Genomic DNA, 48,100 nt, shown 5'->3' on the forward strand with positions numbered 1-48,100 from the left:
TATGGACAGGCCGATGGGCCGCTGTGTTTAACGCAAAAGCCGGTATACTGGTCAGCGGCTGCCGCTTCAGAGGTTGTTATGCTATTGATTGCTCGTGTTGTTATTGTTGTGCTGTATTGCATTTTGGTGTGTGTGTTTGGCTGCATCTGGTGTCTGTTTCGCCCGCGCGATCCGCGTCATGTGGCCACTTTTGGCCATATGTTCGGCCGCCTGGCGGCAGTGTTTGGCCTGAAGGTGGAAACCCGCAAGCCGGCGCAGGCGCAGACGTACGGCAACGCCATCTATATTGCCAATCACCAGAATAACTATGACATGGTGACCGCATCGCGTATTGTTCAACCCCCGACGGTCACCGTTGGTAAAAAAAGCCTGGTATGGATACCCTTCTTCGGGCAGCTATACTGGCTTACCGGCAATTTGTTGATTGACCGCAACAACCGCACCCGGGCGCACGGCACGATTGCAGAAGTGGTTAAACAGTTTCGCGAACGCACCATTTCCATCTGGATGTTTCCTGAAGGCACCCGCAGCCGCGGGCGCGGCCTGCTGCCGTTTAAAACCGGGGCCTTCCACGCGGCCATTGCCGCCGGGGTACCGATCATACCGGTGTGTGTTTCCAACACCAGCAACAAAGTTAAGCTTAACCGCTGGAATAATGGGCTGGTGATTGTTGAAATGCTGCCGCCCGTGGATGTGAGCGCGTGGGGCAAAGATCAGGTGCGCGAGCTGGCCGCCCATTGTCATCAACTGATGCAGGATAAGATAGACGCGCTGGATAAGGAAGTGGCCGAGCGCGAAGCCGCGCCGCAGGCCCAAAAAAACCAGGCGAGTTAATATTCAGCAACCGGGCCGCCCAGGCCGCCTGGTTTTTTTACATGGAGTAGATATGTCACTCAGTCGGCGTCAGTTTTTGCAGGCCTCCGGAGTAGCGCTGTGCGCAGGCGCGCTGCCGCTAAGAGCGAATGCTTCAGGTTCGCAGCCGCCTTTGCCGCTGCCTGCGCTGCTGGAGTCACGCCGTGGTCAACCGCTGTTTTTAACCATGCAACGCGCCCAGTGGTCTTTTACCGGTCACGGCAGCAAGGTGCCGGTATGGGGATTTAACGGCGGTTATATGGGGCCGACCATCCGCGTCTGGCGCGGTGACGATGTTAAAATGATTTACAGCAACCGCCTGGCGGAAAACGTGGCGATGACCGTTAACGGCTTGCAGGTGCCGGGCGCGCTGACTGGCGGGGCGGCGCGCATGATGTCTGGCGGCGCTGACTGGGCGCCGGTGTTGCCCATTCGCCAGCAGGCCGCTACGCTGTGGTATCGCGCTAATACTCCCAACCGCAGCGCGCGCCAGGTCTATAACGGGCTGGCGGGTATGTGGCTGGTGGAGGATGACGTCAGCAAAGCTTTGCCCATTCCCAAAAACTACGGCGTGGATGATTTTCCGGTCATTATCCAGGATAAGCGGCTGGATAGCTTTGGCGCGCTGGAGTACAGCGAGCCGGGCAGCGGCGGGTTCATGGGCGATCGTTTGATGGTTAACGGCGTGCAGAAGCCGTTTGTCGAAGTCTCGCGCGGCTGGGTGCGCCTGCGCCTGCTCAACGCCTCTAACGCCCGCTCTTATCAGCTACAGTTCAGCGATGGTCGGGCGCTGCACGTTATTGCCGGCGATCAGGGCTTTCTGCCCGCGCCGGTTTCGGTAAAACAGCTCTCGCTGGCGCCCGGCGAGCGCCGCGAGATCCTGGTGGATATGACGGATGGCGTTGAAGTATCGCTTACCTGTGGCGAAGCGGCATCGCTGGTTGAGCGTATTCGCGGCTTTTTTGAACCGTCTTCAGTTCTGGTTTCCACGCGGGTGTTGACGTTACGTCCCGGCGGCCTGCTGCCGCTGGTTACCGATAACCTGCCAATGCGCCTGTTGCCGGACGAAATTATCAACGGTTTGCCGGTGCGCTCGCGCGATATCACGCTGGGCAGCGATCCGGGCATTAATGACCGGCTTTGGGACGTAAGCCGCGTCGATGTTACCGTACAGCAGGGAAGCTGGGAGCGCTGGACGGTCCGCGCCGATACGCCGCAGGCGTTTTTCATTGAGGGCGCGCGCTTTCTGGTACAGGACGTCAACGGCGCGCTGCCGTTTGGCGAAGATCGTGGCTGGAAAGATACGGTGTGGGTTGACGGTCAGGTACAACTGCTGGTCTACTTCGGCCAGCCTTCCTGGGAACACTTTCCGTTCCTTTTCGGCAGTCAGACGCTGGAGATGGCCGATCGCGGTTCGCTTGGGCAGATAGTGGTGAACCCGGCGCCCTGACCCGGTCGTTTTTTCGCCTGTCGCCGCAACCGGCGGCAGGAAACGCTGATTGCGCAGCGTAACAACAATTTCGCGGGGGCTAAAAAGCGTAGCGCAGAGGCATAAGCCTTTCGATCTACAGGCGTTCAGGCGTATAATTCACGCCCTTTGACGATATTTAACGCCATTCCCGGAATTTTATGAGCGCCATTTCTCTGATTCAGCCTGAACGCGATCTTTTCTCATGGCCTAAATACTGGGCTGCCTGCTTTGGCCCGGCGCCGTTTTTGCCCATGTCGCGCGAAGAGATGGACAGCCTCGGATGGGACAGTTGCGATATTATCCTTGTGACTGGCGATGCTTATGTCGATCATCCCAGCTTCGGGATGGCTATCTGCGGACGCATGCTGGAAGCGCAGGGTTTTCGCGTGGGGATCATCGCGCAGCCGGACTGGAGCAGCAAAGAAAGCTTCATGCGCCTTGGCAAGCCTAACCTGTTCTTTGGCGTGACCGCAGGCAACATGGATTCTATGATCAACCGCTATACCGCCGATCGTAAACTGCGTCACGACGACGCCTATACGCCGGATAACGTAGGCGGCAAGCGTCCCGATCGCGCCACTGTGGTCTATACCCAGCGTTGTAAAGAGGCCTGGCGCGATGTGCCGGTTATCCTTGGCGGCATTGAGGCGAGTCTGCGCCGCACGGCCCATTATGACTACTGGTCTGATACCGTGCGCCGTTCGGTATTGTTTGATGCGAAAGCCGATATGCTGATATTTGGCAACGGCGAGCGCCCGCTGGTTGAAGTAGCGCATCGCCTGGCGCAGGGTGAAGCCATTGCTGATATCGTGGACGTGCGCAACACCGCTATAATCCGCAAAGCCGCGCTGCCGGGCTGGACAGGCGTGGATTCCACCCGCCTTGATACGCCTGGTCGTATCGATCCGATTGCGCACCCCTATGGCGACGATCTGCCCTGTACCGACGGCGACGCGGTGAAACCGGCACAGGCAAAACCGGTCACGGTACAGGCCCCGCGTCCGAAGCCGTGGGAGAAAACCTATGTGCTGCTGCCGTCGTTTGAGAAGGTTAAAAACGACAAAGTGATGTATGCCCATGCGTCGCGTATTTTGCACCATGAAACTAACCCAGGCTGCGCCAGGGCGCTGATGCAAAAGCACGGCGAGCGCTATATCTGGGTAAATCCGCCTGCGATCCCGCTTACAACGGAAGAGATGGACAGCGTGTTTGCGCTACCGTATCAGCGCGTGCCGCATCCTGCCTACGGTAAAAGCCGCATCCCGGCCTACGAGATGATCCGCTTTTCCATAAATATCATGCGTGGCTGCTTTGGCGGTTGTTCTTTCTGTTCCATTACCGAGCATGAAGGCCGCATTATCCAAAGCCGTTCTGAAGATTCCATTATTAATGAGATTGAGGCCATACGCGACTCAGTGCCCGGTTTTACCGGCATTATTTCCGATCTTGGCGGCCCTACCGCTAATATGTATATGCTGCGCTGCAAATCTCCGCGCGCGGAGCAAACCTGCCGCCGCCTGTCGTGCGTGTATCCGGAAATTTGCTCGCATATGGAAACCAACCATCAGCCGACCATCAATCTCTATCGCCGCGCCCGCGATCTGAAGGGGATTAAGAAAATCCTTATCGCATCCGGCGTACGCTACGATCTGGCGGTGGAAGATCCGCGCTATATCAAAGAACTTGCCTCGCATCACGTTGGCGGATATCTGAAGATTGCGCCGGAGCACACCGAGCGCGGGCCGCTGTCAAAAATGATGAAGCCCGGCATGGACAGCTATCAGCGCTTTAAAGAGCTGTTTGATACCTGGTCGAAACAGGCGGGGAAAGAGCAGTATCTGATCCCATACTTTATTTCAGCCCATCCCGGCACCACGGATGAAGATATGGTGAACCTGGCGCTGTGGCTTAAGCGCCATCGCTTTCGCCTTGATCAGGTGCAGAACTTCTATCCATCGCCGCTGGCGAACGCCACCACCATGTACCACACCGGCAAGAACCCGCTAGGCAAGGTGGATTACAAGAGCGAGGATGTGGCAGTGCCGAAAGGCGACAGGCAACGTCGTCTGCAAAAAGCGCTGCTGCGCTATCACGATCCGGCCAACTGGCCGCTGATTCGCTCTGCGCTGGAGGAAATGGGGAAAAAACACCTGATTGGCCCGCGACGCGACTGTCTGGTTCCGGCTCCCACGCCGGAGGAGATGCGCGCCGCCCGCCGCCAGGGGGGACGTAGCCAGACGGCGCTTACGCGCCATGCGCCGCTGGCTAAACAGCAAAAACCGCGTAAGCCAGGCGTACGCCGCGGCGCAAAATAACGAAACGGGGGGGAAGGGTGAATAAAACGCTGACGCTCAACGGCGCGCATATTCACGATATTCCCTCGTTTTACGCCGAGGTGAATGCCGTCTTTATGGCAAACGAATCGTGGCGTCTGGGCGAAAGCCTTGATGCCTTCAACGATCTGCTGTACGGCGGCTTTGGCGCGCTGGCGGGCAGCGAGCCGGTCACGCTGGTGTGGCGTGATGCCAAACGCAGCCGGGCGGCGCTGGGCTTTGAGGTTACGCGCCGCTATTATCAGGACAAGCTTGCCCAGCCTGAGCGATTTAACGTAGCGTACTTCCAGCGACAGTTGGCAGCGCTGGAAAACGGCAGCGGCCAAACCTATTTTGATATTCTGCTGGACATTATCGCTGATCACCCGAATATCACGCTGGTGATGAGGTGACAGGCATGCGGCGAATCACGTCTGAAGGGGAACGCCAGGCGGTTATAAAGTTATGCTTGTTCCGTTCACATTAAGTCAGGCAAGAAAACGCGCACTGAGTACGGGGTATAGTAGCTCAAACTCGAACTGACAGTTTCCGCAGTCAGAATGCAATCAAATCTGACAGGCCTTATGAGCGAAAAACGGGCATCAGGCCATTTAAATATGTCTGTGCAAGAATTTGTCATTAAGGCCAGTACATTCGGGGAGATCTATTTCCTGCCCGTCTTCTTAAACCCACCCGCCGCACTCGCTCGCGCTTAGCACCAGGGGGTAAAATAACGCCGAAGTGGGTTTCAAGTTCTTGACAAAGAATGAAAAAAAGGGTTTTTCCTTCTTTGTGGTAAGCAGATGAAAATCAACCAGTTGATTTTACTTGTTTCTTATTGTATTTCATCCATCCTGTCTGCGAAAGGGTGAGGGGTATCAGCAGTCTTAAACCCGCCGAAGCGGGTTTGGTCATTTGAATTTTTCTCAGGCGGCCATCTTTCTGCATTGTTCGGCGCATTGATGACAAGCTCGGGAGCACTTCTGGCAATGTTCATGCTCATGCTTTCCACACTCCTCGCCGCACTTCTGACAAACCTCAGCGCAAAGACGGCAGAGGGCCTGGGCTGAATCGCTATTTTGCGTCATGAATTGAGCTGCAAGACGGCAGATATTTGCACACTGCATATCCAGTTTTATGCACTCGCGCATCATCTCCAGGTTCTCTTCTTCAAGACACGAAGCCGCGCAGTTATCACATGCAGTTGCGCACAGATAACAGGATTCGATGCAATTTTTGTATTCGTTTAACATAATTTCTCCTCAGCTATGGTGACGTATTAAGCATGGAAGAGATAATGGGTTATTCAAATTTTAAATGAGTTAATAAATTTTTCGGTAATTCATCTTATTGATTTTAAAATAAAAATCAGGGTTGCTTAATGCGCTAATGTCCGCTCCTGGCAAACGCCTTCGGCCGCGCAAAGACATCATTGTTTCGTCTGCGGCTTGCCGATTTCAACGGGCCTCAGGCCCATGCTGTCTGGCTGTAGATGTTGAAAGCGGACAAGGCTGTTGACCCAATAAAAAGAAAAGAGGCCCCATACTGGACCTCAACACGTTATGTCACAGGAATCGTTATTCACACGCGCTTAACTGGCAGGCCTTATGCAAGTGAACAGGCTTCTTTAACGGCGAAGGCACAAAGCAGACCCTGTGACGCCGGTCCGATATGGCAGGAAAAGCCCTTAATGTTTTTCGGCCGTCGGCCGCAGAGAGGACCCAGGCCACGTTTTTGTCAACAACCTGAGGCCTCGCTTCTGGCGAGGCCTGAGACTGCTGAAAAACCCCATCCTGTTGCAGACAGGATGGATGAAATACAATAAAAAATAAGGAAAATCAATGTATTGATTTTCGCCTGCTTATCACGAAGAAGGAAAAACCCCGTTTTTTCCTTCTTTGTCAACAATCTGAGGCCTCGCTTCTGGCGAGGCCATGCTGCGTCAATTTCGTTACCCGCTAAAGGAATCCGGGTCCGGACCCAGGCGTTTGCCCGCATCCAGCGTCGCGATTTCGGCAATCTCTTCTTTTTCCAGGCGAAAATCCCAGACGTCGAAATTTTCAATAATACGCGATGGCGTGACTGATTTCGGAATGACCACCAGCCCGCTGTCGAGGTGCCAGCGAATCACGATTTGCGCCGGTGTTTTGCCGTATTTGTCTGCCAGATCGCGCACAATTTTCTGACTGAATACGCCTTCTCCCCCCTGGGCCAACGGGCTCCAGGATTCGGTCTGGATCTTGTGCGTTGCGTTCCAGGCATGAAGCTGGCGCTGCTGGAACAGCGGGTGTAGCTCAATTTGGTTAATCACTGGCGCGACGCCCGTTTCATCAATAATCCGCTGCAGGTGCGCTACGTTGAAATTGCATACGCCGATGCTTTTGATAAGCCCCTCGTTTTGTAATGCCATCATGTCTTTCCAGGCATCGACGTAGCGATCCTGTACCGGCACAGGCCAGTGCATCAGGTAAAGATCAATATAATCCAGCCTGAGTTTTTGCAGGCTGGTTTCCAGCGCGCCGCGCGGGTTTTGCTGATCGCCATTCCACAGCTTGGTTGTGATAAACAGATCTTCGCGCGCAAGGCCTGCGTTTTGCAACGCTTCGCCTACCCCGTCTTCATTATTGTAGGCGCTGGCGGTATCGATTGACCGGTAACCAACTTCCAGCGCTTTACTGACCGCCGGGATAACGTCTTCATGACTTGCTTTCCATACGCCCAGCCCGAGCTGCGGCATCACATTGCCGTCCGATAGTTTAATCACGGTGGGATTTGTCATTGTTTCCTCCTTACTGCGTCTGAACCGGGACGGCGCCCTGATTAGGTAATGTCTAAGCCTGGCTGAATTCGCCAAAAACGAAAGCGCGTGGCGAAAAAACTTAGCGGGCGTCGTCATGAATTTGACGGCTGCGTTCGTGGCGATATCGCGGCCTTCGCCCGGCGCCGTCATGCGTGCTTCTCCCGGTCGCCGCACTGCGGGCATTTAGCGTCATAGCGGCGGCCTGTATGTCGTTAGCGCGCCTGAACGCGCGGCCAGCCCGGCGAGCGACAATATCAGTATGATACGCCGGTGACGCGGCGGGTATGTGATAAACCGGAAATCCCCCGTTCGCCGCAGCCAAACGGGGGACTGGCCCGTCTGGTTATTTTCCTGTGACGGGCATGTTCTCCCTGGCGGGTTCTTTACGCTCAACGGTGGTGATATTGGCGCGCAGCGCTTTTACCCGATCGGGCGTAACGCTGCTTGCGTGATTACCCCAGCCGTTGCGAATAAAGGTCAGCACGTTGGCCACCTGCCTGTCATCCAGCCGCCAGCCGAAATCGGGCATCGACAAACCGGTAACCGCCTCCTTCGTGACCGCCATCTTGCCGCCTTTGAGCACGATGCTTATCAGTGAAGACGGATCGTCGCTGAGCACGGCGCTGTTTTGCGCAAGCGTTGGGAACGTGTTGGCATAACCCTTGCCGTCGATACGGTGGCAGGCCGCACAGTTATCCATATACTCCTGCGCGCCGGGCTGGCTCATATCGCCGCGCGCCAGGGCTTCTGCGGTCTCCCCGCCGGGCTTAACCGCAAGCGCGGCCGGCTTGCGCGCCTGCGCGCCGGAGGGTTTGAGCGTTTTCAGGTAAGCGGCGATAGCCTCTACGTCTTCTTTGCTGAGGTACTGCGTACTGTCTGAGATAACGTCCGTCATTGAACCAAAGGCGGCGACATGGGCCGTCTTCCCGGTTTTCAGAAACTGCGCTATCTCTGCCGCTGACCAGTTTCCCAACCCGCTTGTGCTGCTGCCGGTCAGATTAGGCGCATGCCAGCCTTCCAGCGTGCCGCCGGTCAGGTAGGCGGCGTTGTGATGATCCAGCGCCTTTTCCTGGAAACCAATACCGCGCGGCGTATGGCAGGTACCGCAGTGGCCCAGCCCCTGCACCAGGTAGGCGCCGCGGTTTTGTTGTTCGTTCAGGTCCGGGTCGGGGGTGAACGGTTTACTGGCAGCAAATAGCATATTCCATACCGCCAGCGGCCAGCGTATGTTCAGCGGCCACGGAATATCGGTATCGCGATTTTTTTGCTCTACCGGCTTCACACGCTGCATGAAATAGGCATAGAGCGCGCGCATATCCGCATCTTTAATTTTGACAAAAGAGGTGTACGGCATGGCCGGATATAAATTACGGCCATCTTTCGCCACGCCTTCGCGCAGCGCTTTGGCAAAGTCATCGTAACTGTAATTACCAATACCGGTGGCCTTGTCCGGGGTGATATTGGTGGAGTAAATCGCGCCCACCGGGGTGGACATTTTTAGCCCGCCGGCATAGGGCTGGCCGCCTGCGGTGCTGTGACAGGCAACGCAGTCGCCCATATGCGCCAGATATTCGCCCCGGGCCGCGGCCGCCTCATCGCTCGCCCGCGCGCTTTGCGCCAACAGCGCCAGCAGCGGGAAAAGGGTTTTCCATGTTTTATTCATCTACCTGTCTCCCTGTCATGCCTGAACCAGCGGGCCGGGGTTGGCGAGATATTGGGTACGGATCGCATGGGCGGCAAACAGTGCCGTTGCGCAAACGATACCGGTTGGGTTGTACGCCAGATTCTGCGGGAAGCAGCAGGCGCCGAGCACGAAAACGTTGGGCACGTCCCAGCTTTGCAGATATTTGTTCACAACGCTGGTCGCCGGGTTATCGCCCATCACCGCGCCGCCGGTGGTGTGAGTGGACTGGTAGGGGCGCACGTCATAATGCGCGTCCATGCCCTTAAAATGCATTTCATAGCGCTCCGGCCCGATCAGGCGGGCGATCTCCTGCGCTTTAGCGCCCATAAAATTCGTCATTTTCAGCTCGTTGGGCTGCCAGTCGAAAGTCATGCGCAGCAGCGGCTGACCGTGGAGATCTTTATAGGTGGGGTCGAGATCCAGATAGCACTGTTTATACGGCATTACTGAGCCGGAGGAGCCAATATTCATGCTGTGCAGGTAGTGCGTTTTGATGGCGCGCTTCCAGCCGCTGCCCCAGGTCGGCGCGTCAGATGGCAGCGTCATTTGCTGGATCGGGCGTCCGCCGGTTATCGTAGCGGAAAGCGTGGCGCCGCCGACGAAGCCGTACGGCGAATGGTCAAAGTTTTCAGCGTTAAAATCGTCGATAAAAATGCCGCTGGCGCCGGTGGCGGCGAACGGATTGAAATTTTTATCGCTGTTAAAAAACAGTGAAACGCCGCCGTTCATCTGATAGGCATAGTTGCGCCCGACCACGCCTTCGCCAGTCGCGGGGTTATACGGCTTGCCGATTTTCGACAGCAGCAGCAGGCGCACATTGTGTAGCTGGAAAGCGCTTAATACGACCAGGCTTGCCGGTTGTTCAACTTCCCGGCCATCGCGGTCGATATAGGTTACGCCTGTCGCCTGGCGGCCCGTGGCGTCGGTGTTGACGCGCAGCACATGGGCCTGGGTGCGTAGCTCAACGTTTTTGAAGGTCTGAAGCGAAGGCAGTATGCAGCTTTGCGGTGAGCCTTTAGAGTAGTTGAAGCAGCCGAAACGTTCGCAAAAACCGCAGTAATTACACACGCCCAGTTGCACGCCATAGGGGTTTGTCCAGGGTTCGCTACAATTGGCCGCCGGAACGGGGAACGGGTGATAGCCCAGCTCTTTTGCGGCCTGGCTGAACAGTATGCCTGAATACTGCGGCTTGAGGGCTTTGGTGGGGTAAGGGTTCTGACGTGGCGCTTCAAACGGGTTGCCGCCTTCAATTGTCTGCCCCCGCACGTTGCCAGCCTGGCCCGCCGCGCCGCAAATTTTCTCAAATTTATCGAAAAACGGCTCCATCTCTTCATAAGTAAACGGGTAATCCTGCACAGTCATATCGGCAGGGATAAAGGCGGCGCCGTATTTTTCGATAACGGTGCTGCGCATTTTCAGGTCCGCTTCCAGCGGCCGCCACAGCATCCCGTTCCAGTGTACGCCCGCCCCGCCGACGCCGTTGCCGGGTAAAAAAGAACCAAAACGGCGATAGGGTAGCGCGGTATCGGATGAAGTATGACGCACGGTCAGCGTCTCTTTTGAGGCGTCCTGAAACAGCTTTAACCGAACACCGTAGGTCAGCTCATCGGTAATGCGCGGATAGGCGAAATCAGGGTAGGTATCGCGCTGTTCGCCACGTTCCAGCGCGACGATGCGCAATCCCGTTTCGGCCAGTTCACGGGCCATTAGCGAGCCGGTCCAGCCAAAGCCGACGATAACGATATCAACGGCATCCTTTTTAATACTCATGATCACACGCTCCTTTTTCCGCTGATGCTGACCGGTCCAGGCGGGTAGGGCCGGTTAGGATTATCCATAACCTGCGGATAGTCTGCGCGAGCGCCGGGAAAACCAATTAATTTCCAGGAGGCCAGCGTCTGGTTACCGCCGTGCAGCGGATCGGCCAGGTATCCTTCTTTGGTGTTTTCCAGTAACTGGGTGAAAAACAGCGCGCCGGGCGCGCCATCTCTGTTTAGCTCGCCTTTTTCCAGTTGCGTCAGAACCGCTTCCTGCTGTGAATGCGTCAGTTCAGCGAATACCTTGCCGTATTCGCTGATGCACCAGGCGTTGATAGCCTTAATGCCCCGGCGATAGGTTTCACGCGGCGCCAGACTGGACTGATAGCCCAGTTCGGGTACGCCGTCGGCAAATGGCGGTTGCATATACCAAAGCTGGCCGTGGCCGTAGGGAAGCTCCATTTGCTTATCAATAAATATCGGCACGCCTTCGCTGACGGCGCCAGGGCCGAGTTCATCCTGCGGAATCAGACGATCCACGGCGGCAAGCAGAAACCGCCATTCGTCATTATTAAAAAATACCGGAACGTAGTGGGCCGATACGCCCTCAGACTGCGCGGCCTGCGCTGTATTGCCCGTTGTTAGCAGGCTGCCGGCGGCGGCAGCCGGCAGCAGCGCCAGCGACCGCTGTAAAAAACGCCGCCTTGACGGGTTTACCTCTTGATTGTCATCGCTCATTTTGCGTACTCCCGCTGCGTTGGGGGGAGATCTGTTGTGACAGTTTCCATAATGCTTCCCTGTGTTTTTTGTAAAGAAAGAACAGATTTTTCCTCACAAAATATAAGGGGTTTTGTTGGTTTTTTTTTAATAAAACGTGTCGGTAAACATTATAAAAAGAGTCAGGAGAGCGTTATTCGTTATGGGGGATATCGCCTGGTTGTATGTTGAAGAAAGTCCCGCCGCTTTCCGGGCTTGTTAAGGAGGAGCATACAGGACAAGGCGTAGCATCACAGAGACTTTAGCGGGACTATCATGCCTGACCGGTAGCCCGCCAGAATGTGCGTCAGGCTTTACTCATCTCAGCGCTGATTTGTTCCAGTGATTTGTCTTTCGTCTCTGCGACGCAAAAGAGATTCAGCAAAAACCACAAAAAGCAGCACAGGCCATACAAAAAGAACGGGAAACTGCCGTTAAACAGCCTGTTGAGCGTTTCGCTATGCGTCAACATGGGGAAGGTTTGCGAGACAATAAAACTGCCGGTCCAGATAAGCAGCGTGGCCCACGACATCAGCTTATCGCGAATCATGTTGGGGGCCAGTTCGGGAATGATAATCCATAAAATGGGGCCAATGGTGCCGCCGAAGAACAGGATATAAACGACCATGATGACCAGCATAAAGATGCTGGTCACCCCCATCCTGATTAATATTCCCAGCAACGTGATCGAAAGAAAGCACATGAACGAACCCACAATCAGCAGCTTACGGCGACCATACTTTTCGACCCGATAAACGGCCCAGACCGCAGCGGCAAAGAAGGCAATACCGATGATGACCTGCTGGTAATAGGCCGTTTTTTCGCTGGCGATACCGATATTTTCCAACAGCACGTTACCGTAATATAAAACGGCATTGATACCGCATAAATTTGCCAGCAATGCCATTGCCAGTATGATCAGTGTTACCCGCCTGTATTTCTTCGACAGAATACTTTCGCGGGGAGCAAGTTTGGCGTGTTGATGAAAGGTGCTTTTTATCTCCTGAATGGCCGTCTGGCAGTCAAAATTCTGGCCATACAGGTTTTTCATAATGTCGCCCGCCTGCGCTTCACGATGATTTTTTATTAACCAGCGTGGCGACTCGGGTAACCAGAAGGCCAGAATCATAAACAGGCAACCGGGTACTGACATGGCGCCCAGCATATAGCGCCAGGCATACTGCGTAGCCCATTGCGGATCGCTGCCCCAACTGGCGACCAGGGCGTTCACCATATAAACCAAAAGGATGCCAAAAGCGATCATCATCTGGTAAAAGCCCAGCGTCCTGCCACGAATTTTTGGCGCGGCAATTTCACCAATATAAACAGGCGCCGTCGCTGAACCCAGCCCTACGCCAATACCGCCGACGCTCCTGAAAAAGATAAACATCGTAAAATTGTAAGGGAAGGCGGTGAAGATCCCGGCGAGAAACACCAGCACGCCGGTAAGGATTAGCGCTTTTTTTCTGCCCAGAGCGTTGGTGATAAACTGGCCGCTAAAGGCGCCAATCATAAACCCCAGCACCACCGATGATACGGCCCAGCCGGTGCCCATCGCGTCGAGAGAAAAATAGTGGCTCAGATGGGTTATTGCACCCGCAATGACCGCCGAGTCAAAGCCATATAATAAACCTGCGACTGACGCTATGAGCGACAACTTATAACTCATGCTATACGTTGTATTCATTTTGTCACCGTTGAATATTTTTTAATGCCAGGTACGGCTCCATTTTTTATCTTCGCTGAGCGTTCAACGTATTCAGGAATAATTTTCATGGAATCGTCGAACCACGCATCAGGATCGGTACTGGCGACCAGGGCAAAATTTCCCCACGGCATTAATGAGCCGGAGCGAATAATAACCCTGGCGCCAGGGTAGATGTCTGCCACAAGCTTCTGATGTGGTATGAGCAAAAAATCGGCGCCGGAACCGGTAAATATGTCGGTTACCTGCTGCATAAGGTTAGGGTTACTCTCCGGTACTTCCTCAGCAAAGATAACGTTTTCAATAAAAATTTCGCCTCTAAGTACGCTCAGAATTTCAAGAAGATCGACGCTGTCCGCACAAAATGCCAGGTCGATTCTTTTTATGCCGGGAGGAATGGGCGCGCCGGCATCAGTGACTAAAATAATATCGCCGTGCCCTAAACTGGCTAATGCTTCGGCAACCTGTGGATGTAGGATTTTACCAGGTCTCATTATATTCTCCGGTTATATTATTTTGTTAACAGAGGGATAAATAAAAATGGTACTGCTCTGGTTAGGGGCCGCCTTATTTAGCATGCAGCTTCGCTTCAATCTCCTCCAGCGTTTTTCCTTTCGTCTCCGGCACCATTGCCACAACGAAAATAAAGGCAATGACTGAGATGCCGGCATAAATAAAAAAGGTGTTTGCCGCGCTAATATTTCCCACCAGCACAGGAAAGAAGCGGGAAACGAAAAAGTTGCCGCCCCAGAGGGCAAAGGTTGCAATCGAGACCGCAATACCGCGCACGTGACCAGGGAAGATCTCGGAAATAACAACCCAGGCCACGGTGCCGTAAGAGACGGCGAAGATGGCGACATAGGCCAGGATGCAAATCAGTAACAGCATTGTCTGGGTTTCACTGGCGCGAAATAGTATCCCCGTACAGCTAAGAGTGACGGCCATTCCTGCCGACCCAAAAATAAGCAACGAACGCCGTCCGACTTTATCGATGACCCACATAGACACCAGCGTTGCGATCACAAGCGTCATACCGATAAGAACGGTAAACGACATCGCGCCGCTGATATTCATGCCTGCCGTTTTAAATATTTCCGGCGCGTAGTAAAAAATGGCGTTAATACCGGTGATTTGCTGGAAGAGGGCAACGCAGAAACCGATAATCAGCGCCCGTCGCAGGCGAGGGGAAAAAAGTTCGCGCAGTCGGGAGGTATCTTCATTTTGCAGGGTATGTTTAATCGCTTCAAGTTGCTCTCTGGCTGTCGCTTCGTCAGAATTTATTTTACGCAGAATATCAAGGCCCTGTTCTGTACGCCCCTTGCGCACCAGCCAGCGCGGACTTTCCGGCACCCAGACCAGCAGCATCAGGAAAAGAATGGCAGGCAAGATGCCGCTTGCGAAAATCACCCGCCAGCCATATTCGATATTCCACATTTCGCTGGCGCAACTGGCGATAATGGCGGAAACGGAAAATATCGCCAGGTTGCCAATGCAGTTAAAAAGCTGGTTTAGCGAGACCAGCCGTCCGCGAATATGCGCAGGTGAAACCTCGGCAATATAGAGCGGGGCGATGGTCGTCTCTATCCCAATACCTATACCTACGATGATGCGAAACCAGACCAGCATCTCCGGCGAGGTAGCGAGCGCCTCGCCCAGCACGCCAAAGATAAAAATCAGCGCGGTCAGCAGCAGGACCTTTTTTCTTCCTGTTGCATCAGAAAGCGGGCCGGCCAGCGCTACCCCGATAATACAGCCGACAATGATGGACGATGTAACCCAGCCGATGCCATCCGCATCCAGTTCAAATTTACTCTGTAAAAAACCTACCGAACCTGAAATGCTGCCGTTATCAAAACCAAACAGAAAGCCCCCGACGGCGGTAACGACTGCGATTAACAGAACATTACGCATCCAGGTGTTTCTGGCTGTGACTTGTAAATGACTAACCATAATACTCTCCGTTATCAGGCGGGTGAGCGTGGCGATGTCGAAACAGCGCGTACCGTGCAGTGTTGTTGTAATTCGGTCAAATTCAGACCGGCGGCGAGGCCGGCCGTCGGGCTGGCGGCATTGGCTGCGCCGCAGGCCGCAGCCAGCGTGAGATGTTCTGTCCACCGGGCCTGCGGACGGGCCAGCAGGCTGGCGACCAGGCCGGCGCAATAGGCATCCCCTGAGCCGACCGGGCTGACCGTCGTCACTTGCGAAGAGGAGACCTCATAATCACCGTCAGGCGTCAGCGCAAGGGTAGGACGCTGACCATCGGTGATAATCACGCAGCGCACGCCCTGATCCAGCCAGGCCTGCGGCAATGCTGAGGAGGAGGCCGCACTGGCCTGGCGCAGTTCATCGCGGTTGATTTTGATGATATCCGGCAGTGAACCGGCAGACTGCAACAGCGCCGTGCCGTGGGTGTCCAGCAGCGACAGCACGCCAGCGGCGCGGGCGAGGGTAATCCAGCGTCCGTACTCGTCGGGCTGGAGGTTTTTTGCCAGTGAACCGGTACAGACAAGCGCGCTGGCATGAGGCAATTCCTGTACCAGCAGGCGGTGCAGCGCCTGATGCTCGTCCGGGGTGATGGCCGGACCGACGGCGTTATAGACGCTTGCTCTTTCCGGCGCCTGTACCTCGGTGACGACTTCGCAAATGCGCGTGCTGCCCGCGATGTCACACCAGCATCCTTCCAGCGCCTCCTCCGCCAGCAGTTCGCGGCACAGCCGCCCCGTTGCGCCGCCGAGAAACCCCAGCAGCCGCGGCGTCGGCGCGCCCGGCAGAACGGTACGCAACTGGCCCATAACACGCGCCACATTGACCCCTTTCCCTCCCGCCAACGTTTTATCATCCAGCAGGCGGTGAACCTCGCCGGGCTGCTGTTTATCCACCAGCAGCAGCCGTTCAATGGCCGTATTCAGTGAGGCGATGATGATGTTCATAGTTGACCCTCCTGATGGGTTGCAATCAGCCAGCTTTCACGGGCAATCATGGCGGCGCCCGTGGCGACAGGTTCGGCCAGTTCGCTGACGAAAAGCGGCATATTCCAGCGCTGTTTACGGTGCTCCAGCATCTCCTGGCGCTGGAACAAAGATCCCATCAGCACCGCATCCTGCGGGCGTATCCCGCCTATTTCCCCCATATGGGTCAGCAGGCGAAACGCGCGATCGGCGATATGGTTCAGCGTGGCCTGCACTACGTCGGCTGGCCGGACGCCGGCATGCAGTTGCTGCAGGGAAAACAGCCCCTGCGCTTCATCCTCGTTAACAGAAACCGAGACGGCTGGCGGAACCGCTTCGGCAAGTAGATCCTGAAATAGCTGGTCGTAACTGCCCTGATAGAGCAGCTCCGCCAGCGTCTGGATAATTTTGCCGGAAGGGGTGGCGCAGCCCATGACAAACTCCCCGGCTTTCCATGTGCGTTCGATATCCACGCCGAGTCGCCATGCGGCGGTCGTATCGGGAAAGTGCGGCGTTAATACCATGAGATATTCGGACGTACCTATCGAGTCGAATACGTTGGTCGGCTGGTCGTTTTGCACCGCCCAGGCGCCGACGATCTGATCGTGCCCGCCCACAAAGACGCTGGCGCCCTGGCAGAGCGCCACGCCCGGTAGCGATTGCGGGCGGATCTCCCCGCAGCGTTCGCCGGTGTCCGCCAGCGCCGGGAAAAGCGTTGTCGGGAAGCCCAGCCGCTCTAACGTTGGCGCGTGGGGCCGCATGCTTTTAAGATCGAAACATTGTGAATGGGTGATCTGCGAGGTTGCCGCGCGCCATTCGCTGGTCAGTCGCCACATGATGTAGCTGGTGAAATCCACCCAGCGATCGATCTGCCGCCAGATATCCGGGTGTTGTGTACGTATCCAGTTCAGACGGGCGGGGCTTTGGTTAGGGCGCGATCGCATACCCGAAATGGCGTAATGCTCATGGCTGTCCAGCCACTGATGAAGGTCTGTGTCCAGCGACGCGACGGGGTAATTTTCCCACCACGCCAGGGAAGGATAGATAATTTCCCCGCTGGAGTTAACCGCAACCGACTCCTCCTGGCCGAACGCGCCCACCGACACTGCGGTCAGAGGGCCGCAGGCCCGCGCTTCTTCGCGCGAGTAATTTTCGATAAGCGCGCTCAGGCTTTGCCAGAACGCGAGCGCATCGTGAAATGTCAGTCCATCCTGCTTTATCACCGGCGTGCGGCACTTTTTTACCGGCAAAAACGTTCCTTCCTCGCTAATGCCGATGATTTTGATATGCGTGGCGCCGATATCTATCCCGAGAAACCACATAGTGATTACCCTCAATTATCAGTTTATAACCCCAGCTTGCCTGGATTGAGAACGCCGTTCGGATCGAGCGCCTGTTTTAACCGGCGTAGCAGCAGATGCGCCGATCCCAGCGATTCGCGGGCATAAGGCGAGCGAACCAGCCCGCCGCCATGATGGTGCGACAGTTCGGCATTGTGTTCGAGGCAGACGCGCATGGTTTCGCGCCAGATAGTGCGTAATTTCTCCACCGCTGCGGCATCGGTCTCTTCCCGCCCGAGCAGGATCATGTACATGGAGGTGCCCTGCGGATAGACGTGGGAGAAATGCGACAAGACCTCTCCCGCCAGCGGCGTCAGCATTTTATTCAGGTCGTGATAAAGGCTGGCGATGCCGTCCCAGGTGTGCGCAATTTCGATGGTTTCGGCAAAGCCGCCGGTGGAATCAAGCAGGTTCTCGACGGTAGAGAAGTCAAAACGGCGATCCATCCATTTCAGTACCCCTTCGCTGCCAATAGATTGACCTCCGTGGCGGTGGACAATCGCCATAAAAGCGTCCATTTCCGCGCGGGCAACCGCCTCAACGCCCTGGGTGCCCAGGAACATCACCGGTTTATCCTGCTGCGGATTTTGCATGGCGTGGCGGGCTTCGTTTGTATCGTACAAGCGCAGCAGGAAGGGACGAAGCCCGGCCATCGCCTGTTCGCGCATAATGGTCAGGCCCGCTTCGACGGAGGGAAGCTCAAGCGAATCGAAAAGGCGCGTTTGCGGCAGAGGGAACATTTTTAGCTGTACCGAGGTGACGATGCCCAGCGTGCCTTCCGCGCCGATGAAAAGCTGGCGCAGATCGGGTCCCATAGCAGCGCGCGGGGAAGCCTTGAGGCGTATCTTTTCACCCGTGGCGAGGATGACCGTATAGGCGGTAATCAGATCCTCAATGCCGCCGTAATAAGAGGAAAATTGACCGGTCGCAAGGGTTGAGAGCCAGCCGCCAACGCTGGACTGGTATAACGACTGCGGCGAATGGCCCAGCGTCCACCCCATCTGCTGTAGTTCATCCTCCAGTTGACCACCGTTGTAGCCCGCGGACACTTCCACGGTCAGGTTCGTGGTATTGATATCCCGGTGATGGGTCATGCCGGTTAAATCCAGCACGATCCCGCCGCGCGTCGGCAGCGGCTGCCCCGTTACGGAGGAGGCCAGCGCTCGTGGCGTGACCGGCGTGTCATATGCCGTCGCCAGCGCCAGTACCTGCTGGATCTGCTGCTCGTCAGTGACTTTTACCACAACATCGGCCTGATAATCATGGCATCCTAAGCGCCTGAGTTTGGTAGACAGGGGCCAGGTATCATGGCTGGAGGCCTGCAGCGTTTCGCGGTCGGTCAGAATCTGCGCTTCTGGCACAGCCGCTTTCAGGGCGGTAACGAGATGAGAAATGTCAGACATACAAACTCCTGCATGGACAATTTAAGGGATATTCCTGGCGCCGTGACGGGGGTCAGATGCCCAGGGTTTAATTCATTGACAGCGGATTTGCGACTAATATACGATCAATTTGCAGAAAGCTGCAAATTGCATTTTTCGCTTTTTCTCAACTTTGTGAAGGAGATCTGGATGGATAGCCGAACCGGTAAAGCAGTACGCTTAGGACGCATTTTACGCCCGGAAACGGGGCGCGCGGTGGTGGTGGCCGCCTCCCACGGCGTTATGGCTGGCCCGCCATCAGGGCTAAAAACGCGCGGTGAAATCGAAAGCGTGTTTGCCCAGCTGCGCGGGGCTGACGGAGTCATGGTCTCCCCGGGCATGATCCCGCTGGTGGAGAAGACGTTCATTGGCCGCGACCGCCCCGGTTTTGTGCTGCACCTTGACTGGAAAAACCACGCGCGCTCCATTTATACGCCGGGGAAAGACGGCAGGCGCGAAGGGGTGCTGGCGCAACTGGCGGAGATTGGCGATGTTGCCGCCTGTGGTATCGATGCGGTTATGACCTATATGTATCTTGGCCAGAAAGATACGGCCCTTGAGCAGGCGGAAATTATTCGCAATACGCGCATCGTGCGTGAATGCGAGCGCCACGGTATCGCGGTCATTATTGAGCCGCGCTCCGCGCTGGAAGGCATTGATCCTGACGCGCTCAGCGCGAAGGTGATGAGTATGTACTGTCGAATCGCGGCGGATATCGGTGCGGACCTGGTAAAAGCGCTGTGGCCCGGCTCGGTGGACGATTTTGCTGCGGTAACAAGCACCTGTTATACTCCGGTGCTGCTTGCGGGCGGCGCCGGTGGCGAAGATCCGCGCTCCACGCTGCAACTGGCGGCTGACGCCATGCGTGCAGGCGCGAAAGGAGTAATGTTTGGTCGACGTATTTTCCGGGCGCAGCAGCCAGCCGACGTGCTTCGCGCGCTTAATGCCGTCGTGCATGAGGAACAAAGCGCCGAACAGGCGTTGCGGTTTCTGGAACAGTAAGATCGGCGGAAACAATGACGGTTATTGCGCGTGATGTGAAGCAACTCTCTCCGGTAGCATTTATTGCCCGTACGATTATTTCGCTCGGTTTATCCGGGCGTCTTCCCACTACCTCCTGGTTTCAGGAGGTGCTGGAGATTGGCTCCGGTACGGTACAAAAGGCGCTGCAGGAGTTAAAAAAATCCGGCGCAGTAACGCTTGTTTCCCGCGGTCACCAGGGGACTTTTGTGGTCTCCTGGAACTTTCCCCTGCTATGGAGCGCCGCGCGTATCCCCCCGGTTCATATGTTATTACCCCCAAGAGGCTCCCTTGAGGCAACGCAGGTGGCTTCCGCGCTGGTTGAGCAGTGCGGTCGTTGGGGAGCGGTAACCACCGTCGGTTATCTGCGCGGTGCGCGTTCGCGCCTGCAGGCCTTCTCTGAACACGAAGCGGATATTGTCCTTCTCTCTTCAGGGTCGGCGCAGATGCTGATGGCAAACGCCGCTGAAGAGGGGTATGAACTCTTTGAAGTGGGTAATGGCAGCTATTACCGGCCCGGCAGCCTGGTCGTAGTTGAAAAATCAGAAGGCGCCGCCACAACGCGCCCGCGCGTCGGTATTGACTTTCATTCCAGCGATCACCAAAGGCTGACCCATGCTCAGTTTCCGGAAGCGCGGTATGACTATGTCGAGGTGGATTTTACCCTTTTGCCCCGCGCGGTATTTCTGGGCGAGATTGATACCGGCGTCTGGCACCAGGAGCCTTCTCTTATCCCGCTGGAGAAAATTGGCCTGACCATCAGGCCGCTGGATGAGCCTGCTGCGCTCAGCATGGCGGAAACGATTTCCAGCGCGGTCCTGGTGGTGCGCGCCTCCTCGACGGTGGCGCAGCTTCTGCGACAGATTGATGTTGCGGAAATTAAAAAGCAGGCTGTACTGCCGTTAAATGCCTCTGAGGCCAGTTTAGGCCGGCTTCCTGATATCTTGCGTTTTCGTTAATGCCAGAGCGCTTTGTTGCTACCTGTTTTGTCAGGTGGAATTCTTCCTGCTTAAGACTCAGGTTTATGAATACAACGATAAGTCGTCTGCTCGTAGTGTTACCTCTTCCGGCATGTGACTAAAGTCGCCAGGACCCCATGACAGACAATAACGTTCTTCACGGTAATTGTTGGCGCAGCCGCTACAGCGCCAGTCCGCCATTACGGGGTGAGCATCAGCTACGTAACGGCGCAACTTACGAATTCCTGTTACTTCCTTTGCCTCAGAATTTACATACGGGCAGTGTTGCCTCCGTTTTCTGTCAGTGTGTGGTCAGGCGCTCGAACCACGGGCATTCATGCCCTATTCCGAATGGTATTGCAGCGTACTGCCGCAAAGGTGGCAGGTATAACTGTCGTAATGGGCGGTTTGTGCTACAGGCTCCGATCTGGCGACCATGACCGCCAGGCGCGATAAACGATTTTGCGAACAGGGTATTTTCCTTACTGCCAGACGATACGCAAGAGTTAGCCATCCTGGTCGGGATGTGAATGGCGGGCCTGTTAATAAATAACAGAAGGCGCCCCCGCTTATGCCCCAACTGTGGCTTGATTTCGGTTAAGTCCAGTTGATAACAGAAGATAAAATACGGGCCAGAAACCGCAGTATACGGGCTTTGAGTTGTTTTCGGTAAACTTAAGAAGAGCTTGCAATGGTGCCGATAAAAAGTACAGAACCCATAATCCGGGTTTCAACATGGCATGATTTATTGGCATTAACAGGAAGCGTTATTATCAAACAGGCTTAACCGACCGGCGTTAAACGCAGGCCTCCTCACGGCGGGGGAGGCCCGGAGCGCATCAGGAACGGGAGCGGCGTTTTTTCAGCACGACGATCGTCGCGCCTGCCAGGCCTGCCAGTAACAAAACGATCGGCAACACGACCAGGAAAGTCATTACCTGATCTTCATGGCGTTTTACAAACGGGATCATACTCAGCGCATAGCCGAAGCTGATAACCACGACAACCCACAGCAGCCCGCTTAGCCAGTTAAAGAACTGAAAACGGCGGTTAGATAGCCCTGAGATGCCTGCCATAGTCGGCAGCAGCGTACGCACGAACGCCAGAAACCGGCCAACAAGCAGCGCCATCAGGCCGTGCCTGTCGAACATAAAGGTTGCGCGCTGATGATACTGCGCCGGTAACTGGTGTAACCAGCTTTTCACGATGCGGGTATTCCCCAGCCAGCGTCCCTGCAGGTAGCTTAACCAGCAGCCGAGGCTGGCGGCCACTGTCAGAATGAGCATTGTTGGCACAAACTCCATTACGCCGCGGGCAATCAGCGCGCCTGCCAGAATCAGCAGGCTGTCGCCGGGTAAAAATGAGGCCGGCAGCAGGCCATTTTCCAGCAGCAGCGTCAGGAACATAATGATATAGACAATGCCAACAATGTGCGGGTCCGCCAGCGCGGCGAAATCGTGTTGCCAGAGCGCGGTGGCGATATTCTGTATGACGGCCATGAATTACCTTGTGAAACAAGCAAGCTGCGAGTAGACGGACTATTGTAACTGCAAAAGGTCTGAATACCTTGTTTCCAGGCATGACAAAGTGCAGAGAATTTGCATCCGGGTTTTACCCCGGATAGCCGTAAATACTTAGTTTACGCGATACGCGCCAGGCCCGCCGCTAAATCTTTCAGTAAATCCTCAACGTTTTCTAAACCAATATGCAGGCGCACCAGCGTACCGCTGATAGCGCGTCTTCCTTGCGGGCGGATTGCCGCCAGTTCTTCAGGTTGGCAGGCCAGTATCAGCGACTCATAGCCGCCCCAGGAATAGGCCATCGTAAAGTATGAAAAATTATCGAGAAAGCGCGCCAGTTCGCGATCGTCAAGGCGTTTTTTAAGAATAAATGAGAACAGGCCGCTGCTGCCGGTAAAATCGCGCTGCCAGTATTTATGGCCGGGGCATTGCGGCAGGGCCGGATGATTGACCTGCTCTACCAGCGGCTGTTGCGCCAGCCACCGGGCGAGAGCTACGCTGCTTTCCTCATGCTGTCGCAGGCGCACCGCCAGCGTGCGCAGCCCGCGGCTGGTTACGTAAGCCGTATCGGCATCCGCCATCTGGCCCATCAGATAAGCGTTTTCGCGAAGTTGTTCCCAACAGCGGGCGTTGGCGACGGCGGTGCCGATCATGGCGTCGGAGTGGCCGACCAGATATTTGGTGCCTGCCTGGATGGAAATATCCACCCCGTGCTCCAGCGCCTTAAACAACACTCCCGCCGACCAGGTATTGTCAATGATGATTATGGCCTGCGGCGCCTTGCTGCGCACGGCACGCACAATAGCGGGCACGTCATGCACTTCCATTGTGATAGAGCCAGGCGATTCAAGGAAAACCACGCGGGTATCCGGCGTGATGAGCGTGGCAATGTCTTCACCGATAAGCGGATCGAACCAGGTGGTGGAAACACCCAGCCGGGACAGGACTCGGGTGCAGAAATCCTGGCTTGGTTCGTAGGCGGTATTAGTCATCAGCACCCGATCGCCCTGTTCCACGAAGGCCAGGATAGTGTTCGCGACCGCCGCTGCTCCGCACGGAAACAGGGCGCAGCCTGCGCCGCCTTCCAGCTCGCACATGGCTTCCTGGAGTGAAAAGTGGGTAAGCGTACCGCGCCGGCCGTAGAATAGCTCACCGTTTGCGCGGTTGGCCGTGGCGTGCTTTTTAGCTTCCACGCTATCGAACACCAGCGAAGAAGCGCGTTGAATCACGCTGTTCACCGCTCCCTGGGTATAACGTTTGCCACGCCCGGCATTGACCAGCGTAGTTTCAATATGTTTCTTCGTCATGTTTTTCCCCGTCTGTACGTCTGGATGTCCAAAATAGGTCAGCCAGCGCCGGGATGCAATCCCTGAAATGCTCACAGGCCAGTCGAAAACCGATATACGTTTTTTATGCTGCAAATAGCGGGAAAAATAAGGACAAATACAGGGTCAGCGTAAATACTAATGATAACCACTATCAATTCGGCGCCATTTTGGTATCATTGCCGGCGGTTTTCTCTATATTTCGTCCTGGAGAGTGAGCGTGACAGAAAATTTGATGATGCAGACGGACCTCTCCGTCTGGGGCATGTACACCCATGCCGACATCGTGGTGAAAGCGGTGATGATTGGCCTGATTCTGGCCTCGATCGTGACCTGGGCGATTTTCTTTAGCAAAGGCGCGGATATGCTTGGCCGTCAGCGTCGCCTTAAGCGCGAGCAGGCGCTGCTTGCTGACGTACGCTCACTGGACGAAGCGAATGAGAAAGCCGTCGCCTTTGGTACCGGCAGCCTGAGTCTGCAACTGATTCAGGAAGCGCAAAATGAACTGGCGCTTTCCGCAGGCAGCGAAGATAACGAAGGCATCAAAGATCGCACCCGTTTTCGCCTTGAGCGCCGCGTGGCGGCGGTGGGCCGCCGGATGGGTCGTGGCAACGGCTATCTCGCCACTATCGGCGCCATCTCTCCGTTTGTGGGCCTGTTCGGCACAGTGTGGGGCATTATGAACAGCTTTATCGGCATTGCCCAGACTCAGACCACCAATCTGGCGGTGGTGGCGCCGGGTATTGCAGAAGCGCTTCTTGCGACCGCTATTGGTCTGGTTGCGGCGATTCCGGCAGTGGTGATTTATAACGTTTTCGCCCGTGTTATCGGCGGCTATAAGGCCTCTCTTGGCGATACTGCCGCGCAGGTGTTGCTGTTGCAAAGCCGCGATCTTGACCTTGAAGCCAGCGCGACGGTACGCCCGGTCCCCTCCGCTCAGAAACTGCGTTTAGGTTAATTTCTTATGGCAATGCACCTTAACGAAAATCGCGACGACGATGGCGAAATGCACGACATCAACGTCACGCCGTTTATTGACGTGATGTTGGTGCTGTTGATTATTTTTATGGTGGCGGCGCCGCTGGCGACGGTGGATGTAAAAGTCAATCTGCCCGCAACCAGCAGCCAGCCTGAACCGCGTCCGGAAAAACCGGTGTATTTGTCGGTGAAGGCGGATAAATCAATGTTCATCGGCAACGAACCGGTAACCGCGCAAACGCTGGTGGAAACGCTAAGCAGCGTGACGGACGGCAAGAAGGACACTACCGTTTTCTTTCGCGCGGATAAGAGCGTGGATTACGAAACGATGATGACCGTGATGGATAAGCTTCGCCAGGCCGGTTATCTGAAGATAGGGCTGGTGGGGCAGGAAGTTAATAAGAAACCGTAAGCAGCGTTGCGGCGGCGCAAAAAGCGGTTTTCCCTACTGTCGTCCACTTAAGATTAAGTCTGTTCCGTTCGCGTAAAGCGCGTTGATACAGCGGCATATGGGCAAAACGGGCCGCCGTGGCCGCTTTGCAAACGCCTGTGGTAGCGTAAAGACAACATGCTTCGCCGCCCGGCCGTCAGCCTGCGGCCGCCCCCTGTGGTTTCGTTTCGCTTAAGCCCGCCATCTCCCTTTGTTTTCGCCTGCGGTTCGCCGGTTTCGGCGGGCGTCGGCAACCTCACGCTGTAAGCCTGTACGCGTTAAAAGCGAACAGGATTGATGACTCGATAAAAAGCAAAGAGCCTGGTAATCCAGGCCTCAATGCGTCACGGTTTTTACCTGGAAACGTTATTTACAAACCGGCTTAACCAGATGGCGTGGCGGTTTTGTTCGCGCTTTGCCATCAAACGGAGAACCCTACGCGAAAGCGTGGGGTCAGGTTGTTGACAAAGAAGGAAAAAACGGGGTTTTTCCTTCTTTGCAGTAAGCGGGCGAAAATCAATGCGTTGATTTTCCTTATTTTTTATTGAGCTTCATCCATCCTGTCTGCGACAGAATGGGGTTTGTCAGCAGTCTCACCCTACGCGAAAGCGTGGGGTTTTGCTGTTTGTTCGCCAGGCGCGAGCGCGGTATTTATGGTTCCTGCATGCGCATGGCGGCAAGTAGCGATGGGGGATGATAACGCCGCGCGCCCGGAAACCGGACCCGCGTAGCGCTGGTTTTTTATGGCGCAGGGCCTGGAGATTTGGCAGCATAGCCGCAGGAAGAATTGCGCGGAGCGCGTTATGAAGCAAACACGCCATCAGCAGATTTTGCAGTTGCTTGCCGGGCGCGGCGGTATGTCGACAGGTGCGCTGGCGCAGGCGCTGGGCGTCAGCATGGAGACGCTGCGTCGGGATCTGCGCGCGTTGCAAAGCGAAGGAAAAGTTCTGCGCAGCCACGGGCGGGCGCGTAGCCTTCTGGCGGGCGCGGGGCCGGCTGATTCGTTCAGCGCCCGGCGCCGCTGCCGCCGCGCCCATAAGGCTGACGTTGCCCGACAGGCGCTGGCGTGGATTGATGTGGGAATGACCATTGCGCTTGACGCCAGTAGCACCAGTTGGCAACTGGCGCGGCTGCTTGCAAACATGCCGGTGACCGTTGTAACCAACAGTTTGCGGATTTGCCGGGCGCTGGAAAAGCGTGAGCGCATCCGGCTTATCAACACCGGCGGCTGGCTGGATCGCAACAGCGCCAGCTATGAAAACCCAGCTTTGCCGACGCTGCTGCGTCAGTTGGATATCGATCTGTTTATCTTCTCCTGCCAGGGCGTGGATGGAGAAGGAGGAATATGGGACGAGCAGACATGGAATGCGCGGTTCAAAACGTTGTTGTTGGCCCGCGCCGGCCAGTCGCTGCTGCTGCTGGACAAGAGCAAGCAGGGGCGCACCGGCGAGATAAAAATCGGTTCGCTGGGGCAGGTGACTGTACTGGTAGCGCAGACGTCGTAGCGGCGGCAATCTGCGGTAATGGCGCTGCTTTTATACGCTATAGTTCTTCTCTTTTTCGCACTTTGACAGAAACGTTATGGAACGTTTTTTGAGAATGCAATGTATGTCACCCGCTGGCGCCCGTCTATTTTGGGCTATCGCTTGCGCTACTTGCGTTGACCATTAAATTCTTTCAGGAGCTTTTCCCTGTCCTGCCTCATATTTTCCGCACTGCGAAGGCAGGTTTGATTCTGGCGCCGCTTTCGCTGGTGGCTATGACGCCGGTCGGCGGCCTGCTGGTGAGGGCGATGTTTTCCGGCTACGAAACTTCGTTTCACGTCTGGATATTAGGCTGTGTTCCTTAATCCAGCATCATGAGGGTTAAAGGACACAGCCTAATACCGATAAAAAGAAGCTAAGCTGGCCTGGGAAAATGGACGCCGCTTCGCTTAAAAATAAGGGCGCGGCGGCGATTGTGGCCATCTCGTCCATTCATCTACTGCGCGTTTTTATGGATGCCCGTCACGTGCCTGACAATAAGCTGATGTGGTATGTCGTTATCCACCTCGCCTTTGTGCTGTCAGTATTTATGATGGGCTGCCTGGATAAAATTTCCCGTCACAAGCCCTGATATACGGCGGCCCGACTGTTGCGGGCCGCGCGCTTGTTTTCGCTGCGGGCAAACGCCTTGCGCCCTGAGAAAGCAGCCTACGCCTGCCCCTGCTTTTTGTCTTCAGTAAGTCTGTCGAAATCGGATGCGTCGTGGCGTTCGTGGAGCTGTTCGCTCAACGGGCCGCTGGTGCGATTAACAATGCGCCCACGCTTTACCGCCGGGCGTTCGCCAATCTCTTTTGCCCAGCGCAGCACGTTTTTATAGATTCCGGCATCAAGGAAGGTTGCCGCGTTATACGCATTGCCGGTTGCCAGGCTTGCGTACCACGGCCAGGCGGCGATATCGGCAATCGTATAATGCTCGCCGGCCATAAAGCGGTGCTGCGCTAACTGTCTGTCCAGCACGTCGAGCAGGCGCTTAGCCTCCATCGTAAAGCGGTTGATGGCGTATTCAATTTTTACCGGCGCGTAGTGGTAAAAGTGACCGAAGCCGCCGCCGAGATAGGGGGCGCTGCCCTGGAGCCAGAACAGCCAGTTCAGCGCTTCGGCCCGTTGTGCCGGCGCCTTAGGCAGGAAATGTCCAAACTTCTGCGCCAGATAGAGCAAAATGGCGCCGGACTCGAACACCCGCACAGGCGGGTTTGCCGAGCAATCCAGCAGCGCCGGGATCTTTGAATTCGGGTTTACTGCCACAAAGCCGCTGGAGAACTGGTCGCCTTCGCTGATGCGAATTAAATGCGCATCGTACTCTGCGCCGGACACGCCTTGCGCCAGCAGTTCTTCGAGCATTATCGTTACTTTCTGGCCATTAGGCGTGCCGAGGGAGTAAAGCTGGAGCGGATGTCTGCCCCTCGGCAGCGCTTTTTCATGCGTTGGGCCTGCAATCGGGCGGTTAATGCCGGCCCAGGCGCCTGCGTCCTGCTGATTCCACGTCCAGACGTCGGGGGGATGATACGCGTTTTCTGACTTCATTTTCTCTGCCTCTGTTTGTGGGGGGAGCGAGAAAGTATAGTGAGCGTGTGAGAGCGCATGCGCTCTTGCAGGCTTACCAGGCTTTAATAGCGTCGCCTTTGTAAACTTCGGCCGCTTTAGCTTCCACTTCTTTAGACTGGAAAGCCTGTTTTAACTTTTGCAGCCTTGGGTCGTCTTTATTGTCTTCACGCGCGACCAGCACGTTTACGTAGGGGGAGGCCGCATTTTCCATAAACAGCCCGTCGCGTGAGGCGGATAAATTAATCTGTGAAGCAAAATTATTGTTAATCACTGACAGATAAACGTTTGGGTCGTCAAGCGTGCGGGTAAGCTGCGGGGTGTCCACTTCCACAATCTTCAGCGCTTTAGGATTATCAATAATATCAAGCCTGGTGGGCAGGAACCCGACGCCGTCTTTAAGTTTAAGCAGGCCCTGAGTCTGTAGCAATAACAGGCTGCGCCCCAGCGTGGTGGCTTCATTGGAAATTGTGACGGTAGCGTTATCCGGCAGTTCGGCCAGGTTTTTTATCTTTTTCGAATAAGCGGCAATAGGGAAAACAAACGTGTTGGTTAGCGTAACAAATTTATAGCCGCGTTCTTTGGATTGCGCTTGCAGGTAGGGAACGCTCTGGAATGCATTGGCGTCTACATCTTTATTACGCAGCGCTTCGTTTGGCAATACGTAATCATTAAAGGTAATAACATCCACATCGAGTTGATATTTTTCTTTCGCCACTTTCTGCACTTCGCCCCAGATGGCCTGATCCGGCCCGGTATTGATGGCGACCTTCACTTTGCCGTCATCAGCCGGCGAGCAGGCGGTAAGTATGAATGCGGCAATGATGAGCGCAGGTACGAATTTTTTCATAGAAAATCCTTTGTATTTAAAGGGGGAAAGCTGCTGTTATACGTATCGCGTCCTGAAGCGTGGATGCGTACACACTTTATACCGTTTGGATCTGAAACTTTAAAGCCCGGCTTGCTATTTTCCGGATGCCATTCCGTTACTTCCCGTATAGTCCCTTTCTGGCCATTATTTTTTCCAACTTCAGGTCAACGGATAAGGGCGCAACCCGTGGCTGTATTCATAACCACTTAAGTAACAGGCGATTATTTTTATTTTGATTTCCTGACGAGGGAGAGATTAACTTGCCAATAGCGCCTTTACGCTTAACCGTAAATAGTATTTCAAATACATATGGGTTCGGCATCTAAAAGCGTAGCGGGGTATTTTTTTACGCAGTCATGCTGTTTATTAAACCGGGGGAAGTATTGATTTTGTAATTAATAGTATATGCACACGTGGCGTTTACGTTTTCTGCTCTGTATCGCAGGATACCATTTATCCCGGGTAAGATAATGAACGGCGTCTGAGTATTTCCCGGTACTTGCCGGATATATTTCAGCCCGACAAAGGGTGAATGCCATACATCAGGCTTACATCTGTTTTTCGCCTGAGCTTTATGGGGCTAAGCGAAGCTCGCAGAGGCAAGCGGGGGGCCGTTTTCAAAACGCCTTACCGGCTGTTATGTTTTTTGTTGTGTACGTTAGCGCTCGGAGCGTTTGTTCACTTAATCGCGTATCCACTCCTATCTGGTAAGCCAGTTAAATGCATGTAAATCGTTATCAGAAGGGTGAATTATCTCACCCTTCACAGTCCTGGTAGGTAACCGCCTTTACAGCGCAGGGCTACGCTCTGCGCGCGCTGCCAAAAACCCCCATTAAGCGAGCGACATGCTTTTGCGTTTCATGAACAACCAATAACTGTAATTCATGATAATAAGGTTCACTGGTGGCGTGAGTCGCCTCTTTAATCAGCTCTCCGAGCGACTGTGACAGCAGGGTAAAGTAGTTTAGCTTGCGGATCCCGCAGGCTATGGCCTCCTGGTAAGCTTCATCTCCCAGCCCGGAGCCGCCATGCATCACCAGCGGCACGTCCACAGCCTGATGGATTTCACGAAGGCGGTTGAATTCAAGCCTGGGGGTTTCGCGGTATAGTCCATGTCCGGTGCCGAACGCGACCGCCAGAGCGTCAACTTCGGTCGCCTGCCAGAATGCCCGGGCCTGCTCTGGCGTTGTCAGGTATTGTTCATCAGGCGCCGGCTGTACGTGCTCGCCTGGCAGATCGCCGGTTTCAGCATTGGATACATGTCCTACTTCACCTTCAATCGAGATGTGGTTCTTACGCGCCAGCGACACGGCCTGACGGGTATAAGCCATATTTTCAGTCAGTGGAAGCTGGGAGCCGTCGTACATAATTGAGGAATAACCGGCCCGGATTGCGCGTTCACAAACGTCAATTTGCTTGCCGTGATCAAGGTGGATGACTACCGGGACGCTGGCCTCCCGCGCAAGTTGCACCAGAGAAGGCCCCATGATCTCCGGCGGCGTAAAGCGAAATTGCCCCTGCCCCTGGCTGATAATAACAGGTGAACGGCACTGCTCTGCGCCGGCAATGACCCCTCTTGCCATATTGGTATCAATGACGTTAAATGCACCGACTGCATACCGATGGCTGACGGCGTCAGCGAGAACTTCTCGTAATGTAACCAGCATGTTATCTCCTTTGCGTTAAGCGTGTTGTCCAACAAATTGGGCAAGCTGTTGTCGATCGGGAATACCTTTACGCCCCCCTTCACGGGTGCATTTCAGCGCGGCAACGGCGTTAGCGAATCGGATTGCTTCACAAGTCGGGCGTTTTTCAGCGATGGCAACGGCCAGCGCCCCGTGGAATACATCGCCTGCGCCAGTAGTATCTACGCAGCGTACCGAAAAAGCGGGCGCATGGCGGACTTCATTGCCGTCCAGCCAGTAGCACCCTTGCGCGCCGCAGGTGACGTAGACAGCGCCTTTTGTTTTTTTCTGCGCGGTTTTCAGCGCATCGGCAATCTCGTGCTGCTGAGTAAACAAGCGCAGCCCCGGCAGAGAGAATGCAAGGTGATCGCCCTGAGCGACCAGCTCATCCATCCGACTGGCTCCTAAATCCAGATCCAGCACGGTTGGGATATGGCGTTTTTTCGCCTCAGCGATTAGCCATAGCGCGCCCTCTGGCCAACTGGTGTCGCACAATAAACAGTCCGCGCCTTCCAGTACGCTGGCGTTTAACCAGTCGGGGCTGGCAGGGCATTTGCTGTCACGAAAAACGGTAATTTGTCGCTCGCCCTCTGAATCAACATGGATAACGGCATGTGAAGACTGCGTATTTGCAAAAATGTGTATCCCGCTGACATCCACTCCCCACTGCATCAGCTCATTGCGGATAAGCGTACCGTTACTGTCATCCCCAAGGCGGCTGATTAAAACGGCCTGAGCGCCAAGCCGTACGCAGGCGACCGCGGCCGTTGCCGCAATTCCCCCTCCGTTCTCAAAGTAGCCGGTAGCGAAGTATTTGGTCGGCTGGCGCGGCGTTTTTTCCATTTCGAATACGCGATCCCATACCGCATTGCCCAGACAGACTATTTTGCTCATCGTTATATTCCTTATTATCGAGAAAAGACCGTAGTGCGAGGCGCAGGCTCTGCGGCTACAATTTTGCGACCTGCCAGCGGGTCGTCAGGGTTAAGGGGTTTCCTTTACTGACCAGGGTTGGGGCAGTATTGATACCGTTTGGCGGGCCGGACAGCGGCTCAACACAGGCGGCATCGGGTTGCTTATCGAATAACACCAGCGTGTTGCCGCTCGATGTCATCGTTAATTGAATTTTCCCAGGCCAGGTCAACGTTACCGCCAGGCTATCGCGAAAGCCGAACGTGTCATCCCAGGGGCCGGGCTGTGGGGGAATACGTTTCCCGTCAGGTAATTCGTCAGCCCCCGTTCTTTCCTGCCAGTCTGCGCTAAAGGAAAGCTGTAAACTCTCTTCTGGCTTACCCTTATCAAGCGGACCGCACCATTTTTTAAACCACGGGTGCCAGCCCGCCGCCGCCGGAAACGCTTTCTCGTCTGTTTCCACCGTTAAACTGAGCGCCAGCGCATCCGCCTCCAGGGAAAAACGCTGACTCACCCGCCCGCGCCAGGGCCAGGGCGTATCAAGCTGAAAGTCGAATTGCGCATGCGTTTGCGAGCGCTCGCTAAGGCGCCACGGAGCAAAACAAGCCATACCGTGCATGGCGAACGGCGGTTTATTGGCCGGCATTGCGTAACGTTTATCGTTAAACATCAACGTCGCGCCAGCCATGCGCCCCACCCAGGGAATCATTGGAAAACTGCCGTACTGAAAGGCGCGCCGCGCCGGATGCCACTGACGAAGCAACTCCTGGCCAAAGGCCGTCAGGGATGTTATCCGGCAACCATCTTCGGGATGGATGACAACCTTTAAACAGGCATTTTCCAGCACAACGCCGCTGGCAAGCGGGCCAGGCCAGGGGGTATCAAAAGCCTGACGAATAGCGTTGTAGCGATCGTTACAGATATGCGTATCCATATTAACCTCCTGATCTTTCAGGTTCAGAAGCGGGAATGCCTGACGCTGAGGGGGGCTGTGCGACGGGCGCGCGAATCAGGCTGACACAGCGCAAAGACAATAAGGCGACAGCGATAAGGTAAGCGGCCACGTACCACGGGCTACCGCCGCCCAACGCCATGAGTATCGAGGCGATAAGCGGAGTCAGTCCGCCGAGAATGGCTGAAACCTGGTATGCCAGCGACAGGCCGGTATAGCGGACGCGCGTATCAAACATACGCGCGTACAGCGTGGGTTGTACGGCGAACATCATTGTGGGGCCGAAGTTGTAGCCAACGATCATCGCCAGCACAATGAGCACGGGGTTTTGCGTGTTCAGCAACAAAAAGAATGGGAGGGCGTAGAGCGCGCAAAACAGCGATCCCCACTTATAAATCCTGCGCTGGCCGACCCGGTCTGATAACCAGCCAAAAAAGGGGCATGAGAGTAAACCGAACGCGGAGGCGATAAGCATACCAGCCAGCGGGATCTGCTTGTTCATCGCCAGTTGCGTCGCCAGGTAGGCGATACTAAAGGCGTTGATAATATTGGATGAGACGGCTTCAACTAACCGTGTACCCAGCGCGAGCAAGACTTCTCGTGAGTGGCGGGTAAAGATTTGAACCAGCGGGACAGGCTCTTTAAACGTCAGGCCTGCGGCCTGACGTTCAACCATCGTAACTTGCAGCAGCGCCTGTTTCTGGTGCATCTGCTGTTTTCTGGCATCCCTGAAATCTCCCGTTTCCTGAATATGCAGGCGTATGTACATGCCGACGACCAGCATGACTGCCGAAAGCAGGAAGGGAAGCCGCCAGCCCCAGAGCATAAACTGCTCCGGGGTGAGCAGCTTATGGCATAAAGCGAATACGCCTGTCGCCAGCATAATCCCGGCGCAGGATGCCATTTGAGGAATGGATCCAAAAAAGCCCCGTTGGCTATCCGGCACGGATTCAAAGGTCATCAGCGCCGCGCCGCCGTACTCACCGCCTAATCCAAACCCCTGAATCAGGCGTAGCAGTACAAGCAAGAGCGGCGCGGCTATGCCAATTTGCCCGTAAGTAGGAAGTAAGCCAATCAGGAAGGTGGATACGCCGACAATCAGTAGCGTCCAGATCAGCGTGACTTTTCGCCCTATCAGGTCGCCATAATGGCCAAACACGATGCCGCCCAGCGGGCGGGCGAAAAAACCAATGCCAAACGCGGCAAAGGAAGCAATGGTGCCCAGAACCGGATTTTCCTGTGGGAAAAAGAGCGGGCCAAAAACCAGGCCCGCCGCGGTACCGAAGATGAAAAAGTCATACCATTCCAGTAACGCGCCGGCAAAGCTTGCAATAATGACTCTCCTGCGCGCAGCGCTTTGCGCATTTTTGTGGGTCAACGTATTCATGCCTGAGGCTCCTTGCTATTTCTGTTGCTGTCTGAGCTGCAGCAGCACTTCTTCATCCTCTGCGTCAACGTTGCTGCCAATCGGTTCCCATTTGACCCACTTACAGACCACAAAGCCGATAAAAGGAATGATCGCCAGCAGGAAGAAGGCGTCAGTATTGAGCGCGCCCCACAGCATGGGCCAGAAAATCAAGCCAGCGATCCCTCCCAGGCGCATCACGCCCCGCACGAAGCCGATGCCCGCCAGCCGGATGGACGGAGGATAAGAAAGGGTTGCGATGGTCATACCCAGGCCGCCCGGCCCGGCCGAGTGGAAAAATATGATTGCGCCAAGCAGAAATAGCGACAGCCAGGCGCTGACCTGCGGCCAGAAGCCCAGCGTAATCAGGGCTACAGTCACCACAGCAAATCCAACCATAGAGAGGTAGCGGGCGCCAAAGCGGGTGAGGATAACCGAACCGATAGCGCCGCCGCTGATACCGCACAAAGCATTCACCGCAGCGGAGCCCGCCAGCGCGCCTGACAGCCCGCCCTGTAAAATACTGGCCAGCGTCAGCGGTAAATAAAGCCCGACTGCGCCGTACTGCCAGGCCTGCATTACGGAAACGACGCTGCCGATAAGGGTACGGGAGCGATATTTTTTACTAAAGATCATCCGGTAAGCGCCGTTGAGGTTCTTACCGGGTTTCGCTTGCTGAGCGACCGGGTTAGCGCCGGGTATCGCCTTTACGTTATAGCGCTCCGCCAGAATCTTGCATGCCAGCGCATATCTGCCGACGCGGGCGGCCCAGACGGCGGACTCACCGATAAAAATCAAACGCAGCAGAATGACCGCCATTGCTATTATCGCGCCGATAAAAATGCCGTAGCGCCATAGCGCTTCATCCGCAATGCTGGAAAAATACAGGGCCAATAGCACCAGATAGACAATCGTGGTGGAGATGTACCATACCATCTGCCAGAGATTGACCGATGTGCCTGATTTTTTCGACGCCGTACCGCGAAATTCAGCTATGGCGCTGGCTGCCAGCGGAAAATCAATCCCCAGTCCCAACCCCATAACAATGCGGCAAATCAGCAGCCACCAGATATCGGGAACAAAGCTAACCGCCACCGACCCCAGGCTACACATACCTAACCCGATAACAAAGGCAAGGCGCTGCCCAAAGAGGTTAATCACCCGGTTCGAAAGCAGGCCGCCAAGCAGCGCTGCTACGATCACGGAGGCGTTAACTGTCGCAGTCAGGCCTGGCGATAGTCCAAATTCGGCGGCAATATATTTATTACCAAAACCTATCATCGCTGACTGGTAAGCATCAATAAGCACGCCGCCTAGTGAAATCATCACCAGCAAGCCCGATCGGGGTAAGGGATTCTGGCTAATAAGATTAATAACGTCCTGCGGGGACCGAATTATTTCAGGTGGGCCTTCCTTGACAGCGCTCATATTTAAGCCTTAATTCATTAATAAATGAAAAAGAATAAAAGGTACCGTTCTGTTAATTAAAACGGTACGGTGAAGCGATAAATTAGAATTTAAAATAATCAGCCATCGCTGAATTTAATTAATACTTTGATTGAATCCGCCTCCTGCGCCCGAATATATGCTTCAGCAGATTTTTCTACCGGGAAAATATCGGTAATTAAATCCTCGGTATCAAACAGGCCCTCTGCCAGCCACTGAATAGCCGTATCAAAATCATCCGGTAAATACATGCCAGAGAAGATAAGATCGCGCTCAAAACGCTGCATATGAGGCAGGGGAATTTCCACATTACCGGCCGGAACGCCCATACACATGACGGTCCCCCCCGGTTTCACTTTCAGGCAGGACTCCATAAGGGTTGCCTGATTGCTGACCACGTCAATAACGCCGCTGAAGCTTTCATCGCCCAGTTCGCCGGGCTTTAGCGTGCGGCTGGCCCCGTATTTTTTTGCCAACTGGCATTTGTTCTCGTCTGGCTCAATCACGGTAACCTTATTCGCTCCCATAATTCGCAGCGCCTGGATAATGGACAGCCCGATGGTTCCGGCGCCGATAACCAGTACATCGTCCAGCGTTCCTTCTGGCATCCGGTTAACACAGTGGCGCGCGCAGGTGGCAGGCTCGGCGAAAGCCAGCACTTCCCAGGGCAGTGATTTTGGCGCGCGATGCAGATTGCGAGCGGGCAGCGCCTGTGAAGAACGGGCCACGCCCGGCGCCCGGAAGCCGGCGACATAAGGCGGAATACACAGATTAAAGCGCCCGGATTTGCAGGCCGGGCACTCCATACAGGCCATTATCGGATCGACTACCACATGATCGCCTGGTTTAACGTTAGTGACGCCCGCGCCGACTTCTGTCACAAGGGCGGCAATTTCATGCCCGGGCACAATCGGCGGTTTACCTACCGGATGGTGACCTTTTAATACGTGTAAATCAGAGCCGCAAATGCCTACATAGACGGCTGAAATACGGGCTTCATGCTCTTTTAACGGCCCGGAATGAATTTCTTTTTTCTCAGTAATGACTTCATTAATTTCCGGAAACAGAATATTGGTCACAACGCTCATCAGAAAATTCTCCATTCTTTAATTTAGTGAATTATCTTTTCCATTGCTGCACTAACGTTATTCAACAGTTTGCCTTAACCCGCAGAGCGTTCTGACATGGGTTAACAATGCGCTCCAGTCTTGTTTGCCGCGCCCGCAGGCGCGCGCCTGACTGTAAACTTCCCTGGCGGCTGCTCCTAAAGGAACCGGCACATTCAATTGCCCGGCAACGTTTAGCGCAATATTTAAATCTTTATGCGCCAAATCGATCATAAAAGCGGCAGAGAGATCGCCTGCAAGCACCTTACCCGGCCAACTGGTCGTGAAATGGCCTTTTCCTGCTACGGTGCCTGACATTACCTGAATAGCTTTATCCAGAGGCAGCGCCATCGCTTCACACAGCACGGCCGCTTCTGCTGACAGAGCGTTCAGGGCTATGCTCATAAAATTGTTGACGATTTTTACCTTTATCCCATTTCCTGTTCCGCCGCAGCGAATCATTTCTGAGCCCATGCACAACAGCACATCTTCCGCCCGGGCGATCTGCTGGTCTGTTCCCCCGGCCAGGATGGTCAGCGTGCCGGTTACGGCGTGATCGGACGTTTTTCCCACTGGCGCGTCCATATAGCTGAAACCGGCCTGGGTCATGTCATAGTGTAATTTTTCGCTCTCCAGGGGATGGATAGTTGACATATCTATGACAAGCGCGGATTTTTTGAGGGTTTCAGTCACTCCATGTACGCCAAATAGCACCTCTCTGACAATAGCGCCGTCAGGCAGCATGGTAATGACGAATTCGGCTTCATTTGCGGCCTGCGACGGCTGACTTGCTTTTTTAGCGCCTTCTTTCGCCAGTTTTTCCATAGCTGCGCGGTTGATGTCGTAAACAGTCAGAGAATGGCCTTTTGCGAGTAATCTGGACGCCATCGGAGCCCCCATTTGACCTAAACCGATAAACGCGATGGCTGACATACGCTCTCCTTGAGCAGTTAATTACAAATTAAAAACAGGAAATGATATTATGTGTACTATTTTGTAATAAAAGAGACAGTGCTCACACATATGACAAAAGATAACTTTGAATGTAATATTTGTTACTTCCTGAAGCCTGGGGAGAGAATATGAGGACTTTTCAGACGTCCGCCGTACAATAAGCCCTCTTTCTGACATACCCGTCCGAATATCAAGGAGCAGTAATGGTGCCCCAAACGTTGACCGGCAATCCGAGACACGATCGGTTGATTGCGCTGGTAAATGAACGTGGTTATATGAACCATGATGAACTGGCGGAAATACTGAACGTATCGATCCAGACGGTTCGCAGAGACATCCGCAAGCTTAGCGAGCAGGGTATTGTGGTCCGTCTTCATGGCGGGGTAGGTCGGTCAGCCTCCAGTGTGACAAATATGGCTTTTGAGCAGCGTGAAACTACGTACGTGCGCGAGAAGACCATGATTGCCAGGCAAATTGCGGATTATATTCCCAATGGCAGCACTGTCTTTATCACGATAGGCACCAGCGTCGAGCATGTGGCCCGGATGCTGGCGGAGCGGCAGGATTTGCGGGTCATCACGAACAGCCTGCGCGTGGCCTGGCTATTGTATAAGAACGCGTCTATTGAGGTGGTGCTGCCAGGCGGAACGCCGCGTCCCGTCAATGGTGGAATTATCGGCCCTGATACGCTCTCTTTTGTGGAAGGGTTTCAGGCAGACTATCTGATTACCAGCGTCGGCGCGGTGAGCGTTGATGGCTGTCTGCTGGAGTTTTACATCAACGAAACCGCCGTAACCCGGGCAATGATGGCGCATTCCCGACATATATTACTGGCAATCGACCATTCTAAATTTACCAGTTCAGCATCGGTAAGACTTGGCAACATCACGCCTGATATGACAGTGTTTACCGACCGGGCATTGCCCGAACCGTTGTCACAATTATTACAACAAAGGCAGGTCGGGGTCGTTATCGCGACCGACTGACGGGATAAGGGGCGGCCGGTTTTGCCGAGCGTATTCCTGTTCCCCCGCTGCGGCTTCGCCGGTTGTCTGCGTATGGGCGCGCGGCGTTGAGCGGCACTAGCGTTCGCGCAGCGCCTCTTTTGCCCGGTTAAACGGCTTAACCAGGTAGTCGAGTATCGTTTTTTCGCCGGTCTTAATGTCTACGTTTGCGATCATCCCCGGCGAAATATAAAAGCGTTTTCCCGTCTTGTTCTCCAGATAGTCGTGATCGGTGCGGATAAAGACCCGGTAATAGTAGATTTCCGGTTTGGCTTCATCCTGAATGGTATCCGGGGAAATACTTTCCACCTGGCCCTCAAGGCCCCCGTATATCGCATAGTCATAGGCGGTAATCTTTACCAGAGCCTTTTGCTCGGGGGTGAATAAAGGCGATATCGCGCGGCGACAGTCTGGCTTCAATCAACAGGCGATCGTCCATTGGCACAATTTCCATTAGCTCGCCGTTGGGCGGGATAACCCCGCCGATAGTGCTGACCTTAATATTTTTCACAATGCCGCGCACCGGCGAGTAAACCGTCATGCGGCGCACCGAATCGGCGCGGCCTTTAATTACTTCTGTCAGGGTGTTGACTTCGGCGTTGGCCTTCGACAGCTCCTCGCGCGCCTGTACCGAATACTGCTGATGCAGATCCAAAAGTTTAAGCTCCAGATCGGCCTTCTGGCGCTTAAGGCGCAGCACGTCCACGTTGCTGGCGGCGCCTGAGGTCACCAGGCGCTGGGTGATGCCAAGCTCGCTGGTAACCGACGCCAGCGATGCCCGGATTTGTGCGGCAGAATTGTTATACTGCGCGCGTCGCGCCTGGTAGAGACGCGTTTCCGCCGCCACCAGCGCCGGGGAGTTATCCAGCGCTTTGGGAAAGGTCAGCGGTTCGTCGTTAACTTCGGCAAACAGGCGCGCGCTGGCGGCGAGCGCGGCGCGGTAACGCGCTTCGCTTTCACCGACGTTCGATTCCGAACGCGTCGGATCGAGGCGCGCGACGATTTGCCCGGCTTCCACCTTCTGGCCCTCCCTCACGCCCAGCGCGACCAGCACGCCGCCGTCGAGCGACTGCAACACCTGCTCGCGCGAGCTGGGAATCACCTTGCCCGTGCCGGTCGATACTTCGTCAAGAGTGCCAAACCCGGCCCACACCAGCGCGGCGGCGAGCAGAACGACGATACAGACCACCACGCGCCCGGAGCGCGCCAGCTTGCCGTCGTCAATATCGCCGTCGGCATCCTGTAATACCAGCACCGGCTGAACGGTATCAGGCGCGTTGCTTTTCATTTTCACCTCCGGTTGCTGCCGATGCGCTGCGGCTCAGCGCCTGCTCTTTCGGCATATCCATCACCAGTTGTCCCTCTTTGAGCACCAGCACGCGGTCGACTATCGACATCACCGCCGTACGGTGGGTGGCGACAATCAGCGTGCGGCCAGCCAGCCAGCGGCCCAGGCGCAGCAGAAATTCGCGCTCGGTGTGATCGTCAAGCGAGGCTGTCGGCTCATCGAGCAGCACAATATTAGGATCGCGCAGCAGCAGGCGCGCCAGAAGCACCGCCTGGCGCTGGCCGCCGGACAGCCCCGATCCGCCTTCCATAATCAGATGATCCAGGCCCATCGGCAGAGCGCGGATAAACTCCGCGCCGCCGGTAACCTCCAGCGCGGCGAAAATCTCATCGTCGCGTGCGTAGGGCGCCCCCATCGCCAGATTATCGCGCAGCGTGCCGTGAAACAGACGTGCGTTTTGAGTCAACAACCCGATGTTGCGGCGTACGTCGGCCATGTCGATATGGCGCAGACTCAGGTTATCGAGCGTCAGCTCGCCCTCGATGAGATCCATGCCGCCCGCCAGCGCCTGAAGCAGGGTCGATTTGCCTGCGCCGTTGCGCCCCAGCACCGCAATGCGCTCTCCGGCGGCGATATCAAGTTTCGTCACGCGCAGCGGCGCCTGCGGCGTGTCTTCGCGGTAGCGGAACGCGGCGTTCGCAAAATGGTAATCGCCCTGCAACACCGGGCAGGCGATGCGTTGTTCATCCGGGTCGTTGTCCGTGGGCAGTTTCATGATGGCGTCCAGCCCTTCTTTGGCGGCTTTGGCCTGCTGCCAGCGCGCCAGCACGCCGCACAAGGCCGTCATCGGCGAGATCATGCGCGAAGAGAGCTGCGATGCGGCAACAATAGCGCCGGTGGTGACATCGCCATTGATGATAAGCGGGGCGCCCGCCATGACTACGGCGGCATAAACCAGCCCCTGAATAGCGACGCCCCAGGCGATCAATCCCTGGGTGATTTTGCGCGTCTGCACGCCGGACTGGGCGGTCACCTGGATATAGTTATTCCACTGCTGCAAAAAGCGATTTTCGGCCTGCATCAGCTTGATATCCTCCAGCCCTTGCACACTCTCAACCAGTACCGCATTACGCAGCGTGGATTCGTGCACGCTCTGCCTTGCCAGCGCGGCCATTTTCTTTTGCAGCAGCAGGCCCGGCGCCAGCATGATAACGGTCGCGACCGGCGCAATCCAGGCAAGCTGCGGTGAAATAATGCACAATACCAGCAGGAACAAAAAGAAGAAGGGCAAATCCATTAACGCTGAAACAGTGGTGGAGGTGACCATCTCGCAAATCTGCTCCAGTTCGCGAATTTGTGAGATAAAGCTGCCGGTGGAGCGGGGAATAGCGCTGGCGCGCAGGCGCAGCGCATGGCTGAATACTCGATCGGAGATGCGAATATCCGCCTGTTTGCCGAGGATATCGGTAATATGTCCGCGAATCACGCGCAGTACAAAGCCGAAGATAACTGCGATTAGCACGCCGATGGACAACACATAGAGGGTAGGGTAAGACTGCGCCGGGATCACCCGGTCATAAACCTGCATGGAATAGAGGATGCCCGCCATCGCCAGGATATTTACAAAAAGCGAAGCCAGCATCACGTGCCAGTAGGGGCGCGCTTTCTGCATCGCCAGCTTTATCAGCCAGTCCGGGCGAAAGGGCGTAACGTAGCTGGCGGTGCGCGCATCGTAGCCCGCCATCGTCGGGCGCAGCGCCACCACGCGGCGGATTTTCGCCAGCAGCGTCTCCAGGGCGTAATGATTGACCAGATCGTCGTCATCCACCAGGCTTACGGCAACATTTCCGTCGTTATCGTGGCTTTTAACGACGCCAATCTGCCCGTCGTCAAGCTGGATAACCAGCGGCAGGCGCCAGCGTGAAATATCCTCCACGCCCTGGTTAAGTATGCGGGCCTTAAGACCTGCCTGGCGGGCGAGGTTTTTCAGCACCACGGGCAGAGGCTTGTTGAGCTGCCAGTTGGCGGCGGCTTCGAGATTGCCCGCGGAATAGCCGATGCGATAGTGGCGCGCGATATGGGCAACGGCGCGCAGCCATTTGCCGGTTTCTTGCCGCGTCAGGCCGGTTGGAATGTTGTCTGGCTGAACGTCGCTCATGGTTGAATCTCCACGCCCTGGATAGTCTGCCCGGTCAGGGTGAATGCTTTGCGGATATTGCCGGTGCTGTAAAGGCAGTCAAGCTGCAGGCTGCGAAGCTGGATTTGCGTCTGCTGCTGTGAAAAACGCGACTGGTAAATTTCCTGCTCAACGTTCAGCACGTCCAGCAGCGGGCGGGTTCCTAACTCAAGGTACTGCTGTTGATAGAGTTCGCGGGTGCGCTGGCTGAGCTGCTGTTCGCGGGCCAGAATGAGCAGCGCTTGCTCAAGGCTGTCTGCCTGGTTGCTGGCTTCGGCTAACTGCTGGCGAACCTGAAGCTTCGCTGAGCGCACCGATGCGGCGGCGGCGTCCAGGCTATGTTGGGCGGCCGCTTTGCCGGCGGTTAGCGCGCCGCCCTGATAAAGCGGCATCTGCACTTTAAGCCAGGCGGAATATTGCGTTTTGTTTAACTGCTCGCTGTTGGCGTAGCGGTCATTGAGGTAGCGGGTTACCTGCGGCTCCAGCGAGACGGTGGGTAACATTTGCGCGCTGGCGCCGGCCAACTGCGCGGCGGCCTGATTGCGCTGCGCGTAGGCGGCCAGCACCGAGGGCACCATCTGGTCGTCAATATCGCCAGCCCGGCAGGCGGCGTTAAGCACGCGCGGAAATTCGCCGCTGACGGCGTGGGTCTGCTCCCAGCCCAGATAGGTAGAGAGCGTGGCGCGCCAGCGCTCCAGGCTTGCCTGATACTGGGTTAGCGTGCTGCGCGCTCCTTCAATGCGGGCCTCGGTCTGCACCACGTCTGATTGTGAGCTGGCGCCTTCGTCGCTGCGGCTGTGCGCAAGACGGCTGATGGCGTTGAGCGCGATCAGTTGTTCCCGGGCAATTTTCACCAGTTCCTGATAGCCCTGCACTTCCACCAGCGCGGCGGCGGTGTCGTGGGCGATTTTGTCAATGGTTAACAGCACGGTAGCCTGCTGCGCGGCCACTGCGGCGTTAGCCGCCCTGACGGCGCTGTCCACTTTTCCGAAGTCGTAGAGCATTTGGGAAACGGATAAAACGAGCGAGGGGCTATAGCCGTGATCGGCATAGGTGTTACTGATGCCGTTATTAAATCCGCCGCTAATTTGCGGATAGTACCTGGCCCGTTCTATTTCTACCTTTGAGGCCTGAGTGAACAGTTTGCTGATTTCCGCGCTGATATCCGGGTACCACTGAACCGCGCGCTGTACGGCGGCATTCATGTCCAGTTCGCCCGGCGGCGGGCCGTAGCGGGAGATATTTACCCTGCCGGTCAGGTCGGGAAGCGTCTGTTGTTTATTAAGCTGCTGTGGACTGATGGTCCGGGCAGTTTCAGCGGCGCTGTCGCCGGCAAACAATCCTGTTGCGCCAAAGGCGAACGTGGGAGCGGCGCTGGCTAACAACCACGCGATACCCACGCAAGACGAGCGATAGGATAGATTCCTATAACACATCCCAAAATAAAGTATCGTTCTTAGCGCGGCTGCAAGTAAGTTATTTTAATCGCGCCATTACGGTTAATTTGATGCTGAAGTTATAATTACGCATAGTTATAAAAACGACGTGAAATTAATAAATCACGTTTGCGTATTAATGGCTTAATACATAACGCCGGGTTTATCCCGGCGGCCTCCTCATTTCTTAATAAACTGCAATGAACATCACATATCTGGTTAACGGTTACATTGCGCGAAAAGGCGGCACATCCCTGTGCCGGTTCCTCCTCCAAATCAGGAAACCGTTTCCTGGGCCTGGTGTTGCAACAACTCTTCCAGCGTGACGCTGACATTGTCCAGCGTGACCAGTTGCGTGCTCTGGAAAGCCGAACCACTGCCGTCGCGGTCAATGGAGACCACGGTATCGCCGCCCGAATGGGTAATATTCAGGTATTGACCCAGCGAAGCGCTGTTTCCGTCCCAGCCGGTTAGCAGCTCATCGAGATTGATGCGATCCTGCTGCGCGGTGGAAAAATCCGTCCAGACATTCTGAGTGCCGTTGCCGCCGGTGGCGTCCTGGTTATCCAGCAGATGGAATATCACCGTGTCGCTTGCGCCGCCCAGGGTATAGGTATCGTCGTAGGCGGTGCTCGTCGCAACGTTGGCCTGCGCGCCGCCGGTAAGTATCGGGTGCAGATCAATGGTCAGGCTGGCGCTGGCGCTTGTGCCGTTTGGCCCGGTCAGGGTGTAATCGAAGACCTCCTTCTCAGTAATGCTGTTGGTGTTGAGATTGCCCTTCAGCGCATAGCTGTAGCTGCCGTCAGGTTTGATAGTTAGCGTGCCGTAATGCCCGGCGATCGAGGCCGGCGACAGGTCATACTGATGCAGCGTGGCGTTGGCGGATGCGCCGGTAATCGTTAGCGTGGTATTGACCGATCCCAGGTTGTCGCGTTCACCGCCTGAATCGCTGCCGTCATAGAGGTTGCCTGTAATGGTTGGCGGGGTATTCGACGCGAGGAAGGTATCTACGCTAATCGTGGTGCCGCTTAGCGTGGCGCTTACGCTTACCTCCGGGCGGTTGCCAAGGATATCCGCGCTGGTGCCTGCCGACGTGCCGGTCACGTGCAGAACATAATCACCTGCCGTCAGCGCCAGCGAACCAAGGTTTATGGCCGCTACGCTGGCGTCGGTATTCGTGGCGATCGCCGTTCCCTGAGAGATGATAACGCCCGCAGCGTTGGTGATGTTGTAGTTAAGGGTCATGCCGACAGAGCCGAGCAGCACAGAATCTGTCATTGTGTACTTCAGCGACAGGCTGGTCAGCACGTCGCCCTCGTCTACGTGAATGTTTCCGTTAGCCGTGTGCCCGGACGCGCTTGCGGTCGTCGTCCAGCTCTGGCTGGTCAGATTGGTCGCCGTATACGCCTGCGTAGGCTCTGTGGCCGCGAACTCAACGGAAGTTGAAATATCCTCTACTGCCGTCACGGCCTGGTGCTGCAGGTTGATAGTTAGCGTGGCTGACGAGCTTGCGCCTTCCGGCCCCCGCACGGTGTAGGTGAAGCGCTCTGTATCGCCTACGGTTGTCGGCGACAGACCCGCATGCAGGGTATAGGTGTATGCGCCCTGTGCATTGATTGTCAGCGTACCATACTGGCCCATAATGACGGTGTTGCCGGTCGCGGCGATAGCGTTACCGTCCACGCTGCTGATGGCGCTGCCCGCAGGCACCGTATCTGCGCCAGCGCCTTCGGAAATAACATTACCGCTGGTGGAGCCGGCAGCGGTGACGACGCTGTGGGTCGTATCGTCTGTGTACGCCAGATTATAGATATTGCCGACTGAGATCCCGGAACTCGGGCTAAGCAGGAATACATAATTGCCTTCGCCCAGGGTTATCGGCAGGGGATCGGAAACGCCAATTAGCGTGGTGACGAACCAGTTCGCCGTGCGTTGGCTTAACTCATACTGTCCGGTTGTTTCGCTGTATCGGTAAACATACAAATCGTAGCTGGTGCCGATACTGACTCCGATCATACTGGCCGTTAACGTCAGGCTGCGCATTTCGTCTGCGCCGACCGACAGTGTGGCCTGCTCGCTGAGGTTGATCAGATTCAGATCCAGCGCGCCGCCCAGCGAGATCCCCAGCGTTATGCCGCCGTGGCTGGAATCGTCGTGATTGACCGCTAACGGTTGGGTGTCGATATCCAGCGTCGCTGTATCATTGAACGCCGCCACCACTTCGTTGTTGCTGCCCGGCGCGCCAAGATCAATATTCAGGCTGGCGCTGGAGGTGTTTGTACCATCGCTTAGCGTATACGTGAATTCTTCACTGTGGCCGTTAGCGATACCCGATGGCGCCGTGAGCGTATAGGTATAGCTGCCGTCCTGTGCGATGGTCAACGTGCCATACAGGCCATTGACGGTCACGCCCTGCGCGCCAACCGTGTGGACGACGCCTGCGCTGTCCGTTACCTGGCTTACCAGCGTGCCTGCGGTAATGCTGTCTACGCCGTGCAGAACGTCGCTGTCGGTTACCACGTTGCCTTTGAGCGAGCCGTGCAGCGTAGCCGGGCCGGTATCGGTTACGTTTACGGAGACGGTCGTTGTTGAGGCCAGTCCCAGTAGCGTATTGTCGCTGTAGCCCACCACGCGGTACTGACCGGCGGCAAGATCGTCCAGATGCACCGTTACGCGGCTGTTGCCGATGATGTTAATCAGCGTCGGGTTTGATGACGTGTCGGCCACGGTCTCCCAGCTTGCGGTTGCTGAATTATAGCGCTGCACCAGCAGATCCACATCGGTCAGCGCGCCGAGAAGCGAGCTGCCGGTAACGCTAACATCAATTGACGCGCTGTGATCCGTTGCCACCGAGAAACTGGCAACCGCGTTAGCCGTACCCAGCAGCGACAGGATGTTGCCAAGCGAGCCGATCAGCAGGAAGCCGCTGTCGGTATAGGTGTCGGTCGTGACCACGGGCGTTTCCAGCATCTCAATATCGTTGTCGTGCGCCAGCAGCGTATCACCCTCGCTGGCGCCGTTAGCCGTACCCAGCGTGATATTAAGATCGGCTGAGGAGGTTGTGACGCCGTTGTTCAGGGTATAGGTGAAGCTATCCACTTTGCCGGATGCCGCGCTGGAAACGTTAGTCAGGGTATAGGTATAGGAGCCGTCGGCATGAATGTTCAGTGTGCCGTACTCGCCCTGCAGGGTAAGGCCTTCATCGCCGGCCGGTACGTTATAGACAATGCCGTTAGCGCCGGTAACCTGGCTGACCACGGTGCCTTCTGTGATAACATCCGCGCCTTCAGCATCACCGCTGCCGGTGATAACGTTACCGCTGGCGGCGCCGCTGATTGCCGGGCCGGTATCTGCGATATCAACGCTGACTGTTGTCGTACTCAGCAAGCCCGCAAGGGCATTATTGCTATACGCCGCGACGCGATATTCGCCCGCAGGCAGATCGTCAAGACTAATCTCCACTGAGGTGTTGCTGATAATCTGGATCAGCGATGGGTCGCTTGTGGTATCCGCCACGGTGACCCAACTGTTTGTCGCGGTATCCCAGCGCTGCACTGCAACGTTAAGATCGTTAACCAGGCCGAGCAATGCTTCGCCGGTTACAGTAACGTTGATGTCCGCGCTGTGGCCAGCGCCGACATTGAAGCCTGCCACCGCGTTTTCTGTACCCAGATTCAGCAAATCGCCCAACAGCCCCACGAGTACGATGCCGGTATCCGATTCGTTTGTGTTAACGGTAGCCGTCGTCGTGGTGACGTCCAACTGAATGTCGTCATCGTTGGCCTGAATATCGCCAGCGGTTACGGCATCAATTGTGAAGCCCAGCGATGGCGAATGCGCGCTTTCGTTACCCAGCGCATCTTTGAGGGTTGTGGTGAACGAATGCTCGCCGTCTTCAAGCGCGGTTGCCGGGGTAAAGCTCCAGGCGCCGTCTGCGCCGACGGTGGTAGAGCCGATGGCCGTGTCGCCGTCGTAAATGGTGATAATCTCGCCAGTGTTGTCAGCCAGCACGCCGCTGAAGGTGGGTTTGTTGTCGTCGGTAGTGGCGCCTTCAGGAATTGGCCCCATCTCCAGGCCGACATCGTCTGTCGCGCTCGGCGCGCTGGCCGGCGCGTCCGGAGCTTCGGTATCAACGGTGAAGTCGAGGGACGGAGATTTGGCGCTCTCGTTGCCGGCGGCGTCGGTGACGGTGGTGGTGATGGCATGCTCCCCTTCGCCCAGCGGATCGGCGGGGGTGAAGGACCAGGCGCCGTTCTCGTCCACGGTCACGGAGCCGATGGCGTTGTCGCCGTCATAAATAGTGACGATCTCCCCGGCCTGGCCGGAGCCGGCGAAGGTGGGGGTGGCGTCGTTGGTGATATCCCCACTGCTGATAGCGCCGGTGACCGGCTGTTCGTCGTCTGTGGCGCTCGGCGCGCTGGCCGGCGCGTCCGGAGCTTCGGTATCAATGGTGAAGTCGAGCGACGGGGATTTGGCGCTCTCGTTGCCGGCGGCGTCGGTG

The 48,100-nt window shown here is 55.8% G+C and carries 36 protein-coding genes and 2 pseudogenes; 11 read left to right on the plus strand and 27 right to left on the minus strand.

Features of this window, described 5'->3' with window-relative positions; all coding sequences use genetic code 11:
• Positions 1 to 78 precede the first annotated feature (78 nt).
• The 4 genes from JJB97_RS03575 to JJB97_RS03590 all read left to right on the plus strand — a co-directional run bounded on the left by JJB97_RS03575 (position 79) and on the right by JJB97_RS03590 (position 5,048).
• Entirely contained in the window at positions 79 to 834 is a 756-nt protein-coding gene (locus JJB97_RS03575) for a 1-acylglycerol-3-phosphate O-acyltransferase (RefSeq protein ID WP_238712421.1), read from the plus strand.
• A gap of 52 nt (positions 835 to 886) precedes the next feature.
• Complete coding sequence (gene ftsP, locus JJB97_RS03580) at positions 887 to 2,302, plus strand: cell division protein FtsP (protein ID WP_238712422.1); 1,416 nt, start codon at positions 887 to 889, stop codon at positions 2,300 to 2,302.
• A gap of 179 nt (positions 2,303 to 2,481) precedes the next feature.
• On the plus strand, positions 2,482 to 4,638 hold the full coding sequence (locus JJB97_RS03585; RefSeq protein WP_238712423.1) for a YgiQ family radical SAM protein: 2,157 nt from the start codon (positions 2,482 to 2,484) through the stop codon (positions 4,636 to 4,638).
• A gap of 17 nt (positions 4,639 to 4,655) precedes the next feature.
• A complete protein-coding gene (locus JJB97_RS03590) occupies positions 4,656 to 5,048 on the plus strand; it encodes a barstar family protein (RefSeq protein WP_238712424.1) in 393 nt (130 codons plus the stop codon).
• Between the two features lie 422 nt (positions 5,049 to 5,470).
• Here JJB97_RS03590 and JJB97_RS03595 read toward each other — a convergent pair whose 3' ends face one another.
• The 12 genes from JJB97_RS03595 to JJB97_RS03650 all read right to left on the minus strand — a co-directional run bounded on the left by JJB97_RS03595 (position 5,471) and on the right by JJB97_RS03650 (position 19,028).
• Positions 5,471 to 5,638, minus strand: a complete 168-nt coding sequence (locus JJB97_RS03595; protein ID WP_238712469.1) for a hypothetical protein — start codon at positions 5,636 to 5,638, stop codon at positions 5,471 to 5,473.
• A complete protein-coding gene (locus tag JJB97_RS03600) occupies positions 5,562 to 5,888 on the minus strand; it encodes a four-helix bundle copper-binding protein (RefSeq protein WP_238712425.1) in 327 nt (108 codons plus the stop codon). The genes JJB97_RS03595 and JJB97_RS03600 overlap by 77 nt, the downstream gene beginning before the upstream one ends.
• A 698-nt stretch (positions 5,889 to 6,586) precedes the next feature.
• Complete coding sequence (gene dkgA / locus JJB97_RS03605; RefSeq protein WP_238712426.1) at positions 6,587 to 7,414, minus strand: 2,5-didehydrogluconate reductase DkgA; 828 nt, start codon at positions 7,412 to 7,414, stop codon at positions 6,587 to 6,589.
• A gap of 364 nt (positions 7,415 to 7,778) precedes the next feature.
• On the minus strand, positions 7,779 to 9,098 hold the full coding sequence (locus tag JJB97_RS03610) for a c-type cytochrome (RefSeq protein ID WP_238712427.1): 1,320 nt from the start codon (positions 9,096 to 9,098) through the stop codon (positions 7,779 to 7,781).
• Between the two features lie 15 nt (positions 9,099 to 9,113).
• Positions 9,114 to 10,889: a GMC family oxidoreductase gene (locus tag JJB97_RS03615; protein ID WP_238712428.1), complete on the minus strand. Its 1,776-nt coding sequence runs from the start codon at positions 10,887 to 10,889 to the stop codon at positions 9,114 to 9,116.
• A gap of 2 nt (positions 10,890 to 10,891) precedes the next feature.
• Positions 10,892 to 11,614 (minus strand): gluconate 2-dehydrogenase subunit 3 family protein, encoded by a 723-nt coding sequence (locus tag JJB97_RS03620; RefSeq protein WP_238712429.1) that lies wholly within the window; start codon positions 11,612 to 11,614, stop codon positions 10,892 to 10,894.
• Between the two features lie 325 nt (positions 11,615 to 11,939).
• On the minus strand, positions 11,940 to 13,319 hold the full coding sequence (locus tag JJB97_RS03625; protein ID WP_238712430.1) for a sugar porter family MFS transporter: 1,380 nt from the start codon (positions 13,317 to 13,319) through the stop codon (positions 11,940 to 11,942).
• Complete coding sequence (locus JJB97_RS03630) at positions 13,316 to 13,831, minus strand: RbsD/FucU domain-containing protein (protein ID WP_238712431.1); 516 nt, start codon at positions 13,829 to 13,831, stop codon at positions 13,316 to 13,318. The genes JJB97_RS03625 and JJB97_RS03630 overlap by 4 nt, the downstream gene beginning before the upstream one ends.
• A gap of 73 nt (positions 13,832 to 13,904) precedes the next feature.
• Complete coding sequence (locus JJB97_RS03635; RefSeq protein WP_238712432.1) at positions 13,905 to 15,287, minus strand: sugar porter family MFS transporter; 1,383 nt, start codon at positions 15,285 to 15,287, stop codon at positions 13,905 to 13,907.
• A 14-nt stretch (positions 15,288 to 15,301) separates the two neighbouring features.
• Positions 15,302 to 16,267: a 1-phosphofructokinase family hexose kinase gene (locus JJB97_RS03640; protein ID WP_238712433.1), complete on the minus strand. Its 966-nt coding sequence runs from the start codon at positions 16,265 to 16,267 to the stop codon at positions 15,302 to 15,304.
• Positions 16,264 to 17,607: an FGGY-family carbohydrate kinase gene (locus JJB97_RS03645; protein ID WP_238712434.1), complete on the minus strand. Its 1,344-nt coding sequence runs from the start codon at positions 17,605 to 17,607 to the stop codon at positions 16,264 to 16,266. Before JJB97_RS03645 ends, JJB97_RS03640 begins: the two co-directional genes overlap by 4 nt.
• Positions 17,608 to 17,630: 23 nt before the next feature.
• Positions 17,631 to 19,028 (minus strand): FAD-binding oxidoreductase, encoded by a 1,398-nt coding sequence (locus JJB97_RS03650; protein ID WP_238712435.1) that lies wholly within the window; start codon positions 19,026 to 19,028, stop codon positions 17,631 to 17,633.
• 168 nt (positions 19,029 to 19,196) lie between these two features.
• On the opposite strand from JJB97_RS03650, the gene JJB97_RS03655 reads away from it, so the two are divergent.
• Both JJB97_RS03655 and JJB97_RS03660 read left to right on the plus strand, forming a co-directional pair.
• Positions 19,197 to 20,048, plus strand: coding sequence for a class I fructose-bisphosphate aldolase (locus tag JJB97_RS03655; protein ID WP_238712436.1), 852 nt, complete (start codon positions 19,197 to 19,199; stop codon positions 20,046 to 20,048).
• Positions 20,049 to 20,062: 14 nt separating this feature from the next.
• A complete protein-coding gene (locus tag JJB97_RS03660; protein ID WP_238712437.1) occupies positions 20,063 to 21,025 on the plus strand; it encodes a YhfZ family protein in 963 nt (320 codons plus the stop codon).
• An 839-nt stretch (positions 21,026 to 21,864) separates the two neighbouring features.
• Here the strand turns inward: JJB97_RS03660 and JJB97_RS03670 are convergent.
• The gene (locus JJB97_RS03670; protein ID WP_238712438.1) at positions 21,865 to 22,524 is read right to left on the minus strand and encodes a DedA family protein; all 660 of its coding nucleotides are present in this window, start codon (positions 22,522 to 22,524) and stop codon (positions 21,865 to 21,867) included.
• Positions 22,525 to 22,664: 140 nt separating this feature from the next.
• Positions 22,665 to 23,852 carry a cystathionine beta-lyase gene (metC, locus tag JJB97_RS03675; RefSeq protein WP_238712439.1) on the minus strand — a complete coding sequence of 396 codons (1,188 nt, stop codon included), beginning with the start codon at positions 23,850 to 23,852 and terminating at the stop codon, positions 22,665 to 22,667.
• Between the two features lie 256 nt (positions 23,853 to 24,108).
• Between metC and exbB the strand changes: the two genes are divergently transcribed.
• From exbB to JJB97_RS03695, 4 genes and pseudogenes are all read left to right on the plus strand, one after another.
• Positions 24,109 to 24,828 (plus strand): tol-pal system-associated acyl-CoA thioesterase, encoded by a 720-nt coding sequence (exbB, locus tag JJB97_RS03680; RefSeq protein WP_238712467.1) that lies wholly within the window; start codon positions 24,109 to 24,111, stop codon positions 24,826 to 24,828.
• A gap of 6 nt (positions 24,829 to 24,834) precedes the next feature.
• Entirely contained in the window at positions 24,835 to 25,260 is a 426-nt protein-coding gene (gene exbD / locus JJB97_RS03685; RefSeq protein ID WP_238712440.1) for a TonB system transport protein ExbD, read from the plus strand.
• A gap of 821 nt (positions 25,261 to 26,081) precedes the next feature.
• Positions 26,082 to 26,783, plus strand: a complete 702-nt coding sequence (gene fucR, locus JJB97_RS03690; protein WP_238712441.1) for an L-fucose operon activator — start codon at positions 26,082 to 26,084, stop codon at positions 26,781 to 26,783.
• A 99-nt stretch (positions 26,784 to 26,882) separates the two neighbouring features.
• Positions 26,883 to 27,393, plus strand: a pseudogene (locus JJB97_RS03695) (TIGR00645 family protein).
• 77 nt (positions 27,394 to 27,470) lie between these two features.
• Here JJB97_RS03695 and yghU read toward each other — a convergent pair.
• The 9 genes from yghU to yihU form a co-directional block, all read right to left on the minus strand.
• On the minus strand, positions 27,471 to 28,346 hold the full coding sequence (gene yghU / locus JJB97_RS03700; protein ID WP_238712442.1) for a glutathione-dependent disulfide-bond oxidoreductase: 876 nt from the start codon (positions 28,344 to 28,346) through the stop codon (positions 27,471 to 27,473).
• 73 nt (positions 28,347 to 28,419) lie between these two features.
• The gene (locus JJB97_RS03705; RefSeq protein WP_238712443.1) at positions 28,420 to 29,214 is read right to left on the minus strand and encodes a MetQ/NlpA family ABC transporter substrate-binding protein; all 795 of its coding nucleotides are present in this window, start codon (positions 29,212 to 29,214) and stop codon (positions 28,420 to 28,422) included.
• A gap of 821 nt (positions 29,215 to 30,035) precedes the next feature.
• A complete protein-coding gene (locus tag JJB97_RS03710) occupies positions 30,036 to 30,902 on the minus strand; it encodes a class II fructose-bisphosphate aldolase (protein ID WP_238712445.1) in 867 nt (288 codons plus the stop codon).
• 15 nt (positions 30,903 to 30,917) lie between these two features.
• Positions 30,918 to 31,814: a sugar kinase gene (locus JJB97_RS03715; RefSeq protein ID WP_238712447.1), complete on the minus strand. Its 897-nt coding sequence runs from the start codon at positions 31,812 to 31,814 to the stop codon at positions 30,918 to 30,920.
• A gap of 55 nt (positions 31,815 to 31,869) precedes the next feature.
• Positions 31,870 to 32,766 carry an aldose epimerase family protein gene (locus tag JJB97_RS03720; RefSeq protein ID WP_238712449.1) on the minus strand — a complete coding sequence of 299 codons (897 nt, stop codon included), beginning with the start codon at positions 32,764 to 32,766 and terminating at the stop codon, positions 31,870 to 31,872.
• A gap of 1 nt (position 32,767) precedes the next feature.
• Positions 32,768 to 34,171, minus strand: coding sequence for an MFS transporter (locus JJB97_RS03725; protein ID WP_238712450.1), 1,404 nt, complete (start codon positions 34,169 to 34,171; stop codon positions 32,768 to 32,770).
• 15 nt (positions 34,172 to 34,186) lie between these two features.
• Positions 34,187 to 35,617: an MFS transporter gene (locus tag JJB97_RS03730; protein WP_238712452.1), complete on the minus strand. Its 1,431-nt coding sequence runs from the start codon at positions 35,615 to 35,617 to the stop codon at positions 34,187 to 34,189.
• A gap of 98 nt (positions 35,618 to 35,715) precedes the next feature.
• On the minus strand, positions 35,716 to 36,723 hold the full coding sequence (locus tag JJB97_RS03735) for a zinc-dependent alcohol dehydrogenase (protein ID WP_238712454.1): 1,008 nt from the start codon (positions 36,721 to 36,723) through the stop codon (positions 35,716 to 35,718).
• A 57-nt stretch (positions 36,724 to 36,780) separates the two neighbouring features.
• Positions 36,781 to 37,674 carry a sulfolactaldehyde 3-reductase gene (gene yihU, locus JJB97_RS03740; protein WP_238712456.1) on the minus strand — a complete coding sequence of 298 codons (894 nt, stop codon included), beginning with the start codon at positions 37,672 to 37,674 and terminating at the stop codon, positions 36,781 to 36,783.
• A 224-nt stretch (positions 37,675 to 37,898) separates the two neighbouring features.
• Between yihU and JJB97_RS03745 the strand changes: the two genes are divergently transcribed.
• Positions 37,899 to 38,681 (plus strand): DeoR/GlpR family DNA-binding transcription regulator, encoded by a 783-nt coding sequence (locus JJB97_RS03745; RefSeq protein ID WP_238712458.1) that lies wholly within the window; start codon positions 37,899 to 37,901, stop codon positions 38,679 to 38,681.
• A 96-nt stretch (positions 38,682 to 38,777) separates the two neighbouring features.
• Here the strand turns inward: JJB97_RS03745 and JJB97_RS03750 are convergent.
• The 4 genes and pseudogenes from JJB97_RS03750 to JJB97_RS03765 form a co-directional block, all read right to left on the minus strand.
• Positions 38,778 to 39,987, minus strand: a pseudogene (locus tag JJB97_RS03750) (HlyD family type I secretion periplasmic adaptor subunit).
• Positions 39,968 to 42,145 carry a type I secretion system permease/ATPase gene (locus tag JJB97_RS03755; RefSeq protein WP_238712460.1) on the minus strand — a complete coding sequence of 726 codons (2,178 nt, stop codon included), beginning with the start codon at positions 42,143 to 42,145 and terminating at the stop codon, positions 39,968 to 39,970. The pseudogene JJB97_RS03750 and the gene JJB97_RS03755 overlap by 20 nt, the downstream one beginning before the upstream one ends.
• On the minus strand, positions 42,142 to 43,599 hold the full coding sequence (locus JJB97_RS03760; RefSeq protein WP_238712462.1) for a TolC family outer membrane protein: 1,458 nt from the start codon (positions 43,597 to 43,599) through the stop codon (positions 42,142 to 42,144). The genes JJB97_RS03755 and JJB97_RS03760 overlap by 4 nt, the downstream gene beginning before the upstream one ends.
• A 276-nt stretch (positions 43,600 to 43,875) precedes the next feature.
• Positions 43,876 to 48,100, minus strand: a 4,225-nt coding sequence (locus JJB97_RS03765) for a BapA/Bap/LapF family large adhesin (protein WP_238712464.1), incomplete at its 5' end; no start/stop codon positions are given.

Source organism: Tenebrionibacter intestinalis, from assembly GCF_016632365.1.
In the GTDB taxonomy this organism is placed as follows: Bacteria; Pseudomonadota; Gammaproteobacteria; order Enterobacterales; family Enterobacteriaceae; genus Tenebrionibacter; species Tenebrionibacter intestinalis.

Bases quoted from the DNA above. Each gene is read 5' to 3' on its own strand.
- JJB97_RS03635 (WP_238712432.1), bottom strand. From the start codon at position 15,287: ATGGTTAGTCATTTACAAGTCACAGCCAGAAACACCTGGATGCGTAAT.
- metC (WP_238712439.1), bottom strand. From the start codon at position 23,852: ATGACGAAGAAACATATTGAAACTACGCTGGTCAATGCCGGGCGTGGC.
- JJB97_RS03645 (WP_238712434.1), bottom strand. From the start codon at position 17,607: ATGTGGTTTCTCGGGATAGATATCGGCGCCACGCATATCAAAATCATC.
- JJB97_RS03630 (WP_238712431.1), bottom strand. From the start codon at position 13,831: ATGAGACCTGGTAAAATCCTACATCCACAGGTTGCCGAAGCATTAGCC.
- exbB (WP_238712467.1), top strand. From the start codon at position 24,109: ATGCAGACGGACCTCTCCGTCTGGGGCATGTACACCCATGCCGACATC.
- JJB97_RS03660 (WP_238712437.1), top strand. From the start codon at position 20,063: ATGACGGTTATTGCGCGTGATGTGAAGCAACTCTCTCCGGTAGCATTT.
- JJB97_RS03640 (WP_238712433.1), bottom strand. From the start codon at position 16,267: ATGAACATCATCATCGCCTCACTGAATACGGCCATTGAACGGCTGCTG.
- JJB97_RS03755 (WP_238712460.1), bottom strand. From the start codon at position 42,145: ATGAGCGACGTTCAGCCAGACAACATTCCAACCGGCCTGACGCGGCAA.
- JJB97_RS03615 (WP_238712428.1), bottom strand. From the start codon at position 10,889: ATGAGTATTAAAAAGGATGCCGTTGATATCGTTATCGTCGGCTTTGGC.
- JJB97_RS03625 (WP_238712430.1), bottom strand. From the start codon at position 13,319: ATGAATACAACGTATAGCATGAGTTATAAGTTGTCGCTCATAGCGTCA.
- JJB97_RS03760 (WP_238712462.1), bottom strand. From the start codon at position 43,599: ATGTGTTATAGGAATCTATCCTATCGCTCGTCTTGCGTGGGTATCGCG.
- JJB97_RS03670 (WP_238712438.1), bottom strand. From the start codon at position 22,524: ATGGCCGTCATACAGAATATCGCCACCGCGCTCTGGCAACACGATTTC.
- JJB97_RS03745 (WP_238712458.1), top strand. From the start codon at position 37,899: ATGGTGCCCCAAACGTTGACCGGCAATCCGAGACACGATCGGTTGATT.
- yihU (WP_238712456.1), bottom strand. From the start codon at position 37,674: ATGTCAGCCATCGCGTTTATCGGTTTAGGTCAAATGGGGGCTCCGATG.
- JJB97_RS03730 (WP_238712452.1), bottom strand. From the start codon at position 35,617: ATGAGCGCTGTCAAGGAAGGCCCACCTGAAATAATTCGGTCCCCGCAG.
- JJB97_RS03610 (WP_238712427.1), bottom strand. From the start codon at position 9,098: ATGAATAAAACATGGAAAACCCTTTTCCCGCTGCTGGCGCTGTTGGCG.
- ftsP (WP_238712422.1), top strand. From the start codon at position 887: ATGTCACTCAGTCGGCGTCAGTTTTTGCAGGCCTCCGGAGTAGCGCTG.
- JJB97_RS03725 (WP_238712450.1), bottom strand. From the start codon at position 34,171: ATGAATACGTTGACCCACAAAAATGCGCAAAGCGCTGCGCGCAGGAGA.
- JJB97_RS03595 (WP_238712469.1), bottom strand. From the start codon at position 5,638: ATGAGCATGAACATTGCCAGAAGTGCTCCCGAGCTTGTCATCAATGCG.
- JJB97_RS03720 (WP_238712449.1), bottom strand. From the start codon at position 32,766: ATGGATACGCATATCTGTAACGATCGCTACAACGCTATTCGTCAGGCT.
- JJB97_RS03575 (WP_238712421.1), top strand. From the start codon at position 79: ATGCTATTGATTGCTCGTGTTGTTATTGTTGTGCTGTATTGCATTTTG.
- JJB97_RS03715 (WP_238712447.1), bottom strand. From the start codon at position 31,814: ATGAGCAAAATAGTCTGTCTGGGCAATGCGGTATGGGATCGCGTATTC.
- JJB97_RS03735 (WP_238712454.1), bottom strand. From the start codon at position 36,723: ATGAGCGTTGTGACCAATATTCTGTTTCCGGAAATTAATGAAGTCATT.
- JJB97_RS03585 (WP_238712423.1), top strand. From the start codon at position 2,482: ATGAGCGCCATTTCTCTGATTCAGCCTGAACGCGATCTTTTCTCATGG.
- exbD (WP_238712440.1), top strand. From the start codon at position 24,835: ATGGCAATGCACCTTAACGAAAATCGCGACGACGATGGCGAAATGCAC.
- yghU (WP_238712442.1), bottom strand. From the start codon at position 28,346: ATGAAGTCAGAAAACGCGTATCATCCCCCCGACGTCTGGACGTGGAAT.
- JJB97_RS03600 (WP_238712425.1), bottom strand. From the start codon at position 5,888: ATGTTAAACGAATACAAAAATTGCATCGAATCCTGTTATCTGTGCGCA.
- dkgA (WP_238712426.1), bottom strand. From the start codon at position 7,414: ATGACAAATCCCACCGTGATTAAACTATCGGACGGCAATGTGATGCCG.
- JJB97_RS03705 (WP_238712443.1), bottom strand. From the start codon at position 29,214: ATGAAAAAATTCGTACCTGCGCTCATCATTGCCGCATTCATACTTACC.
- JJB97_RS03650 (WP_238712435.1), bottom strand. From the start codon at position 19,028: ATGTCTGACATTTCTCATCTCGTTACCGCCCTGAAAGCGGCTGTGCCA.
- fucR (WP_238712441.1), top strand. From the start codon at position 26,082: ATGAAGCAAACACGCCATCAGCAGATTTTGCAGTTGCTTGCCGGGCGC.
- JJB97_RS03655 (WP_238712436.1), top strand. From the start codon at position 19,197: ATGGATAGCCGAACCGGTAAAGCAGTACGCTTAGGACGCATTTTACGC.
- JJB97_RS03710 (WP_238712445.1), bottom strand. From the start codon at position 30,902: ATGCTGGTTACATTACGAGAAGTTCTCGCTGACGCCGTCAGCCATCGG.
- JJB97_RS03620 (WP_238712429.1), bottom strand. From the start codon at position 11,614: ATGAGCGATGACAATCAAGAGGTAAACCCGTCAAGGCGGCGTTTTTTA.